This is a genomic window from Rossellomorea vietnamensis (assembly GCF_008180415.1).
GTDB classification, from domain to species: Bacteria; Bacillota; Bacilli; order Bacillales; family Bacillaceae_B; genus Rossellomorea; species Rossellomorea vietnamensis_C.
Genome location: NZ_VTEI01000011.1, coordinates 2,501 through 60,171, shown reverse-complemented (window position 1 = coordinate 60,171; position 57,671 = coordinate 2,501). Strand labels below are relative to the sequence as shown.

The window sequence follows — 57,671 nt, the reverse complement described above, 5'->3', positions numbered from 1 at the left end:
AGAATCACTTACCAATAGGGTTATCCGTTCGGATGCGATCAAAGCTGTTATTATCGGGACAACCTTTTTTCTAACTAATCTATTCGTTGTCCTGGCATTGGATCTGCCTTTTGAAAACACACCATTCCTCATCTACATAGTTACTTTTTTACTAAGCTGCATATTCGGTATTTATTTTGTCTTAAAACTAGCGGTTAACAAAAAATTGGACATGGGAAGGTACGTACTTGGCGGCCTGGGGTTGACACTGATCATATTAGCTTCTGACTACACTGCAGTGGTGATCTTATTTTTTCCCTTATTGGAAGTTAAGCCTGTCCTGCTTCTGATGACCTTCATTTTAACCTTGGCGATCTCCTTCTATTCTCTCAGGTTCCTTCTGCAGATCACCAGGGAAACGGAGAAGGTGGACACAAATTTTTGGGTCATCATAGGATCCTTTGCCACGGGTATCGCCCTTGCAGGAATCCCCTATCTGACAGCCATGTCCGTATTGCCTGTCATCAATGAAGAAAACCCCGAATTGCATCTATCCATGCTGCCGTATGCCCTGGAAATTGTAATGGTGTGGCTGCTATCAATCGTGCCCGATTTGTTCGGTGAACAGCGTAATCAGGAAAATATCTCGAAGGTCGAGGTGAGTGAACAGCATTTTCAATCCCTCTTTAACCATAACCCTGATGCGGTCATATCTTTTGATTTGAATGGCCGATTGCTGACTGCCAATCTTGCTGCGGAACAAGTTACGGGGTATGGACGGGAGGAACTTCTCACTATGTCGATAAAGGATATAGTTGCCCCTTTTCATCTGACCCAAACACTGAAGCAATTTGAAATGGCAAAACAGGGCATGCCTCAGCAAACAGAAATCAGCATAATCAAAAAAGATAAAACCCAGCGAATCGTCAATATTATCGGAGTGCCGATAGAATCAGGTGATGTAATCAATGGGGTGTATACGATTACCAAGGATATTACAGAAAATAAAAAGCAGTCTAATACCATCGAATATCTTTTTCACTACGATGATTATACCGGATTGCCGAATAGAAGGAAGTTCATCTCCGAGGTCGAGGAGTCTGTCAAGGAACAAGTGCCGTTTGCCATTTACAGCCTTGATTACAGCAGATTAAGGACCATCAGGGACGTGTTCGGATTTCAGGTCGGTGATCAGATACTGAAGGAGTTGTCTCTGAGGCTGACGACTGTGCTCCCGCATGAGAGTGTTGTATCAAGGTTTGGCGGAGATGAAATTTACTGCCTTGTCCCGACTCGAAATCAGGATATCCAGCCTGCGCTCACAGAACTTCAAGCCATCCTTGGAACTCCGTTTTTTGTCGAGGGACATGAAATCTTTATGGAGATGAAAGCAGGTATCTCGATGTGTCCCGAAAATGGGGAAGATCCCGAACTGCTGATCAAGTGCGCAGACACGGCCAGGGCTTCCATTTCCGATAACTCTTTTCATAACTTTGCTGTTTATAAAAATAATAATCTTGATACCAGCAATATCGAAAAAATCATTATTGAAAATGAATTGAAGCGGGCGATTGAACAGGATGAATTAACCCTATATTACCAGCCGAAGGTCAATTCTGCTGCAAATGAGCTGGTCGGTTTCGAAGCACTTGTCAGATGGAATCACCCTGTAAAAGGATTGGTTTCTCCAGGATTATTCATTCCGGCTGCCGAGCAAACCAACCTTATCGTGAAGCTGGAGGACTGGGTCGTCAGGGAGGCAAGCAGACAGCTTCACTATTGGCAGTCGACCCCTCTGAAGAAACTTCCGGTATCAGTCAATATATCTCAGCGCTCGTTTGCCAATCCGGCCTTTTTGAACAATCTACAGGATGCCATGGCATTTTATGCTATCTCAGCTTCGCTTCTTGAAATTGAAATCACAGAGAGTATGACGATGTTCAATGAAAAGGAAACTATTAAAAAATTGAATCAGCTGAAGGAGCTGGGCATCAGAATCAGCCTTGATGATTTTGGAACAGGATACAGCTCGCTCAGCTATTTGGAAAAGCTGCCGATCGACATTATTAAGATCGATAAGTCTTTTATTGATGACCTTGCTGCAGACCAGTCGGCTATGGTCTCCACCATTCTTTCTATTGCCCTGCATAACGGGCTGGCGGTGATTGCCGAGGGGGTGGAGAGGAAAGAACAAGTATCCATGCTGCATAGTCTGGGCTGTGACAATATACAAGGCTATTATTTCAGCCGTCCGCTTCCTCCTGAGGAAGTAGAGGAAAAGTATATAAAAAAGGCAGTATAGTTTTCTGAAGTTGAGGAGATATTCCTGCTGCTTCATCTGGGGCCGGGTAAACTCGTCCAGTTCCAAGGCCAATCACTTTATCAGCACAGCCGAATTATATATACTCAGGAAAAAGGAGTGATCGCCTTGGCGTATGCAATTATCACAGGTGCTTCTAAAGGCCTTGGGGCAGCAGCAGCGAAACAACTGCTTGCAGAAGGCATGAAAGTCATATCGGTTTCACGTTCAGAAAATGAAAACCTAAAGGGAATGAATGAGAAGGAAAGTGGAGAATACACCCATTACACTTGTGATCTGGGCAGCCCATCTGAAGTAAAATCAGTTTTCACTGAAATTGCCGGAATGGTTTTTCAGGAACACGGGGAAGAGGTCTATCTCATCAATAACGCCGGAATGGTGGATCCAATTGAAACAGCTGGAAACCTGGATGTAGAGAAAACAGAGACTCATGTAAATGTAAATCTGCTCTCACCTATGATCATCACCAATTTGTTTCTTAATAAAGCTGATATCTCTGATTCCCGGCTGGTGATTGCCAATGTCTCTTCTGGTGCAGGCAGCCGTCCGGTCCATGGCTGGAGCGTCTACTGCAGCACCAAAGCAGGAATCAACATGTTCACCCAGACGACGGCACTGGAATTGGACAATAGGAAAAGCCGTCACAAGGTATTTGCCTTCAGCCCGGGAATCATGGATACCGACATGCAGTCAACCATCCGTTCCTCGTCCAAATCAGCTTTTAACGATATTGAAACCTTCAAGAATTACAAAGAGGAAGGAAAGCTTCGTGACGCAGAAACAGTGGCAGGGGCTCTGATACATGTACTAAAGAGCGATGAAATCGAAAACGGAAAAATCTATCAAATCAATGACCTTTTATAGAGACCCGAAAAGCCGGCATTCAAGTAACGGGTTCTGTTTTTGAGTACAAAACTAACAATTACACATCAAAAGGAGTGGCAAATCGCATAGATTTTGACACTCCTTTTTGGTTGATTTAGAGGTATTCTTGCTGGTAAATCTGTTCAGTTGGTTAAGCGAAATGCACCCTAAATAGCAAATGACAGAACTTTTTGTTCTTCAAAATTTGTGACACAAATGGCAGAGTGATTACCACTCCAGATGCGTGACTCCGCGGGGCGTGCGGTGAGCCTCCCGCCTATACACTTTCAATCCTAATATTAATATGAACTTCTTTGGCTAATTAGAAGTTTGTACTTCAAAACAAAACCCGTTGGCATTCAAGCCGGCTTTTTGTTTTGAACTTTATTCAGAAGCAGGGTAGAATCGAATTTTTAAAAAGGAATTAAGGCATCCCATCTCTAATAGTATAGTAGAAATGATGAAGAGTAATAGGGGGATATTCAATGAAAAGGCCTGCTGTTTTACTTGCATTATTAATAGTAGTTGTACTTAGTGGTTGTTCAGAAAAAGACAGCAGTAATATTTCAATCAAGCCGTACACTTTAAGTGAGGAAGAGCAAAATCTGATCAGTAAAACAGGAGTGGATGCCATTCAATTTTTTAAATTGGACGGTAAGCTGGCAGAAGAAGAGGATCTTCAGTTTGCCATGGAAATCTATAAGGACGGTGTATTAACAGAAGACAAGGTTTATATAAAAGGGCAGGTTGAAAAAGAATTCAACGAAGACCTGATAGCCTTTGGATTTAACCGTCAAGAGAACGAACTTTTCTTTTTGAACGGAATGGTCAATGGTTTGTTAGAAAATTTACATGATGTCGAGGGAATAGATTCATCATCATTCACTTCCTTTATCAATGATAAAAGGAAGCTGGCTAAAGATGAAGCCGTCTATCTGGTATCGTGGATTGGATCTAAAGGAAAGGAGCTGGAGGGACTCTCTATCAATGAGGATGGGTCATTATCTGATGATGTAAAAACAGCAGATGCAGCTTTTGTATTTAAGGTAATGCTGACTGATTTTGAGAAAGAGTAGAGGAGGAGAATCAATGAAGATCTTATTATTGGGGGGAACGTCATTCTTAGGGAAGCATATAGCTCAATCGGCGCTATCTAAAGGCCACGAATTGACGCTGTTCAATCGGGGAAAAACCAATCCGCATTTATTTCCGGAAGCTGAGAAGTTAATAGGGGACCGTGAGAGCGGTAACTTAAGGGCGCTGGAAAAAGGTAAATGGGATGTGGTCATCGATACATCCGGTTATACTCCTGGAAAAGTGGAACAGACTGCGTCCTTGTTAAAGGAACGAGTAAGCCTTTACATATTCATTTCATCCATTTCCGTTTATAAGACTTTTATGAGAGGTGAAGCCCGGGAAGAAGATGAAACGGGCAGTCTGGACAACCCGGACACCGAAGAAGTAAATGGGGAAACGTATGGCCCTTTGAAAGCCTTATGTGAGGAAAGGCTGGAAAAAATCCTTCCGGGGAAGGTTCTAACCATCAGACCGGGATTAATTGTCGGCCCTGATGATACAACGGACCGGTTCACCTACTGGGTGAAAAGATTTTCTGAAGGCGGCGAAGTCCTTGTTCCCGGAAGTAAGGAACGAGTCATTCAATGGATCGATGTGCGTGACCTCTCCCAGTGGATCACTCTTATGGCGGAGGACCGTGAAACAGGCACCTATAACGTAACGGGACCGAAGCAGGGTTACAGCATGAAGGAATTCGTTGAGGACCTAAGCCTCATAGCTCCTTCAGGGACCGAAGCTGCGTGGGTTGAGGATGCATTTCTGGTGGAAAGGGACATTACGCCATTTACACAGCTTCCACTATGGATTCCGGTCAATGAGCAGTATCCGGATGGTTTTATCTTGGCTGATTATTCAAGGTCCTTGAATAAAGGACTCGTTCTCAGGCATCCAAGGGTAACGATTGAAGATACACTTGCTTGGTTAAAAGCACACGGATCGGACGAGTTGAAGGCGGGGTTGGCAAAAGAGATGGAGGCCTCTCTTCTACAAAGCCGGACTGTTGTTGATCAACCACAGAATAATATACAAAAATAATATAACCGCAGTCCTTCTTAGGGAGGCCTGCGGTTCTTTATTGTTTTGATATGATAAAAAAGCCCTGTAATGGTAGCGTTTCACTTCATTATATTACCATTATAGGAGTATAATAAAATGAATGATTTACTATCACTCTAATGTGGTAATAAATAACCAAGGGTTAAATATGAAAGGAGAGGTACTATGAACTACAAAAACATTACGGTTGCAGGAAGCGGAGTACTGGGAAGCCAGATTGCATTCCAGACAGCCTTTCACGGATTCAATGTATCAGTTTATGACATTAATGATGAAGCGCTGGAGAAGGCAAAGGACCGGGTCATGAACTTGAAACCGCGTTACCAGGAAGATTTGGGCGCCTCTCAAGAAGATGTAGACGCGGCATATAATCGGATGTCTTTCAATTCGAACCTGGAACAAGCAGTTGAAGACGCAGACCTGGTTATCGAAGCGGTACCGGAAGTTGTAAAAATCAAAACGGAATTTTATGAGAAGCTGGGCAAAGCGGCTCCGGAAAAAACGATCTTTGCCACAAACTCTTCAACTCTGCTTCCAAGCCAATTCGCTGAAGCAACTGGACGTCCAGAGAAGTTCCTGGCTCTTCACTTTGCAAATGAAATTTGGACAAACAACACAGCTGAAGTCATGGGACATCCAGGAACAGATAAGAACGTTTTTGAAGACTTGCTGAAATTTGCCAAAGCCATCGGTATGGTTGCACTGCCTTTATACAAAGAACAGCCTGGTTATATCTTGAATTCCCTGCTGGTTCCTTTCCTCGAGGCAGGCCAGATGCTGCTCGTCAAGGATGTATCCGATGCTCATACCATCGATAAAACATGGATGATTGCTACAGGTGCACCAAAAGGTCCATTTGCGATATTGGATATTGTCGGAATCACTACGGCTTACAATATTTCAAATGCGAAAGCGGAAGCAACAGGCTCACCGGAATTTGCCAAATTGGCATCCATGCTGAAAACGGAATTTATCGATAAAGGAAAATTGGGCAGAGAAACCGGAGAAGGATTTTACACGTATCCTAACCCGGCTTATGAAGATCCTGATTTCTTGAAGTAATAGGACACCTGAACGAATGAAGAAGGCAGCCTCCCGAAGCTGCCTTCTTTCTATATACCAACTTTAGTGCTTTACCGTGTTGAGAGGGACTGTCCCTTTCAGTACGGTAAAGGAGTAAAGCGCATAAAAGGCAGCTATTAAAGCTGCCTTTTGATCTATTATAGGATGGGAGATAGGAGCCTTGAAATCGATTCCTTAAAACGAATCCACAGGTGCCTCTTAGAATACTCTTCTATAGTCAGTTCCCTTGATTGATGAATGTCTTTTAAGAAAATGTTTCCAAGTTCATTAGACAACTCAACATCATAAAGGAATGCATTCACCTCAAAGTTCAAACGAAAGCTGCGCACATCGATATTAGCTGTTCCAACCGAAGAGGTTTTACTGTCTACGACAATCGTTTTGGCGTGGATGAAGCCATTATCATAAATGTAAATCCGTGCTCCGGCTTTCAGCATCTCCCCAATATAGGAAAACGTTGCCCAATAGACAAACATATGGTCAGGCTTATTCGGAATCATGATCCTGACATCAATTCCGGAAAGGGCAGCAATTCTGAGGGCATCGAGCAAGCTGGTATCAGGAATAAAATAGGGTGTCTGGATGTAAATGGATTCTTTTGCCGATGACACCATCCGGATATATCCATTCTTGATTTGTTCCCATTCTGAATCAGGTCCGCTCGTGACAATTTGGACTCCGGCATTTCCACGAAATTTCGCTTCGGGGAAGTACCGGTGCTCCAAGTCGATATCCCTCGAAGCGGAGGCCTGGTTCCAATCCAGGATAAACCTGGTCTGCATAGCCAGTACAGCACTCCCCTCAATTCTCAGGTGAGTGTCCCTCCAGTACCCAAATCGCGGATTCAGTCCAAGGTATTCATCGCCCACGTTAAAGCCGCCTACGTAGCCCGTGACACCATCAATGATGACAAGTTTGCGGTGGTTTCGGTAATTAAGGCGGGGGTTAATATAGGGGATCCGTGAAGGGAAGAACACTTCGATTTCCCCGCCTGCTTTAATCAGGTCACGGAAAAATTTTTTGGTCAATGTCCTCGACCCCATCTCGTCATATAGAACCCGGACTTTTACCCCCGCCCTGGCCTTTTCCGTTAGAGCACTCAGGATCCTTTTGCCAAGGGCATCTCTTCGTAGTATGTAGTATTGAAAGTGAATATGGTTTCTCGCAGCTTCAATATCTTTCAGCAGTGAATCAAATTTATCCTCCCCATGGGTGAAAACCTTGATATCGTTATCTTGTGTCAGGACTGCCTCGTTGTTGATCAGGTGCATATAAATCAATTCTTTGTTGTTACTCACTGTACTGTCCCTGAAGGAAAAGTGATCACTTTTGATCTCTTCAACCTGCCTGGAAATCAGTTCCTCAATCCCGATTTTTTGAATGTCATCCCATTGAAATAACCTTTTCCGCGTGAGGTTCTGTCCGAAAATCAGATACATGATGAACCCAAGCACGGGGATGAAAAGCAAGACCATCAGCCAAGCCCAGGTTGCCCCGGCATCACGCCTTTCCAGAAAAACGACGACAGAGGCAAAAGCGATATTCAAAACCACAAGGACCGTAAGAAAAACACTAAGGATATCCATACAAATTCCCCTCTGAATAAATGAAATAAAGTGCAGGTGCATAGTTTAGCTGTTATGTTAGTTATTTTATCATAACCGCACTACTTATTCCGTTTCCTTCCAAAGTGAAATTTTCTTTGGAATACCTGTCAGTGTTCCTCCTTCTCCTTGTCATCCGGCATCTAACATACATTAACCTGTTCCCTCATATGATTGTAACAGCAGTCAATACCCGCTGCTTTTCCATCATTCATCATTTATAAAAGGGAGGGAAGGAAATGGACAATTTAACGATTCTTGCTAACTTAGCCGCATTTCTTATCATTGCGGGAGTCCTCTTTTATATGCAGAAAAAACACTTGTCATTCTCCAAAAGAGTGTTCGCTGCCTTAGGACTCGGGATCTTATTTGGATTTATCCTTCAATGGCTGTATGGACCGGCGGATGAAACCCTTGCCCGGTCAATCGATTGGTACAATATTGTCGGAATAGGTTATATCAAGCTTTTGCAAATGGTTGTCATGCCTCTGGTCTTTGTGTCGATTCTGTCTGCATTTACGAAGCTTAAGCTTGGAAACAACCTCGGGAAAATTGCCCTATTCATCATCGGCTTGTTAGTCGGGACAACGGCCATTGCGGCGGCAGTAGGGATTGCGGCTGCCCAAGGTTTCGGTCTCGAAGCAATTCAAATCGAGCAGGGCGAGGCAGAAACTTCACGAGGATTAGCGCTCGAAGAACGATCTACTGCCATGGAAGGCCAAAGTTATCCGCAAAGGATTCTGGAGCTTCTTCCGGCTAACCCATTCCTTGATTTTACAGGGGAACGTGCCACTTCCACGATAGCAGTCGTCATATTTGCGGCCTTTATCGGAGTCGCCTATCTGGGCGTATACCGCAAAGACCAGGAAGCAGCAAATTTCTTTAAAAAAATCGTTGATTCCATCTACGCTATCGTTATGAGGGTTGTCACTTTGGTTCTGCGCCTGACTCCATATGGTGTCTTTGCCATCATGGCTAAAACGGTGGCAACCAGTGACTTTGACGCCATATTGAAGCTGGGGAAATTTGTTGGCGCATCCTACGCTGCCTTGATAGTGATGCTGGCCATCCATTTAATCATGCTGACATTGGCAGGACTGAACCCGCTGACCTATCTGAAAAAAGCTTTTCCGGTTTTGACTTTTGCCTTTACTTCCCGTTCAAGTGCAGGAACACTGCCTTTGACGATCAATGCTCAAACAAAGCATATGGGGGTTTCGGAGGGAATCGCGAACTTCTCGGGTTCATTCGGATTGTCAATCGGACAAAATGGCTGTGCGGGCATCTATCCGGCGATGCTTGCCGTCATGATTGCTCCAACGGTAGGAATCAACCCGATGACACCGTCCTTTATCTTTACATTGATTGTGATTGTCGCCATCAGTTCATTTGGCGTCGCGGGTGTCGGAGGGGGAGCCACCTTTGCGGCCATCCTCGTCCTTTCGGCTATGGACCTGCCGATCGCTTTGGCTGGACTGCTCATCTCCATTGAGCCGCTGATCGATATGGGACGGACAGCCGTCAATGTCAGCGGAGCCATGACCTCTGGACTGATCACAAGCAAAGTGACGGATGAGTTGGATCAGCAAGTGTACGATAACCCTGCTGCCTCAGAGGGATAGATAAGGGAAGAGACCCATCCGGCTTGGCTGGATGGGTCTTTTTTGAAGTTGTTTTAGGCCATCCTTGAGAGTATTTGATTTTACCGTCAGGAGCTATCTAAAGTTCTGCTAGAGGCCCATACGTTTGAAAATTAAGCACCATAATGGTCTCAAGAGTCATCTAAGAGACCCGCCCTCATTAAGTTTCACTCCTGCTAAAGCCCATTTTAACAGTGGTTTTTGCTTGAAAGGGGTATATAGAGGGATAACCATCCACCTTGAACAGAATTCCATTAGTTTTATAGCAGCGACAAATCTAGCGAAAACAGCTTAAAGAAAATAAATACAAAAAAGAAAGCAGGAATCCCTGGTTTAATGACGAATTTGGTTGTTGAAAGGATAGGTGAGGAAGGATGACAGTCATTTATATGATAAGGCATGCTCACTCGGTCTTTAATTTGGAAGAGGAAGAGACCCGAGGCTTATCCATACAAGGGATGGCCGATGCGGAGCGGGTAAAGGACATGTTAAAGTCTGAGAAAATTGATGCCGTATATTCTAGTTCCTATACTAGAGCCATTCAAACTGTTCAAGGGCTGGCTGATGAACGCAATCTAATGATACAAGTGGATGAGCGCTTTCGTGAGAGAGACCTGGCAGCAAAGGATTACATAATTGAAAACCCAATGGAAGCTATGCGGAAAGTTTTTGAAAATCCTGATCTATGTTTACCTGGCGGAGAAACCAATAATGAAGTGAGAGCCAGGGGCACTGCGGCTTTTCAGGAGGTACTGGAGAGGTGTGAGGGCCGGAGTGCGGCCATAGGCATCCATGGACACGTGATGACCATTATTATGGGTGCCTTGAACTCCGAATATGGAACCATCGATTTTTGGCAGAGCACGACAAAACCCGATATATATAAACTCGAATTGGAAGGGCAGGAGCTTAAATCGGTGACTCGTTTGTGGAAAGCACCTGCTCTGGAGGGAAGTGTATGAGCAGGAAGATCAAGGTGCAGTGGGGAAGCGGCCTGGTAGAATTAACTTGGAAAACCCAGGTCCCTATGCCTCCTATGGAGAAAATCACCAGTGTTCACGGATGCTGCTTCGATCAAGGAAAGGTTCTTCTTGTTCATATTAAAGGAAGAGGGTTCACTTTTCCGGGTGGGCATATAGAAGCTGGCGAAACCCCTGAAGAAGCCTTCCATAGAGAAGTGCTGGAAGAGGGATCTGTAAGAGGCAGCGCCAGTAGAATTGGAATGATTGAAGTGAGCCATGAGAACAATCCTGAGTTTGACTCAAAAGGAAAGTACCCTTTGATTGGGTACCAGGTGTTTTACCGCATGGATATTGAGGAGGTATTCCCTTTTATAAGAAATAATGAGTCGACTTGCCGGATATGGGTGGAGCCTGCTGAAATTCCTTATGTAATCGACGATCATGAATTGGCTTTGGAGGCTTTTAAAGAGGCGGTTAAAGCTGATTTAAACACCATAGTTTAATACAAGCAGCAGAACGCATGTGATCATGGTGATGCCGATCATCATATAGAGGAAATCGACAAAGTTATCAAGCATAGCAGTCTTATGCTTTTCACGCCTGTAGCTGCGCGGAGCACGACGGGGTTGTTTTGCGGAACGCATGGATTTGCCTCCTTTGTATTTATCAGATACAAAGGTTTTCGACAAAAAAGCATGAAATCCTCCCTTTAAATGAAAAAATAACCATCACCAGTGGTACACAGCCATTAGTGCCATTAAAAAACGCCCGTTGGAAAACGGACGTTTGCCTTGCTTAATGAAGGTGATCTTTTTCGGAAATTTCACTAAGGGCAGCACCGGCTTTTTGATCCGATTGCTGCTGTACTGCCAAGTCGCCCAATGCAAGCATGCCGACCAGGTTCCCATTTTCCACAACTGGAAGGCGGCGGCCTTGGTTCTGAGACATTAAAGCTGCCGCTTCTTCAACAGAAGCAACGGGAGAAACGGTGACAACATGGTATGACATCACACCTTGAATCGTACCTGCGGCTTCATTATGAGATAACCCTCTGACGACCATACCGACTACCTGTCCATTTTGAACAACAGGAAGGGCTCCAACACCTAACGAACTCATTTTATCTGCAGCTGATTGAAATGAATCCTGTGCAGAACACGCTTCTGCATGAGCTGTCATCACGTCACGTACTCTCATGCTGATTCCCCCTTGGATTGTATAGGTCAGTACATAGGTAGTATGGAGGGGTTCGCAGAGATAATTCTATATTGATCCTACAAAATCTATCGGGATCCAGCTGTTACAGATCATAGTGGTAACGTTCATCTGAAGGAGTATTTCTCTGGACAAGGAAAATTACATAAGGGAAAACAAGAACTGCGGCAAAGATGAGAGTGAGGATCAAAGCCAATGATCCGGGACTTATTTGTTTGCGGTAATCATCATGATGGGCAGCGATAAACTCCTTGGATTCCCCGTTTCCGAGGACAGCATCATTTTGAAGCAGCACATCATTATCGAGACTATAGTAAAATATCTCCTGCTTATTAAAATGAAAAATAGTGTCACGGTCAATTTTATACTTCACAAAAACCATCTTTACCTTCTGCGTTTCCACCTCATCTTGGTTAATAGCAACTTCCATGGTGAGATCAATGAAATCTGTAACACCGGCAGAACCTTTTTGATAATAGTGATCAGACATCTCCAGTTTTTCATCGATACTTTTGATGATAGGATCATCTGCAAAGGCGGTTGTCAGGGGAATGGCGAGACAAGTTAGTATACACCCCAAGAGCATTAGCAATCTTTTCAAATTATCTCCTCCCCAGGTTTTTACTACATATATATGCCCCGAGGAGATATTTAGGACAAAAACAAACAGAGCTGCATATACGACAGCTCTGTTTGTACAGCTCCTTATTTTTGAATGAACATCTGCGTCCAGTAGGACCCGTAGGATCCGCCCTTTACATATCCGACACCGATATGAGTATAGCTTGGTGTCAAAATATTTTTTCTGTGGCCGGGGCTTTCCATCCAGGCCTGTACCACTGATTGTGCACTAGGCTGGCCGGCGGCAATGTTTTCAGCTGCGGCGCGGTAGTTGATATTGAAACTTTTCATCATGTTAAACGGAGATCCATACGTTGGGCTCGTATGTGAAAAATACCCTTTATCTCTCATGTCTGCTGATTTGTAACGCGCCACCCTTGAAAGCTGCCAATCAGCACGAAGAGGGGAAAGGCCATTCTTGGCACGTTCCTGATTCGTAAGCTTGATGACTTCACCTTCAATCCCTTTGACGGCATCTTTATTCGGGATGGAGATCTTCTGTCCAGGGTAAATAAGGTCAGGATTCTGAATTTGAGTATTCGCATTGATGATTTCAGAAAGCCCGATTTGATACTTCTTGGAAATTTTCCAAAGAGTATCCCCTCTCTGTACATTATAGACATCAGCTGCGTGAGAGATAGTCGGAGCAATTAACCCAAAAGCGAAAGACAACAGGACGACAATGGAAAGAATTTTAGTTTTCATGATACTTATGTTGTCTAATTCCTCATTATTTATGTGGGCATTTTAATAAATAAATGCTGGTGTCAGAAGATTTAAGCGGGAAGGTTTTTTAGGATTTCCCCCAGAAATTCGGTGTAGTAAAAGGCGCGTTTCAACAGCATGAAAGCGTTCGTGAAGAGGGTTTGATGCAGTAAAGATCGTGTTTAAACAACATGAAAATCAAAAGTCATGCCGTAAGAAGTTATCAAATTTAGATATAGAGAGAACCCCATGAATCCAGCCTTCCCATTCACACAGGATCGGAAAGCGGGCCCTGTATCAGTCCTTTAACCAAAAGGTTTAGTGCACCAAATCTTAAAGGAAGAAAAAGAAAAGAAAAAAGTTAAAAAATATTCAAAATAAGGTTAAAAAGGTTTTGAAGTGGTAATATAAAATGGAATTAAAAGTTTCGGAAAGAAATGAAACCAATCCTGGTTTCATTCGTATTATCAATAGAGACAATTTTATGAGAGGGTGTACAAAGTGGCAAACGAAAATGAACGGATGAAGAAAATCGTTTCGAAGCTCTCGAAAGTCGGTGTTAACATTACAAAGACCAAATCCAGGATGGAAGTCTTTCAATCACTGAAAAGCCTGCAGCCTTTGCCGAAAACATTGTCGCATGATTCGTAAAAATGAAATGTGGGACAGGCATAATCAATCCTTTCTTTCGATATAATCTTATAAGGAAGGGGAGGGAAGAATATGACTGAATCCATGTTTGATGTTGAGACGCTTAAAGGGATCAGACGGAAGGCAGATGAACTTTCATACCAATGTATGAACAGAAAGCTGGCAAATGACCCGCAGGCGCTTAAAATGGCATTGGATAACATATGCCGGGCCCTTGGCACCTTTGCAGAGGTAGAGATTTCGAGGATTAGAAATGAAAACATAGCCTACGATCCGCAATCTTATATCAAAGGAAGGCTGGCCTTTGCTTCCAAAGCCATGAAAACGGTTCCCCGAGATGATTCGAATACAGCCTGACCCGCATCTAACATTTTGTTAGGTGTTTTTTTATTGAGTAAAAGTGGTATGTTTAACAGTATAGGAGTCTAATCAGTTAGGGGCTGAAGTTTATATGAATCGGTATAAAAATGCTTTACTTATCTATAATGGAAAAGCTGGTCAGGAAGACATGGATGCCACCTTGGGGAACTGCATAGGTGAGCTGTCTTCTTGCTGCGATGAATTGACGCTCTACGGCACGAAAGATAAATCAGATGCAGAACGGGTGTGCCGGGAGAAAGGGGGCAGCTACGATCTCCTCATCATCTTGGGCGGAGATGGGACCGTCCATGAATGCATCAATGGATTGGCGGAGCTCCCGGTCAGGCCGAAAACAGCGATTCTTCCAGCGGGGACATGCAATGACTTCAGCCGTTCACTAAGGATCCCTCAGGATATAAAGCAGGCTGCACAGCTGGTCAAGCATGGAGCAACGGAAGACATTGATATCGTCAAAGCAAACGATCGGTATTTTTCTAACTTCTGGGGAATAGGAATCATCGCGGATGCTTCCCGAAATGTTAATAAGGCTGTAAAAGGCGTATTCGGAAAGCTGAGCTATTATCTCAGTGCGTTTCAGACTTTGCAGGAAGCGAAAGTCTTTACTTTTCAAGCAGAAATTGATGGACAGGCTGTTGAAGAAGAGGCAGTCATGGTGTTTGTAGCCAATGGACGGTTCATCGGTACCAGTGAACTTCCCTTGCCCCCTCAGAAATATAATGACGGCTTTGTTGATATATTCATTATCAAGGAAGCTGGATTCAAGCTGTTAAAAGAATTGCTGGCAGCCAAAGGCACCGGTAAGCTGAATGAGAAAAGCGGAGATATCCTGCACTTTCAAGCACAGAGTGCATCGATAAGCACTTCACCTAACCAAAACATCGACATGGACGGGGAGGTCTATACGGAAACACCAACCAGAATGGAAATAATGAAACACCATATTCCTTTCATCGTTGGAGAGGAAGAGAAAAAAGATAGAGCAGAATGATTTTGGAGCGATTCAGTTAAGGACCTAAACTGAATTGCTTTTTAGTTTTCTGCTGGCAGCAGGTGAATAATTCATGAATAGAAAATTATCTATAATGATGATAAAATATGGTAGGACATGGAACAAGTTTTAAAATTAAAAGTTTAGAAGAACAAAGGAGACCATAGAATGTGGGAATGGAAAAATATATATAGAGGTATGATTATGGGCGCAAGTGATGTGATTCCTGGGGTGAGCGGTGGAACGATCGCTGTCATGCTCGGATTCTATGACCGTTTAATAGCGGCCATAAACGGAATTTTCAGTAAAGAATGGAAAACTCACTTAAGGTTTTTGGTTCCTCTCGGTATAGGAGTGGTTACCGCCATTCTCCTGCTGGCGCGCGTTATTGAATGGCTTTTTGAACACTATCCTGCACCGACCCAATTTCTATTCATGGGGTTGATTATCGGAGTAATCCCTTACCTGGCTAAGAAGTCAGAGATGAAATACAACTTTAAACCGGCCCATTATGTGCTGCTGGTGATTGGGGCTATTATCGTAGCATCCATGGTATTCTTCAAATCGGAAGAAACCGCTGTGATTCAAGAAATCACGGCAGGAACATATATCATGCTGTTTTTCTCCGGCTTCATCGCAAGTGCCGCAATGATTCTGCCGGGTATCAGCGGTTCTTTCATTTTGTTGATCATTGGTGTGTATTCCACAGTAATCAGCGGGATTTCTAATTTCCAACTCGATATCATTTTTGTCGTTGGACTTGGAATTCTTTTCGGAATCGTTGTCATGAGTAAAGTAATCAAGTTCTTCCTGGAAAAGTATTCATCAGCGACCTATGCGCTCATCATCGGGCTTGTCATTGGATCCATCGTTGTTATTTATCCAGGGGTCCCTGAAAGCACTGGCCTTATTATCGCAAGTGTCATTACATTCCTCCTCGGTCTATTCTTTGCGAGGGTGTTGGGACGTATCGAATATTCATAGTACAGGCAGTATCTGCAGCCCCAGCCTGCAAGTATGTATACTTGCAGCTGGGGCTTTTTGATTTACTGTACTGAATATCGAATTATGAAATCTCATGATAAGCGTTAGTCTCTAAAGTGATACAGTAAAAAGCTAGGGCACTGAAAATCTAGAGAATTTTAAATTTACTCGTTAGGAACAAAGAGAAAGTCAACTACCCTTCCTTAAGTAGGAAGAAAAGTTGGCTTTTTTCATTTGCAAAGTATCATTTGGGCACATTTGCCTGTCGGGGCCATGGTCTTTTTCAACTAGTCTAAATAAAGATGCAGACTCAAGCCAGTGACCGATAGGACTTTCCTATATGGCTCAGTATTTAGAGGAAAAAAGTTCCCTTAGTTACTAAAAAACATCAAAAAAAGCTAAAATAGGGGAAGAAGATTCCCTTATTTAACTTAATACACTATAAATATGTGCCTTTTTATCATATAAGAGAAAAAAGTTCCTCTATTCACCCTGGATTGAGCTTGGATTGACGATTAAGAGAAAAAAGTTCCCTTATTTATTCCGCTGGGTACCCAACTAATGAAATGACAGGCTGCTTTCGTTATAAGACCTCTACATCAGGCGCCCATCAGCGGAGCCAGTTATCTTGAGGGAAAGGCAAGATTTGCAATTAAAAGTCTTTGTTGGACTTTTTCAGTGCCCTCCAAAAAGCAGGAGTCCTTTTAAGATTCCTGCTTTTAAAGTTCCATACATATTTAAATAAAGAAAAAAATTTCTCGGGAAATATCGACAACCTACATTTTCGCTGGAGCTTTAATGCCTAAAAGACTCAATCCGTCACGAAGGATCTCGGTGACAGATTTCACCAGCAATAGACGTGAAGATAACTCTTCATTTTCCTCCAGAATCCTGGTTTTTCCATAGTACTTATTGAAGGCTTTGCTGACAGATAATATATATTTTGCGACAATGGACGGGGAGTAGTTCTTATAAGCTTCTTCCACAATCTCCGGATATTTGTTCAGCGTTTTAATCAGCTCCCAGCTTTCCGGGTCTTCCAGGCCGGAGAAGTCTTTCTGTTGCAGGTCTCCCGCTTTTCTCAGCAGTGATTGAGCTCTAGCATGTGTATATTGAACATATGGACCGGTTTCACCCTCGAAGGTAAGCATATCCTCCAATGAAAACTCCACATCATTCATCCGGTCATTTTTAAGATCATGAAAAATGACAGCGCCGGTACCTACCTCACGTGCGATTCTCTCAGCATCCTCGAGTCCTGGGTTTTTCTCTTTGATATTGCTAAGGGCCATGCTGATGGCTTCCTTCAATACCTCCTCAAGGAGTGTGACTCTTCCTTTTCTTGTAGACATCTTTTTGCCACCCTGAAGGAACAGGCCGAACGGGACATGAACCATTTCATCAGCCCATGGCATTTCGAGTTTTTTCATTACCGCAAACAACTGGCGGAAATGAATTGTCTGCTCCTGGCCGACTACATAAAGGGCGTGGGAGAAGTCATAGGTCTTTTTTCTATAAAGGGCAGCAGCGATATCCCGGGTCGCATAGAGGGTCGCTCCATCCGATTTTTTTATGAGGGATGGAGGCAGGCCTTCATCGTCAAGCCGGACAACCTCTGCACCATCTGATGTTTCGAGAAGTCCTTTCTCTTTGATCAGTTCCACCGCGGCTTCCATCTTGTCATTATAAAAAGATTCGCCATGGTAAGAGTCAAAGGAGACACCAAGCAGATTGTAGATTTCCTGGAAGGCGGATAGCGATTCATCTTTGAACCAAGTCCAAAGCTCGACTGTTTCGGGATTGCCATCTTCCAATTGTTTAAACGCTTTTCTTCCCTGGTCATTAAGGGAGGGATCATTTTCAGCTTCTTCATGAAATTTTTTATAGAGACTGAAAAGCTCAGGGATCGGATTCTCTTTAACCTTATTCTCATCTCCCCATTTTTTGTAAGCAGTGATCAACTTCCCGAATTGTGTGCCCCAATCTCCGATATAATTGATTTTTACGGTTTCATAGCCGCATTTTTCTGCTATTAAAGCAATCGAATTGCCGATGACGGTTGAACGCAGGTGCCCCATCGAAAATGGCTTTGCGATATTGGGTGAAGACATATCGATGGTGATAACCTTGTTTTTTCCAAAGTGGTGTCTGCCAAATTCGTCACCCTGAGCCAGAATTTCCTTCATAATTTCGGCTCCTGTCGTTTTTCCGTTGAAAAAGATGTTTACATACGGTCCAGCAGCCTCTGCTTTTACCAAAAAAGAGCTGTTGAGGGAATCTGCTAAACCGCCTGCGATAGCTGCAGGAGACTGCTTTTTCTTTTTCGCCAGTTGAAAACAAGGAAACGAAAGGTCTCCCTGGTGGGAAAACTTCGGTGTTTCAATTACTCCTTTAATCTCTTCTTTGCTCATGCCGCCGTCCAGGTGCTGTTCCAGCAGGCCGGCATAAAAGTCATTTAAATTCATGGTTTCCACCTCCGGTAATAGTGAGTGTTGGATGACAAGAGAGTTTCTGAGGATACAAAAAAACCCGTCTCTAAAAATAGAGACGGGTTTCCCGCGGTACCACTCTTCTTCCCCAAACAGGGCAGCTCATCAGATAACGGGATGTACCCGGCATACCCTACTGAATGGTTCAGATATGCTTCTCCAAAGTGCGCTTCATTTTAAGGGGAACACCGGGCTCCCACCATCCCCGGTTCTCTGAAGTTCTGGCCTCAAAATTACTCTCTTTGTCATCGAACTTATTATTGTTGTAGAGTATTATACACACTTCCCTTGCGAAAGGAAACCTTTCAGGGAAAACTTTAAGAATCGTCAGAAGAAAACATATAATTTTTATGGTAAAACCTCATGCTGAACACCAAACCAAGAGCGAGCATGTTCCCCATTAACGCGCTCCCTCCATAACTGATGAAAGGAAGGGGGATACCTGTAATCGGCAGAAGCTGAATCGTCATGCCGATATTCTGGAATACGTGGAAGGTGATCATGCTGATGACACCTGCACACACATAAGCGCTGAAAGGCTCTTTAATATCAAGTGCCGTTTTCGTCAAATGATAGATTAACAGGAAGAACAAGCTGATGACGATGCTCGCGCCGATGAATCCGAATTCTTCCCCGATGACACTAAAGATGAAATCGGTATGGTTCTCAGGGATATACACCTGCTTATCCTGGTAGCCTTTTCCGAATACCTGTCCGGACCCAATGGCTTTCAGGGAGTTGACCAGGTGATACCCTTCTTGTTTTTGATAATTGTAAGGATCAAGCCATGAATAGATCCGGCCGAACTGATAAGGCTGGACGTTGAGATACTTCTCCAGGATCTGGGGAGCATACACGACCAAAGCAAGAATCGATCCTCCGATGGCAGCGGCCCCTGTAAAAATAGGAACAATCAATTTCCATGTGATCCCTGAGACCAAAATCAATCCGCTGACAATCGCAATGATTACGAGAGAGGTCCCTAAGTCGGGCTGCTGCATGATCAATCCGAGAGGGACTAGCGCAACGACACCAATTTTCATGAGTAATATGAAATCACTTTTGATTGTTTTCTTTGGGTTATCCTCATGGTGGCTGCTGATCACCCTTGCGATGGCAAGAATCAAAAAGGTTTTCATGAATTCAGAAGGCTGGATAGAGCCGATGCCGGGCAGTTCAAACCAGCTTTTCGCACCATTTCTTAGAGGTGCTATGCTTGATGGAGCGATGATTAATATAGTAAGTAAAAACAGTCCGAAGCCATAAGCATACCAGGCCAGTCTTTTATATTGATCCGGATCAAACAGAAGGGCGAACCCGATAAGAATAAACCCGACGACATACCAGAAGGCCTGCCTTAGTACAAAGTTGTAGCCGGCGTACTGGCCGGAAGTCTGGGCGCTGCTGATGGCAATGACACTGACAATGAAAAAAAGAAACAATAAAAAAATTAATCCCCAATCGATTTTATCTGAAAAACGCTGTCGGGTTTCCATTTGCATTCACCTAAATTTCTAATTGAATTCTATAATACAGTTTAATGTAAGTACGTGAAATTTGAAAATGTTTTCGGTTAGTAAAATTTTGGGTGGAACATAGAGAGGTTCAGGACAACCCGGACTCCTGCCCCTGTAAAATCATACTGCGCTTAAAGGCTCAGTTCCCAATTAACTCTAACAAAGATAGTTTATATGAACAATGATCAGTTAGCAGGAATTTCAGTATGAACTTTGTCTCAGTCTGTGTTTCTATTACCCGAAAATAGAATTTTAAAGCTTTCGGCACAGAGGTTCTGTTCTGGAGTATGTCAGGCCCAGCCTCTCTTGGGGGTGAGGTGAGAGTTAAGAAATGAGACTTACATGGCAGCCGGGCTTCATAGGCCCGTTATCTAGGGGGAATAACGACCTCACTGGCCCGCAAAGTCCCGATGCAGTCTGTTATCCAAGGGGAGTGGCCATCTCACTGGCCCGCAAAGTCCCGATGCGGTCCGTTATCCAGGGGGAATGACCATCTCAATGGCCCGCAAAGTCCCGATACGGTCCGTTATCCAGGGGGAATCGCCATCTCAATGGCCCGCAAAACCCAAATACAGTTACCCAAGGGCTCCCCATCTAACGGCCCCTCATAACAAACAAAGCACTGTGTAAAATATACACAGTGCGAAAAAGGATGGCTACTTCAATGATTTAATAAAGAACGAAGCAATGCCAAAGTAAATTAACAGAGACAGGATGTCATTGATAGTCGTAATCAGAGGTCCGGAGGCGACAGCGGGATCCACTTTTAACTTGTATAGTATCAAAGGGATTACGGTACCGGCCATCGTCCCGATAATCAGGGTTAGCAAGAGGGACGCACCCACAACAAACCCCAATATCAAACTGCCCTGCCACACAAACGCTATCGCAGCAATCAACAGAGAACAGGTAATGCCGATAATTATAGCAACCCAGAATTCACGGCCGATCAACTTTATCACGGTTTTCGTATCAATATCACGGGAGGCAAGTCCGCGGACCACTACAGCCAAGGATTGTGTCCCTGTGTTGCCGGTCATTCCGGCAATCATCGGCATGAAAAAGGCGAGAGCCACAGCCTGAGATAAGGTCTCTTCAAAAGAAGCGATGATGCTCCCGGAAACCAAGCCGATAAATAGAAGCAGGATCAGCCACGGCAGCCGCCGGTAAGCCGCGACATGAGATTTGGTATCAAAATCAATGGCTTTACCGGAAGCTGATAATTTTTCAATATCTTCATTTGCTTCCTGGATGACCACGTCGAGGATGTCATCAAATGTAATGATTCCTTTTAAGACCCCATCTTCATCAATAACTGGAATGGCCAGAAAGTCATACCGTTCAATCAGTCTCGCAGCTTCTTCCTGGTCGGATTCAAGTCCAATGGAAATGACCCGGGTATACATGATGTCTTTGATCATGTGCTCGGGTTCGGCCAGGAGCAGGTCTCTATAGGACACGACACCGACCAATTTCCGTTCTTCATCAACCACATACAAATAGTTGATAGTTTCCGCAAAATCAGCGAAAGACTTTAATTTTTCAACTGCTTCTTTGACAGAATAATAGTTCCGGATCCAGACAAACCGGTTTGTCATCAGTCGGCCTGCTGTTTCCGGCGGGTAAGTCATTATGTCCTGGACGATCAAAGACTCTTCTTTCGTCATGCCGGAGAGGAATTGTTCAACTCTCCCAGGTGACATGTTATCGAGCAAAGAAGCAATATCATCATTATCCATGTCATCCAGAACCTTGCCGGATCGTTCCTTTCCAACCTTTTGCAGTGCAGAAAACTGCTCTTCTGGAGATAGTTCCTGAATCATATCCGCCAGAACGGGTATGGTTAATTGTAAGAGAAAGCGAACCTGGTGTTCTTCGGGGAGACTTGTATATATAGAAGCCATATCATACGGCTGCAGCTCTTCTAAGATCCGCTGCAGATCCTTTTTTCTGCCATCTTTAAGAGCTTTGATTATTAGCAGAGTGAGCTGGTCTTGAGGCAATGTTTTAGACATGATTCGACCTCTTTTCAGTAAAGGTTACATTTTCTATTATAATCATAAACCGGATTAGAAAAATGTAATGATAATAAAATATTATTTTCGCCAAAGTTTGATAAAATTAACGGTATGAACTCGGATTCCAGAATAAGGGAAGTGGTACAACTGAAACAAAATGGCAATTTCAAAGACGTCATCTATGTACATCAAAATGAAGCGCTCCAATATGTGATGTCTTACGGTTTGGAGTTTCGGGACTTTTCACAGAATCTTCCGAACCCCCTCAATCATCTGCTGATGATCAAGCACCAATTCGATCATGGCTCTTTTAATATGAATACAATGATGGAGTATACAAATAAGAAAGAGGTCAGTAAATTAGCTGGAGACAATATATACAGTTACGGGGATTTCTGCTGGATCGATTTTGAGGAAGTGGATGGCCTGGATCAGCTGAGCGGACAGGAACTCGCTGAAATCCTTTATCTGGGACACACCAAGCAGAGCCTTAATTCTCCTTTTTATTCAAAACTGAACAACCGTTTCGTCTATCTTGCTCATGACGATGGCTGGTTCAATAAAGTTTATTACCGCTATACAAATGACTTTTACCAAATGTTGGGTAACTCCATCCCGGGTAAACTGCTGCATCAAAAAGGGGAGAAGTCGCTAAAACGCCTGCTGCCCAGCCAAAAGATTACCGGTCTTCCGCCAATTCCAACAGAAGTGATTTATACAATAAAGGAAAAGATTAAAGAAGGAGTCGCCATCTCTCTTGAAAAGACGGTCAAAGGGAGAGCGAGCCTCAAGATCCCGATGTGGGTAATGGGAGACTATATGCATATGGACTCCATGTACGAAGACTATCAGGTGCGTTCAGCCAAACAGCCTTACGCCTACTTCGTCTTTGACAAAAAGGCCAAAGAATGGAGCCTTCATATCAACTAAGAAACCAGATTAAGCATCAGTGCTTAATCTGGTTTCTTTGATGCTTAGTGCGCGAAAAGGGACAGTCCCTTTTGGGTTTTAAAGCATTACAGGGAGAAGTGCTAACAAAATGAGCCAGGCTCAAAAAGCAGGAAATGAGCCAGGCTCAAAAAGCAGGAAATGAGCCAGGCTCAAAAAGCGGAAAATGAGCCAGGCTCAAAAAGCAGAAAATGAGCCAGGCTCAAAAAGCAGGAAATGAGCCAGGCTCAAAAAGCAGGAAATGAGCCAGGCTCAAAAAGCGGAAAATGAGCCAGGCTCAAAAAGCRGAAAATGAGCCAGGCTCAAAAAGCAGRAAATGAGCCAGGCTCAAAAAGCGGAAAATGAGCCAGGCTCAAAAAGCAGAAAATGAGCCAGGCTCAAAAAGCAGGAAATGAGCCAGGCTCAAAAAGCAGGAAATGAGCCAGGCTCAAAAAGCGGAAAATGAGCCAGGCTCAAAAAGCGGAAAATGAGCCAGGCTCAAAAAGCGGAAAATGAGCCAGGCTCAAAAAGCAGAAAATGAGCCAGGCTCAAAAAGCGGAAAATGAGCCAGGCTCAAAAAGCAGGAAATGAGCCAGGTTCAAAAGGCAGGAAATGAGCCTGGCTCAATCCAGCCCCAGAATCACACCCTCAAAAACTCAGGCTTCTTCTCTTCCCATTCTTCGCGGAGAATGCCCATCCGGATAGAATCGTAATATTCTCCATTATAATACCGGCATTTTCTTAGACGTCCTTCAAGGATCATGCCGACTTTCTCCGCAGCTTTCATCATCCGCTCGTTACCCGACCACGTGGTGATGCCGACACGAGGAATATCGAGTGTCTGGAAAAGGTGTTCTACCCACATGGCCAGAGCTTCAGTTCCATATCCGCCATTCCAATAGTCCGGGCGGTATATCCCGATACCAGCTTCAAGCCACTTGGTATCTTGATTTTCCCAATAATAATTGACAGTGCCGATGAGTGTGTCATCAACCAGGATGGCCATTCTCTGATTGTCTCTGCCTTCTTTGATCTTTTTGGCAGTCCCTTTTATGTAAGATTTATAGTTTGGCCTGCTGAAAGGAAAGTAAGGAGCATCCCAGTTTTTCCATTCGGGCAGAGTACCATCTTCACCGTAAATCAGCTTGAATAACTCGGGCAGGTCTTCCGGTTCGACCATTCTCAATGTCACTTTTGGTCCTTTGATCATTTTTCTATCTCTCCCAGCTTCTATTATCAGATAATTGATTCTACTTATATTTAACCATATCTGGCCCTGTCTCTAAAGAAAATTCCCTTTCTGAAAGAGGAGAACATCCCTTTTCTACTTGCCTAAAGGGATGTCTCTAGTGATTGAAAATAAATTTTCCAAAGATTAATACAAATGGCAAAATAGTTCCTGAAAAGAGCCTTTTTAAAAGGAATTCCGTTGTGGAAATCGAATAATGAGAAGAACACATTAAAAGGAGGATCATGATGAACCTTAAACTGGGCTATATCATTTTGTATGTAGAAGATCTGAATAACACCATCCACTTTTACAGAGACCTTCTTGGCCTTCCTATCAAAATGGAGGCAGGGACGTACATAGAGCTGGAAACAGGCGGAACGACCCTTTCTTTTAATACCAGAGAATCGGGGAGGGAGATCACGGGATTGCCGATACCGGACAAGAAACGGAAGGAACAGACTTTTGAAATCGGCCTGGTCACAAAGGATGTCCAGGAAATCGTTGAACAGCTGAGGGAGGAAGGGGTAACTGTTCTCCTGGAGCCTGCAGAAAAACCTTGGGGCCAAGTGGTTGCCTACGTTGAAGACCCTGACGGACATTATATAGAGATTTGTACCCCTTTATAAAAATGATTCTGCAGAGAATAGGATAGGCTGCGTGTTGAGGTACATAAGTGGTCTGGAGAAAGGGTTTTGAAAGAATATATTTCCAATCAGGGATGGAGCCATAATAGGTTTCGTCCTCTTTGTTTGCCTGTGAATTTATTCCAGCACCCTCACGACCCACATCCAGCTGCAGCGCCTTAGGCCGTACCCACTGGAACGGACTCAGCCCCTCGTAATCAATAACCCAAAGAGAATAAAAGGATAGAGCGCCTTTTTTTCTCTTTGGAACATTTGCCTGTCGGGGCTGGACAAGGCGCTTCCGCTTTTGATCCGTCCAGCTGCAGCGCCTAGCCCCTCGGGGTCAAATAACCCAAAGAGAATAAAAGGATAGAGCGCCTTTTTTTCTCTTTGGAACATTTGCCTGTCGGGGCTGGACAAGGCGCTTCCGCTTTTGATCCGTCCAGCTGCAGCGCTTAGCCCCTCGGGGTCAAATAACCCAAAGAGAATAAAAGGATAGAGCGCCTTTTTTTCTCTTTGGAGCATTTGCCTGTAGGGGCTGGACAAGGCGCTTCCGCTTTTGATCCGTCCAGCTGCAGCGCTTAGCCCCTCGGGGTCAAATAACCCAAAGAGAATAAAAGGATAGAGCGCCTTTTTTTCTCTTTGGAACATTTGCCTGTCGGGGCTGGACAAGGCGCTTCCGCTTTTGAATATAAATCACATGTTTACCACTCAGCAAGAATAGGATAGGTAGTAACAAAATCTTTAAGCTGGGGATGGGGTATTTCATGATTAGAGTAGCAGGAAGGCAGATCCAGCAGGTTGGCTCATTGAATTTGGGAACTATCGAAGAAGAGATTGCGAAGAAAATCCTTGATGCTAAAACCGTTTATTCTTACCCTTCAATGAAGGACCTTTTATTCGAATTGAAGACCCGCGGGAATATTATAGAGAGTGCAAAGGAAATGAGCGAGAGCAAAGTGGTATTCACGACCTTTCAGTATGCTGCTTGTAATCCGGCCTATTGGGATTTGACGGCTGCGGGCGGATTCAGGCTCCGGCAGGGTGTGAGACCCTCTGAAGCGGTCCGGGATATTTACAGAAACAGTGCGCTCTATGCGTTCGAATGTGCAACAGCTTGTGTAATCATCTTTTATCACGCTGTCTTGAAAAGCATCAGCCCATCAGCTTTTGATTCACTTTTTCAAGACATTTATTTATACAGCTGGCATGCCGACCCGGATCTGGGAGTCAATACTCTCTACGGTGATCATTACTTGCCCGGGGATGTTGTATATTTTAATAATCCAGACTACAGTGCAGAAAACCCCTGGTACAGAGGGGTGAATGCGGTTGTGCTGGAAGACGGCCAATTTTTTGGGCATGGATTCGGGATAAGCTCTTCTGAAAAAATCATTGAATTTTTAAACGAGGTCAGAAATCCGGATAGCAATCAGCCGGCCTATTTGGCAAATTTAGTGACCAGGCCGTCTTTTACCAACTTAGAACAATATGGAACTGTACAGAGGGACAGGAAATTCAAGCAGCACATCGTTATCCATCATAACAAGAGTTCATTATCCTGCACTCGCCATCGTGCTTACCTGAATAAAGGGCTGTTCACTTAATCGAGTCATTCACCCAATTTTTGGGTTGACGGGCTCATAATCCGGTTATGCGGAGTATGATAGTTAGTGATAAATATGCCCTATAAGGAAGTGACAAAGAAATGTATGGAAATGTAAATGCAGCACCTGTAATGGGGGCTAATGTCAATATGGCTCCTACAGCTGTTTCTCCGGCGTATACTTCGCCATCTTATGGTTATTGTGCACCTGTGGCTCCAGCCCGTGGATATGGGGACTTTGTATTGATCGTCGTGTTGTTCATCCTGTTGATCATTGTTGGTGCCTCTTTCGTCCCTAAGTGCTAATAAAGAAATGAAAAATCCCTGTACATTTTATCTGTACAGGGATTTTTTGAGTTCAGCGCTTTGTTTCAACTTTGCTGCTCGTCTGGAAAAGAGCCTTGTTCAAAGAGATAGTATTTTTACGCAATGGAGGTATACAGCTCTTGGAGTTGCCGCGACTTGTCTCAGCATCAGACGGTTTCTCTCTCGGGCTTTTTTGCGAGCAGGGAGAACACGATACCTATCGCGGGCAGTATCAGCGTCAGCAGCAGGATTTCAGAATAGCCATTGAAGGTATCGTAGGCAAAACCGAAAGGCAGCGGACCGAAAGCGGAGCCAAGTACCATTACAGTTGTCGCAGTTCCTTTAATGCGGCCGAGTGCTAATCGGCCGTAGTAACTCGGCCAAATATAGGTCAGTGCAATCCTTTCGAACCCTCCGCTGATTCCCCAAAGGATGCCGAAAACGATTGCCAGCCAAGGTGTTTTGGTAACAAACAAGAACAGGATGAAGATAATTTCTCCAAGGAAGATCCCGGCAAGTACGTAGTTGACTTTCACTTTATCCAGGACCCTTCCGGCAAACAGCGTGACAGGGAAGCCGACAAGGGCCATCAGGCTAAGTACGATGGCGGCAGAACCTGCTGAAAGGTCATTCCACTTGAAGATGGAGATGAGGTGGAAGGTAATGCCGGTGTTGACCAGCGCTGGAATGCTCACACAGAATAACAGCAGCCAAAATGCTTTCGTCTTCACTGCCTCCTCGAATGTCCAGTTATCTTCTAGTTCTTCTTCCTCTTCGTCCAGGTTGTCAGCCCTGACCTGCCTTCCATCAGGAAGAAGACCAATATCTTCTGGTTTATTTCGCACAAAGAACAGCGCCAGTGGCGTGAACACGATAAGAAGCAGTATGGCCCAGATGGTCCACGTGAAGCTCCAGCCATATTGAGCCACGAGCCACGCGTTGACAGGAGGGATTGCAGCTGAACTTGCAAAACCTCCGATTGCCATAAAACTCAACGCTTTACCGCGCTTCAAAATAAACCATTGTGGAACAAGGGTGTTTGGAATTAACGTAAGCGAACCTTGGCCAAACAGCCTGATTAGGAAAAAACCGATGAAAAGCATAGTGAGATTCGCCACCATACTGTTCAGCAGGCAGGCAAGGGCAAGTCCGATCCCGACAAATACGAACATTTTCCTCTGCCCAAACCGGTCGATGAACCAGCCTACAAAAAACATACATAATCCGGAAAGCAAAGTAGCAGCAGAATAAATAGAAGAAACCTGAGAGCGGCTCCAGCCGAAATCTTCAATATACCGGTCGATGAATACAGAAACAGAATAAGTTTGGCCGGGCCCTGAGAAAAAGACGGCCATTCCAGCTATGGCGACAATGACCCAGCCGTAGTAAAATTTCGTATGTATAGGTGCATTTGAGCTCATATTGAAAACCTCCTTTCAATAGGATAGCAAAATTACTCACTTCCATTGTAAAGATAAGGCTTCAAAAACTTAATTTCATTCTGAATAATTAAACTTCTGTAAAAAATATTTTCTTTAAATAAAGGTGAATATAGAAGAAAATTGAAGATATCTGAAGGATATATACAAAATTACCGCTTACATAACCCCTTGTGAAGTTGCCCGATTGAAGGTATGATAACTCATGTTTTGGTCGGTGTCTTTTCTACGGGAAAAGAAAAATAATAAATAGAGTGCTATTTTCGTATCATTTGCTGCTGCATATGGAAACTTTCCTGATTGATGAAGAAGTTTTTTCGTGAGGGCTGAAGGAACCGTTGTATCCTTGCAAATAACAGGTGCGTAAAAGAGCATGGAAAGAGGTGCAGGTTTTGTTCAAAAACTATAAAACTGAATGGTTTGGCAATATCAGAGGAGATGTCCTTGCCGGTATCGTCGTTGCCTTGGCTTTAATTCCGGAAGCGATCGCATTTTCCATCATTGCGGGTGTCGATCCGATGGTAGGACTGTATGCTTCCTTCTGTATTGCCGTTGTAATTGCTTTTGTCGGTGGACGCCCTGGAATGATTTCAGCTGCGACCGGTGCGATGGCGCTGCTGATGGTTACGTTAGTCGCTGATCATGGGCTTCAATACCTTTTTGCTGCGACAATTTTAACTGGGGTCCTTCAGATTCTTTTTGGCGTTTTCAAGCTGGGGAGATTTATGAAATTTATCCCTCGTTCTGTGATGGTTGGTTTCGTAAATGCTCTGGCTATCCTGATCTTTATGGCTCAGGTTCCTCACTTTTTACATGAAGGAATGCTGGTGTACGCGCTGATTGCAGGTGCGCTTGCCATTATTTATATTCTGCCTAGATTTACAAAAGCTGTTCCATCGCCGCTGATTGCTATCATCGTCATCTCGATGATTGTCATCTTTGGCGGCTTGGGTGTCAAAACCGTTGGCGATATGGGAGAGTTGACTAGGTCCCTGCCGATATTCTTAGTGCCGGAAATTCCGTTCAATCTTGAAACGCTGGCAATCATTTTCCCTTATTCGATTGCATTAGCGATGGTCGGGCTTCTTGAATCTTTATTAACCGCTTCGATTGTCGATGATATGACAGACACGGCAAGTGATAAGAACCAGGAAAGTAAAGGACAGGGGATGGCAAACATCGTCGCTGGCTTCTTCGGCGGTATGGCAGGCTGTGCTATGATCGGCCAGTCCGTCATCAACGTTAAATCAGGCGGACGCGGACGTTTATCTGCATTAGTAGCGGGTGTGTTCCTGATGTTCCTGATCTTGGTTCTTGGAGACCTAGTGGTACAAATTCCGATGGCTGCACTGGTCGGTGTCATGATCATGGTATCGGTCGGTACCTTTGACTGGGGTTCATTGAAGTCCCTGAAGAAAGCTCCTATCACGGATTCGCTGGTCATGGTGGTAACCGTTTCGGTTGTAGTCTTTACTCATGACTTGTCCAAAGGTGTCTTTGCAGGGATTATCCTAAGCGCGATTTTCTTTGCTGCGAAAATCTCTGAAGTACATGTTCATTCATTTTTTGAGAAACAGACAGGGAAAAAAGTGTACCAGGTTACCGGACAGATTTTCTTTGCTTCAGTAACAGACCTGATTGCTTCATTCGATTACAATGAAAAAGTTGAGAAGGTTGAAATTGATCTTTCCAAAGCTCATATCTGGGATGATTCGGGTGTCAATGCCATTGACCGGATTGTTCTCAAATTGAGGGCGTCAGGTGCTGTGGTCACGCTGAAAGGCATGAACGAGGCAAGCTCAAATCTTATAGATAAACTAGCTGTCCATAATAAGGAAGGCGCTAAGCTTTCTGGACATTAATAGATGTTTTTCTGCGAATAACGAGGAAACATTAAAGGTAGAGCGCACCGTGAATTCACGGTGCGTTTTTTTATTGGTCTACGGATTGGCAAATTTCCTTCTTATCGCATGGAGTGAGTCTAAGTGCGAAGTGGGTGAGTCAGCAAAAGTTATAAATGAGTAACCAAGCATAATGAAAGGCTGTTTTCGTATATATTGTTGCTTTCGGAAAAATCCCAAGAACCTGATTTTTCCCTGTATACTAAGAGTTTTAACTCTAAATTGGGAAGTACCAGATTTCATCTTCGTAATAGGAGTATTTTTTGGAGAGTAGTATCAAATAGCAACAAAGTTTCCGAAAAGAGCCTAATTAAAATAAGGGGAAATATTCCCCTTAACCAAAGTGAAATGAACCATTTTTCCGTTTTTTAAGCAAATAGAGGTAATTTCTCCCTCTATTTAAGCTGTTTTGGGTGCGAGTTTCTTGAATAAGGGGAATTTCTCCCTTTATTTTAGGCTTTGTTAATGAGCGTTGTTGTTTTCCTATTGAAGCGTCCAGCCCTGCGGAGTAATTTTCGCTTTGAAAATTTGTCTGCCGGGCCTTAAACTGACGACACTGAGATGCTTACCAGCCGTCCCGAAGAGCTTCGCACCTGTGAAGCGGAAAATCAGCAGTACCGTCTCAATAAGATGAGCAGCGGGATTCCTCCACCATAGAGACAAAACTCCCTTTGAGACAAAAACCCAGGAAAAAAGACATATTATATAACAAAGTTTGCTGAAAAAAGACAAAAAATTGGGCCGAAAGGATACTGCTGTAAAGGTATTCCTCTGATAGAATAAAAATTAAAAGAGGTGTTGAGGTTGAAATCGATACTGCTGGCATCTGACGGATCGCCGCATGCAAGCAAAGCAGCAGAGCATGTTGTAACTTTACTAAAGGGCGGCACGGAATATAAATTGATGATTGTGCATGTTATCGACCATGAAGCATCCAAGCGCGATGCCTGGCTCTGTATGAATCCCGGAGCAAGGCAGAGAGAACGGGAAGAGAAGTTAAAGCCAGTATGCAACATTTTTGAAAAAGCGGAACTGGCCTACTCTGTCAACCTCACTAAAGGTGATCCGGCCGAAGAAATCATGCTCTGTTCACAAAAGGAAAACGTGGATATGATTGTCATAGGAAGCAGGGGCTTAAACGCCATTCAGGAGCTTATGCTCGGAAGTGTGTGCCATAAAGTTGTTCAAAAAGCCGATAGACCAGTCCTGGTGGTGCGGTGACAGTCACCACCCGAAATATAAGGGAAAATGTCGAATCTTTAACCCATTAACGCACCGAAGGGGACTGTCCCTTTCAGTGCGTTAATGGGTTAAGTGATTTGATGAATAGCCCTCGCACTCTTCCTCCATAATAATCATGTTTGACGGGGAGTGTATGGAGGGTATATTTTACATGCGCCTGAATAGAAGGTGGCAGGACATTCTTCTTAATACATAGTTTAATATTGATAAGGTTAAGCGGCTCAAAAATTCATTCAGAAGGAATCAGCCCAACACTTATTTTGCTTTTCCTATATAATCCTTCTTCCGCTTTTATGCGAAAGTGATAAAATAGAAACATCTTACTTCTTCATTGGAGGCTATACTATGAAAACGAAAATCTGTTTACTATACGGCGGCAAATCAGCTGAGCACCAGGTCTCACTACAGACAGCAAAAGCTGTAATTGGCGCACTTGATAATGATAAATACGATATCCACCCTATTTATATTTCAGAAGAAGGCCAGTGGGTCAAAGGGCCTCAGCTTCAAGGGCCTATTGAAAATGCACAGGAACTGGCATTCACCGAGGGAGAAGCGATTGCTCCCAATGCTCTAAGTACAACCTTAAGCCCGTCAGAAAGTGAAGAGGGCACATTTGATGTCATTCTTCCGCTTCTTCATGGCCCGAATGGTGAAGACGGCACGGTGCAGGGAATGCTTGAGCTTTTGAACCTTCCTTATGTAGGAAACGGTGTCCTGGCTTCAGCAGCGGGGATGGATAAAGTCATCATGAAAAACCTGTATGCCCAGGCTGGAATTCCTCAAGTGAATTATGTCTGGTACTTAAAGAAAACGTGGGAAAGCGACCCTGAAGCCGCTTATCTGGATGTGGAAAAAGAAATCGGCTATCCTTGTTTCGTCAAGCCGGCCAACCTTGGATCATCTGTCGGCATCAGCAAGGCCTCTTCCCGTGAAGAACTTATCCTTGCATTCAAAGAAGCCTTCCAATTCGACCGAAAGATTATCATTGAACAGGGTGTCAAAGCAAGGGAAATTGAGCTTGGGGTCTTGGGGAACGCTGAACCGGAATGCTCTGTGCCAGGTGAAATTCTTCCCAAAAAAGATTTCTATGATTATAAAGCGAAATATGAGGATGGAGACACAGCTCTTATCATCCCGGCAGAAATTCCGGATGACGTTTATGAAGATATGAAGCGCATTGCTGTTGATTCCTTTAAGGCATTGGATTGTTCCGGCTTGGTACGCGCCGATTTCTTTTTAACAGAAGACGGACAGATTTACATGAACGAAGTCAACACAATGCCTGGATTCACTCCTTTCAGTATGTTCCCGCTCCTTTGGAAACACAGCGGAGTCGAGTATCCTGAATTGATCGAGCGCCTTGTCCAGCTTGCAAAAGAACGCCATGCTGAGAAGCAGAACATCAAACATACCATGTAAGGCAGGAAGGGCTGACGATCTACTGGTCAGCTCTCTTCTTTTATACATATTAAAGAGTAACAATGTTGGAAAAAGAGCCTATAATAAAAGCAAATGGGCGTATTGAAAGGGAGATGTCGGAATGATAAACAAGTCTTTAGGCGAATTAGCCAAGATGATTAAAGTAGAGAATGATGTATCGGCATTTAACGATGTAGCGATTCAAGGGGTGTGCATTGATTCCAGGAAGATTGAAAGAGGAAACCTGTTCATCCCTTTTAAAGGCGAAAAAGTGGACGGCCATAAGTTTGTGGAAGGAGCTATTGAGAGCGGAGCGAGTGCGTCACTTTGGGAAAAGGATGTCCCGAATCCTCCAGAAGGACTGCCGATCATTATAGTGGAGGACAGCCTGGAGGCATTGCAGAATCTGTCCACGGCTTACCGCAATGAGCTGGGCCTTAAAGTCGTCGGGATTACAGGAAGCAATGGGAAAACGACCACTAAAGATATGGTGGCCAACCTGCTCAGCTTAAAGTATAAGGTTCAAAAGACACAAGGGAACTTTAACAGCCATATCGGCCTTCCATTGACCATCCTTGATCTCGAAAACGACACGGAGGTTGCCGTACTGGAAATGGGAATGAGCGGATTTGGCGAGATCGAAAAACTGTCAGATATTGCGCGTCCGGATGCAGCTATCATCACGAACATCGGGGAATCGCACCTGGAGGACCTCGGATCAAGAGAAGGGATTGCCAAAGCCAAACTGGAAATTATCAGCGGGTTAAAGGAAGAGGGCCTTTTTGTCTATTACGGAGAAGAGCCGTTATTAAGAGAAAGAATCAACAGTGAATGGCCGTTCAGGGTAGAAACCTTTGGAACGGGACAGCAGAATACATTATATGCTATCGATGTAAAAACAAAAGATTCCGGAAGTGTGTTCAGAGTAAACGGAGACCCTCAAACAGAGATCGTACTTCCGGTGCTTGGAGAGCATAATGTTATGAACGCCCTTGCAGCCATGATGGTCGCTAAAGAATTTGGTGTTGAATACAAAGATATGCCAGCGGCTTTTAAACAGCTTAAGCTTACGCAAATGAGAATGGAAATGCTGGAAGGAAAGCAGGGAGAAAAGATTCTGAATGATGCTTATAATGCCAGCCCTACCTCCATGAGAGCAGCCATCAATCTCCTATCCGGGCTGGAAGGCTTCAGCAAGAAAATCCTTGTGGCCGGCGATATGCTCGAACTAGGGCCGGATGAAGAAACCTACCACTATGAAGTCGGTAGGGAGATCCAAACCGGAAAGATTGACCTCGTCTTTACAATTGGCAGCCTTTCAGAGCATTTGGCCAAAGGGGCGGCTGAATCCATCGGCGAACACAAAGTCTTTTCTTTCGAAGACAAACAAGCTTTGACTAAGAAATTGGAAAGCATCCTTCAGGGTGGCGAGGTTGTCCTATTTAAAGCTTCCCGCGGAATGAAGCTGGAAGAAGTCATTGAACAGCTTACAAACTAAAGGCTGATCAGGAGTGCCTGGCATGAATCTGCATTTTGTGCCAGGCATCTCTCCCAGAATAAAAATTTAGAGGGTTTATGTAGTTAAAAAATATCCCTTCAGTTCACCTAAGGACGATATCTTCAAATCAGCTTCGTGTTCACCTGCCAAAATTTCATCCTCCGTGAGCCAGGCGGCTTTCATGCCGGCTTTGCGTGCAGCAAGAATATCGTTCTCATAATGGTCACCTATATAGAGGCATTCTGAAGGGGCAGTTCCAAGCGCCTTGGCAGCTTTTTTAAAAATGGCAGGGTCCGGCTTTTTGATGCCGGCTTCTTCAGAAATGATGATCGTGTCGAAGTAGGAACGGATTTCGAGGGAGTCGATTGTTTTATTTTGAATGTCTGTCATACCATTGGTGACCATTCCAATTTTATATCCCTTTGTTTTTAAAAAATCCAGGAGAGCAGAAGCTTCATCTATTTCCTGGCAGTGCAGGTGAAAGCTCGTGACATATTCATGAAGCAGTTCTTCAGGTGTCAAAGGCAGACTGAACTCTTGTGCAAGCATGGTGTAGACCTTATCTTTCCAGACATATCCCTTGCACTCCAGTTCAATGAACCGGTCAATATAAGTGTAAGGAATGGCAGAGTGGTGAAGTTCGTTTAAATATCGATGCTGCGCTTTCAGGAATTGCAGCACCGAAGCGTCACGGTCGTGAAGTGTCCTGTCGAGATCAAACAAAATAGCGTTCATGGAGAAGCCTCCTAAAAGAAGAGTTAAGAACCGGCAGCTGCTTAAATGAGATTAGCCCGATAGTTCAATTTGTGCCCATATTTTGACTTAGAGTCTCGCAATCTTCGGAAGACAATTATATATGAACAAAGAAACTCGCCGCCTGTTTCTGAAGCTTTGGTTTCCTTTACTTGAAGCCCGGGGCTCTCACCGAAGGTTTCGACACCTGGAGCGGAAAAATAATTTAAGCAGCTATAAATATAATACCTTGAAAACGGTGATAATGATGAATGGATGTTTAATTATACATGGTTTTACAGGTGGACCTTACGAAGTAGACCCTATTGCACAATATCTGGAACATCATACAGAATGGAAGATTGCTGTCCCGACGCTTCCTGGTCACGGCGAAACCCTCGACCTGAGAGGCAAGAAGGCGGACGAATGGATTGACCATGCTGAAAAAGAATTGCAGTTCTTGTTAGAGGAATGTGATGAAGTGTATGTGATCGGTTTTTCGATGGGCGGTTTGATTGCAAGCTATCTGACTGTCAAATATCCCGTCAGCAAGCTGGTCCTCCTCAGCGCGGCTGCATACTATGTCAACCCGAAACAACTTCTGGCAGACATCAAGGATATGATTCAGGACGTTCTTCGGGGAGAGCTGACCAACAATGAGCTGTATGTAAGATATAAGAAAAAAATTAAAGATACACCTATATCGGCAACCTACCAATTCAGGAAAGTAGTGCTCATGGCGAAGCCCCTTCTGAAGGAAATTGAGGTTCCGGTTTTCATTGCGCAAGGAAAAAAAGACGGCATCGTCCCTCCGAAAAGTGCAGATTTCTTGTATGAAGAAATTACATATAAAGAAAAAGAAAGATATTTTTCGGATGAAGCAAAGCACCTGATCTGCCACAGCGACGACAGTGAAGAGTTGTTTGAAAAGGTGAAAATATTCCTTGCCAAGTAAAGTGAATAGCAAGATAATTTTACTTTAATTGAAATTCTTTTCTATTAGTGGTAACATATCCATAACATTGTTCACATTTTTTTGTGCAAACTCTTCTTTAAGAAGAGTAATTTTTTTTGTAGGGTAGTAATTGTCCCAAATACTTTGCCGATAAGGATAACACGGCTTTCACATTAAATATATTCTCGGTAAGATCCATGTCCCTGATTGCAAGGGAGCTTAGACTATAGCCGGGTTCTCTTTAGGAAAATGTAGACCATGTCAATATAATATATACATCAATAACCAAGGCTTTTTTCGTGAGCTTTGTTGCTATTAGAGTGGAAATATTTCTTTGTATCATTCGCTCCCCTTCAGGATCTTTAGGGAATAGAGCAGATGTCTGCAGGAATCCGGAATATTCCGGGTTCGAAGTGCAACAAATAATGCGAAAACTGTCCTAAACAAAAGGAGAATGAGAAATTGACAAAGTTTTCAGATTTAAACTTAAGTTCTAGTACATTAAAGGCCGTCAACCGCATGGGCTTTGAAGAAGCTACACCAATCCAATCAGGTGCGATTCCATTAGCGCTTGAAGGCAAGGATGTCATCGGCCAGGCTCAGACAGGTACTGGTAAAACAACTGCTTTCGGTATTCCGATGGTAGAAAAGATCGATGTTAAAAATCCGAACATCCAAGGACTTATCATTGCCCCTACTCGTGAATTGGCTATCCAGGTTTCAGAGGAATTATACAAAATCGGCCAAGACAAAAGAATTAACGTTTTAGCTGTATACGGCGGACAGGATATCCAGCGCCAAATCCGTGCGATGAAAAAGAACCCTCATATCATCGTCGGTACACCAGGTCGTATGCTTGACCATATCAACCGCAGAACATTGAAGCTTGGAAGCGTAAGCACACTTGTGTTGGATGAAGCAGATGAAATGCTTAACATGGGATTCATCGAAGATATCGAATCAATCTTGAAGAATGTACCGGATAACCGCCAAACGCTATTGTTCTCAGCTACAATGCCTGGCCCAATCCGTAAAATTGCGAACAACTTCATGACTGATCCTGAAACTGTAAGTGTAAAATCGAAAGAAATGACTGTGCCGCACATCGAGCAGTACTTCGTGAAAGCTCATGAGAAAGAAAAGTTCGACGTGCTTTCCCGTCTGCTTGATGTTCAATCACCTGAGCTTGCAATCATCTTCGGACGCACAAAGCGCCGTGTTGATGAACTGGCTCGTGCATTGACACTAAGAGGCTACTCTGCAGAAGGTATTCATGGTGATCTTAGCCAGGCGAAGCGTATGACAGTTCTTCGCCAGTTCAAAGAAGGCCGCATCGATGTTCTTGTAGCTACAGATGTTGCCGCTCGTGGATTGGATATCTCAGGCGTAACTCACGTATACAACTTCGATATTCCTCAAGATCCTGAAAGTTACGTTCACCGTATTGGACGTACAGGACGTGCAGGTAAAGAAGGAATGGCACTGACGTTTGTAACACCAAGAGAAATGGGTTACCTGCGCATTGTTGAGAAAACAACGAAAAAGAGCATGACGGAAATGAAGCCGCCTAGCTCCAACGAAGCATTAGAAGGTCAGCAGCGCCTTGCGATGGAAAAGCTGGTCGAAACAGTGAAATCCAATGAATTGCAAAACTACCGCGGTATGGCAAAAGAACTTCTTGAAGACCATGACAGCGTAGAAATCGTAGCAGCAGCTCTTCGTCTTATGACTAAAGAGCCGGATGACACTCCAGTCCAAATCTCGGAAGAAAGACCTCTTCCGAACAAAGGCGGACGCGGCGGTGGGAACCGTGACTACAAAAAAGGATCTTCTTCACGCGGAGGCAAAGGTGGAGGAAGACAAGGTTACTCTTCTTCCAGAGGCCGTTCTAAAAACCCTCGCCGTAAGCAGCAGAGAGAATCTTAATATCGATAATGAAACCATTTCCTTCGGGAGATGGTTTTTTTATTATGTAAAGATGTCGAAATTTGTTGTTTGGCCGATAAACAGTCCTTTTCCGCCGATAAAAGCTGCCATGCCGCCGATAAATCTCTAGGTTTGCCGATAAAGGTTCGCAAAGTGCCGATAAATGCCAGGTTACCGCCGATAAACCCATTTTAAGTATTTTGCAGCGCCAAGACCCTGATAGAAATCACTTCGTTGGCAGATACTATTCCCAAAAAGGCGGGTGCAGAAATGACAATAGTTCGACTTGGATATGTAGCGATGAGTGTGCACCTCGAGAATGCATCACCATCCCAGACGATGACGTATAAACAGTTTTCTCAGTTGAAGGATCGGGAGGCGGGCTTGCGAAAGCTCGAGCGGATAGCGGTGAGTAATCTGCAAAACTGCCTGAGACTCCTTAAGCATAATCTGGCTCACGATATAAAATTTTTTCGGTTCAGCTCCAAGCTCATTCCTCTTGCCAACCATCCCGAACTGAAGGATTGGAAATTCATGAGGGCGCTGAAAGAACCATTAGGTGAATTGGGGGATTTTATTAAGGACCATCCCCAGCGGGTCGGGTTTCACCCTGATCACTTTGTCCTCCTCAACACAAATAATAAGGATACTTTGAAAAACACACTGCAAACATTGAAGATACATGAAGCATTGCTGAGAGGGATGGATATTGACTCTAAGCACCGCTGCGTCCTTCATGTCGGAGGGGCATACGAGGATAAAGAACAGGCGCTTGAACAGTTCATCCATAATTGGGGATTGACACCCGTTCCGCTTCAAGAAATGGTCATCCTGGAGAATGATGATACCGTCTTCACACTTCACGATACTTTATATTTATGTGAAAAGCTTGGCATTCCTATGGTTTTTGATTATCATCACCATCTTGCCCATCAAGAAAAAGGCTGGGAAGAAGATTGGGGGAGGGTGGCCGGTACTTGGGAAAACTCGCCGCTCCCTGTAAAAATGCATATCTCGAGCCCCCGTTCTGAAAAGGAGTTCAGGGCACATGCGGAATATATCGATCCTGTCATGTTCATGGATTTTATAAATGGGATTAAAGGTTCTGTCAGTGAAATTGACTGCATGATTGAAGCAAAAAAGAAGGATGATGCCCTGTTCAGACTGGTAGAGGATCTAAAGAACCAGGAAGGACTCCGCTGGATTGATGGAGCCTCTTTTGAAATATTATCGTGAATTGAAACTTAAAAGCCTCTGCAATCGTATACAATGGAGATAGGGAAGAAATCGATTGGAGGAAGAACGATGGTTAGTGAACCAAACACTAGAATTTCAGAAAAGGCACTCCCTGTATGGCGGTGGTCTGGTCTTCTGCACTCAGCTGCCGTCATCATCCTGGCGATAGCTTCGGTTGTATTGGCATTCATTTTTGAATGGAAGCTTTGGATACCGGCAGCGGCCGTTGGGGCTGCTATTGTATATACATATTTCTTTGCATTTTTGCTGCCGGTCATTCGTTGGAAGAGATGGCGCTATGAAGTGAGGGAGCGGGAAATTGAGCTTCAAAGGGGAGTCTTTTTTGTAAAAAGAACCCTAGTCCCTATGGTAAGGGTTCAGCATGTTGATACTGTGCAGGGTCCTCTGCTAAGGAAGTATGGCCTGGCGAGCATAACTATCTCAACTGCCGCCACAACCCACGAGATACCGGCACTGGATATGTACGAGGCAGATGATCTCCGGAATTCCATTTCTTCATTGGCAAGGGTGGCTGAAGATGATGTCTGAGAAGAAGAAGCTTCATCCGATTTCGGCGGTCGCGAACTTTCTTAAACAGCTTAAAGAACTTATTATTCCGTTTGTATTCCTTGTTTTTATCAACAGAGGAGAAAGTGCGGACGGCATTTGGGGCTGGCTTCCGTTCATCATCGGGGCGGCCATCCTGGTCGTTCTGCTCATCGCAGGCATTATCAAGTGGCTCCGTTTTGCCTACTGGCTCGAAGACGGAGAGCTCAGGATTGAATATGGATTGTTCGTTAAGAAAAAGAGATATATTCCATTTGAAAGAATCCAAAGTCTGAATCTGACAGAAGGAATCCTGCAAAGGCCGTTCGGGCTTGTGAAGGTAAAAGTTGAAACAGCCGGATCTACTGATATGAAGCAGGCTGAAGCTGAGCTGACTGCAATCAGCAAAGCGGAGGCTGGAGAGCTGCAGAGAATTATAAATGAAGCGAAAACTGCGAAAAGAAACAAAGCGGCAGAAGAAGAAAATGAGGTTGTCCAGGAATCTGGAGAAGTGATTTTTAAGATGACATTCAGAGATTTGCTGCTGATGGGGACTACATCCGGAGGAGCCGGGGTCGTCATATCCGGTGTGCTTATCTTTCTATCTCAATTTGATGAACTTATTCCATTTGAGAGAGTTTTTAATGAGGTGGAACAGTTTGTCCGCAGCGGCGTGCTGCTAGTAACGTTTGTTGTGATTGCCGGACTTCTTATAGCGTGGGTTGCAGCAATTATCGGGACTCTGATTGTGTATGCTGATTTCACTGTAAAAAAACAAGGAGATGACCTCATCATCACAAGGGGCTTATTGGAGAAAAAGCAAATGACTGTACCGCTCAATAGAATCCAGGGTGTCAGGATGGAAGAGAATATCCTGAGGCAGCCACTGGGCTTTGCAACAGTAAAAATAGAGAGCGCCGGCGGATCGATTTTGGAAAAGGAAAGCAGCACTATTCAAATTCTGCCCATGGTAAAAAAGCGGAGGGTAGCGGAAATCATGAAAGATGTCCTCCCTGAATACAACTTTACCGTCGACTTAATGCCGGTTCCAAAAAGATCATTGAAAAGATATTTATTCAGGGAAAGTTTGCTCGTGTCAGCAGCTGTCATCGGGCTGTCCATCGCCTTTTGGCCGCTCGGTCTCTGGTCCTTGCTGCTATACCTTCCATTTTGGCTGTTTGGCTATTCCAAATACAGAAGTGCGGGCTGGAGCATCAATGACACCCAGCTCACCTTAAGGCACCGTTTTATTGAAAAGAATACGCTATTCATGAAAAAATACCGTATTCAATCTTTAGAAACCACCCAAAATATTTTTCAGGGAAAAAAAGAACTGGCAAATATCAAGGCCATCGTAAAATCAGGCGAGGCCGGTGCAGCCGGGAAGGTCATTGACCTTGATGATGAAAGCGTGAGGAGCATCTATCAATGGTATTATCCGGAGAAGCAGAGTCTTTAAGAAAGCTGCAGGTTAAGGCTGAACCCAGACGCCGAGCTGTGATCTGCCTTTTGGCTTAGCTTGTTAAATAAAAACGGCATCCACTTTGGAAGATTCCAGTGGATGCCGTTTCTTTTATAATATGCCGTGCTGTTGAATGATCATGATAACAGCATCAAATTCCTTTTTGTGAGATTTCATGATGTATAAAGGGATTTTTAACAGCACCAAATTCCCTTTTATGAGATTTAATGTTGTATTACCGGATTTTTAACATCATCAACTTGTGATTTATTAAATTTGATGATGTATAACCGGGCTTTTAACAGCATCAAATTCCTTTTTTGTGAGATTTGATGTTGTATAAAGGGAATTTTAACAGCATTAAATTACTTTTTATGAGATTTAATGTTGTATAACCGGATTTTTAACATCATCAACTTGTGATTTATTAGATTTAATGATGTATAACCGGGCTTTCAACAGCATCAAATTCCTTTTTATGAGATTTGATGTTGTATTACCGGATTCTTAACATCATCAACTTTCTTTAGGAGGCTCACCGCCCGCCTGGAGCGGAAATACATTTCGTTTAATGCAGCCACACTCTTTGCGAAAACAGCCTTTTATAAAGTCTTATGCAGTATAATCCGGTTTTTAACAGCATCAAATGTCTTCTTGTAAGATATCATGGTGTAAACACGGATTCGATGAGCTTCCTGCAGCCTAATACCGATTTTTGACCAAAAAAGGAAGCAGCAGCCATGAGATGATGATCCCTGCAAGCAGGCCGAATAGATGTGCGGTAATATTGATGTTCGACTGAAAGAATGTCATGACCAGACCGATGACGACAATTGGAATGATAACTTGTTTATTTTGCTGTGAAATAAGGTGCTTATGAAACAGGGTCATTCCGACGTAAATGCCGAACAAACCGAATATCGCTCCCGAAGCGCCAACATGATTATAGGTGAGCGGCTTTAAAAAATAGGTCGCGGCATTGGCGATGATGCCGCAGCTGAGATAAACTAGGGTGAACTTTGCTTTTCCCAGCATCCTTTCCAGTGGAGGAGCGAAAAGGATAAGTGAAAAAGAGTTGAATAAAAGGTGGGCAAAGCCTAAATGAACAAAAATGGGGGTGATCAGCCTCCACCATTCTCCGTTGAATATTAACAGGTTGATTCCGGCGAGATGTTCATACACCCAAATCTCGGGAAGAAATGGGATCAGGGTCACACTGAATAATAGCAGGTGAATGAGTACGATAAGAGATACTATTGGATAAAGACGGATGAATTGAGAAAAACTTTCTGTCCGGATAAACATACATTGCCTCCTTTAATAAGGTTATGTTCAGATGGGCATCTTTCCATACATGATTACCATTCTACATGGTGGGGCGGTAAGTGTGTAGTCTGATGTGCAGTAAGGATTCAAGAGGGAAACTTGTACTAATAATATGTTCGTTAAGATAAAAATAGAATGCGGGGGATTTAGATGATCAGCGGAATCGGCCTGGATATTGTGGAAATTAATAGAATTGCAAGGCTTGTGGAAAGGCAGCCAAAATTCATAAAAAGGATTTTAACGGCGGCGGAGATCGACCATTACACTTCCTTATCTGGAGAGCGGCAGAATGAGTTTCTCGCCGGCAGGTTTGCCGCTAAAGAAGCATTCGCCAAAGCACGCGGTACAGGTATCGGATCAGACCTTTCCTTTACGGATATTGAAGTGAGAAAAGACTCACGGGGCAAGCCGTATATTGCACTTCCTGTTGAGAAAGGTGTGCATCTTTCTATCACGCACAGCAGGGACTTTGCTGCTGCGCAAGTTATTATTGAAAAGGTTTGAAAATCACATTTCGAAATGGGATGGCCTCATTTGGCTATGGGGGTTCCGGTAGAGACCGCGTGGGAGTGCCCTGTATCTTGTGGTGGTGAAGGGCATGGTTTAGAGACCATGTGGGGAGTGCGCTGTGTCCCGTGCTTGTCTCAAGGGGGCGCTTTAGAGACCGCTTCGGAGTGTGTTGTGCCCTGAACAGGTTTCAAGGATCGGTTTAGAGTCCACGTCCAAGTGCGCAATGCTTTCAACTGGTCTCAAGGGTCATTATAGAGACCCCTTCAGTCTGCGCAAACCAAGCACTTCTTTCATCAACAGGATTAAAGAATCTCTCTAGCCCTCTAATTAAAATTCTATTGAGTATTCAGCCTTCTTAAGCCATCTGTCCACGGAAACCACCACCTCTTTTAGCCACCCCTCTTACCGAATAACTTCCTATGTAAAGTAACAAAATAAACCAACTTCTGCTCTCATTTAATTTTCCTAGCTTGTCATCTTTCCTAGCATAAACGCCAAGGTTGTCTCATATATTCATAGTGCAATAGGAGAGACAAGGCCAGCCGGCAACAGGATTGCTGTTCCTAGAAGGAATTTGGACGGCGGATGGTGAGCGGCTTGAATGGGAACAGTTCATTCTTGCTGTCTGGTTTTCCCCTCTCTCAAATACGTTAACTGAGATAAAAGGGGTTGAAAGGATGAAAAAGAAGTTAGTGGTTTTGGTTGCAGCGTTGTTGGCGATAGTAATGCTTGCAGCTTGCGGAGCTAAGTCACAAGAAGATGTTCTGAAGGATTTGACTGCCAAAGCGGAAGATATGAAGGGATATAAAGCGAAAGCCAAGATGACTCTTCAAGTCGGCGACGAGCCGCAAACCTATGAGGTGGATATTTGGCATAATGATCCTAATTATTACCGCGTGAATTTATCTAATCCTGCAAAAGAACAAAGCCAGATGATTTTGCGCAATGATGAAGGTGTTTTCGTATTGACACCTGCGTTGAACAAAAGCTTCCGGTTTGAAAGCGACTGGCCGAACAACAGCAGCCAGGCTTATCTTTTTGAATCATTAGTGAAGGATATTGAAAAAGACAAAGAAGCCAAGTTCACTGAAACGAAGAGCCATTATGTATTTGAAACAGCTACAAGGTATCAAAACAGCCAGATGCTTCCTGTCCAGGAAATCAGCTTTAACAAGAAGGATTTGACTCCGGCATCTGTAAAAGTGATGGATGCAGACCGCAATGCGCTTGTGACAGTTGAGTTTTCTGAGATGGACACAAAAGCGGCGTTTGATAAAAACGACTTTGATATGAAGAAAAATATGACTGGAGCTCAGCTGGAGATGCCTGTAACGGCCAGCGTGGGAGACAGTGAATTCACCGTCAACTACCCGCTTGCAGCTGCTGAAAAAGGGGCAGAGCTTGTTGAGGAAAAAGAAGTGAAGACGGAGGATGGAAAACGTGTAGTCCTCACCTATGATGGTGAAAAATCATTTACTCTGGTACAAGAGAAATCAACTGTCGTTCCGGCTGTGACGGTTTCCACGACGGTAAACGGTGAGATCCAGGATCTTGGGTTTACGGTTGCTGCCATGACAGACCGCTCTATTACCTGGACATATGATGGCGTTGATTATATGCTCGCTTCCAATGATTTGACTCCAGAAGAAATGACGGAAATCGCCCGTTCTGTTCAAGGGTCAATGGTGAAATAAATTTTTCGAGGAGCTGCTCTAATAGGGCGGCTCCTATTTTATGATGAGTGTGAGCGGTGTACTCTCAGCCTCTTTCCGTCGTCTTGATGTTTATTTAATAACAATTTCAAAAAACATCGTCATTATTCACCTAAATTACCCTTTAAGGCATGATTGGTTAAAGAAAATCGTTGTATCCAAATCGGCAATCTAAGATCTGCCTTTTTTAAAAGGCTCTTTGCGTAAACTTTGTTGCTGTTCGATACTAATTCCAAAAAAACTAATCATATTTCACCTTAATGACCTGGTAATCATGAAAAGAAAAGAGGTGCTTTTCCCGATTAGAGAGAAATCCCAACCAGCAATCTATTCGAAAACAGCTTTTTAAAACGGATTCAGGAATGATAATTAATATTCTGTATCTGTTCATCATGAGGCTGTTTCTTCTGGAAATTGAATTCTTTTTAGGCTGCCGTTAGATAAATCAGTTTGGTATTTGATATAATTTTTAATCATAATGTTTTTTAACAATCTTTTTCCGGCAAGCGCCAGGGTTTCAAAGATTGAGAAACTGGCGGTTTTCGGAGGCGGAAGGGAAAGTAGGCTTTGGCAGCCGTGTCGCCTAAATAAAATGATACCGGAATGCCTGCAGTTTTTTTCACAGGAAGAGGAAGTGAATTCAGTGATAGCTCAAACCCGTTTTTTCAGAGATACTTGGGTGGAAATTGATTTAGATAATTTATATAAAAATGTTCAGAATATCAAACGGCATCTGCCGAAGGATGTTACCATGTTTGCGGTGGTTAAAGCCAATGCCTACGGACACGGAGATGTCCAGACTGCCCGGACTGCATTGAAAGCAGGAGCTGGCGGACTTGCTGTGGCGTTTTTGGATGAAGCCATCTCGCTTCGGGAACACGGGATTGATGCCCCGATTCTGGTGCTTGGGGCCACAAGGGCGGAGGATGCATTCCTTGCATTGACGCATAAGATTTCGCTGACCGTTTTTGATTATGAGTGGCTTCAATCCGCAAAAGAGTACCTGATGAATGAAGAAGGAGTGCTGAACCTCCACATTAAGTGTGATACCGGGATGGGGCGCATCGGGGTGCGGACTTCGGAAGAACTCCAGGAAATTGAAAAGTTTATCCGTCAGGGAGATAAATTCCAGCTTGAAGGGATATTCACCCATTTCGCTACGGCTGATGAGTTGGACAGGCAGTACTTTGACAGGCAGTTGAACTCTTTTAAAAAAATGATCTCATGTCTGTCTGAACAACCCCGTTACATCCACAGTTCAAATAGCGCGGCAACGCTTTCTCATCCTGAATCTCATTTTAATGCTGTCAGAGCCGGGATAGCCATGTATGGGCTTTCGCCGTCGGAGGAAATGAAAAGCTATCTGCCATTTTCATTGGAACAAGTCTTCTCCTTGCACTCCAGGGTTGTCCAGGTAAAAGAATTGCAAGCCGGTGAAAAGATCAGCTATGGCGCTACTTATGAAACAGTAAAAAATGAATGGATCGGAACCCTGCCGATAGGCTATGCAGACGGCTGGTTAAGGAGGCTTCAAGGGCAGGAGGTGCTGGTAGACGGGATACGTGTCCCGATTGTAGGGCGTATCTGCATGGATCAGTGCATGGTCAGTCTTCCTGCTGAACTTAAGCCCGGAACAAAGGTGACCCTGATCGGAAGGCAAGGGGACGATTTTATATCAATGGATGAAGTCGCCGGAAAGTTGGATACCATTAATTACGAAGTGCCTTGCGTGATTTCCAATCGTGTACCAAGGATTTATATCAAAGACGGCGCCCCTGTTGAGGTATCCAACCAGCTCCTGTCCACAAGCGGGTTTTATAAAAATTAACTCTTCGGAACTGTCCGGCCGCCTTTATTGCAAAGGTTGACCGCGGGCTTCCACAAGTTCTCGGGGACTAGAGGATATCAACCGCTTTCAGCTGCACCTGCAAGCAGGGCAGCTCATGAATCAATTTCAATCTCATAAGATTTCGGCAGATCAGGTAAAAGATGCATAATTCTCCAAGGGATAGGCCGATAATAGAGAAGGATTTTATTTATGTCTTTTATCTTGAGGCAATTGATGGTATGATAGTCATGGTAGTAAAACGAAACGGTTTATAGTGATTGGTGGAGGTGTGGTTTGTGTCGGATTCCAGCACAACAACAGAAATCTTAATTCGCTTACCGCAACAGCTCGTTACAGAATTAGACGGCTTTGCAGAACAAGAAAATGTTAATCGCAATGAGTATATCTATCGTGCGACTAAAATGTATCTACGTGAACGTAAGAAGCGCCAAATCCGTGAAACAATGAGACGCGGATATATGGAAATGGCAAAGATTAACCTTGCCATTGCTTCTGAAGCCATCCAAGCAGAATATGAGGCAGAGCATACAGTCGAACGTTTAGTGAGTGGAGGCTAAGCCTTTGATTGTCAAGCGTGGTGACGTCTATTTTGCGGACCTTTCCCCAGTAGTCGGATCCGAGCAAGGAGGCGTTCGGCCTGTTCTTGTTATACAGAACGATATCGGCAATCGGTTCAGTCCCACTGTGATTGTGGCTGCCATCACAGCCCAAATCCAAAAAGCAAAACTGCCTACTCATGTTGAGATTGATGCAAAGCGATACGGCTTTGAAAGAGATTCCGTTATCTTGCTCGAACAGATACGAACGATCGACAAACAGCGTTTAACGGATAAGATTACGCATTTAGATGATGAAATGATGGAAAAAGTGGATGATGCCCTGCAGATCAGTGTGGGCCTCATACAGTTTTGACAAAAGAACGCTCTTCCAGGAAGGGTGTTCTTTTTTGTTGTGCAGGAAAGTGCCTTTCTTAACGGCTATTTTCACAAAGATTGAGGCTGTTTTAAAAGATGGGATTTCCACTCAAGGCGCGCGATGAGCCTTACCGGCTTTGCTTGTATAAAAAGTGGAAGCGCTGAAACTAGATTGGGGGGGTCAACTGCCCGCTAATCCCGCAGGAGATCGCACACCTTCCGTTCCGATCCTTCTATGAATAATAGGGAGGAGGGGGGCATTCAAAAGCTCCAATCTTTTAGAAAGGCTCTTTTCGTAAACTTTGTTGTTATCTGATGCTAATTCCGAAAAACTAACCATGTTAAGAGATGTTAAACTGTAACGATGAAAAGAAAATAGCTGCTCTCCCTCGATAAAAGATAAAACTCTTAGTATCCGGGGGGGAATCCGGCCTCTTGGGATTTGTCCGAAAGCAACAATATATGCGAAAACAGCCTTTAGAAAAGCCTTCTTAATTCATCATTACTGACAGATTAAGTGAGCTGAGGGAGCCATTCTATTGTTCTTTCAGGTTATGTTTATGGCTGGAGTGTGTGCATTGTCTGTTACAAAGTGGACAATATATGACAAATACTATAAAAAAATTTATAATATAAAAGAGATTAGGGGTAAAACATACAATTTGGCAAGTGGAGATTCTGTTTCTTGATATAATGTTCGGGCAGGACAGGGTAGTTCCGGTCGCGGGTATGCCTTCATATATTTTTACTATCTTTAAATCGAGGTTACAACTGGTGCCTCTGACAGGGAACGGAAAATTTTTATGATAAAATGGGGAGGACTAGATGTTTAACGATTTAATTGGAACAATCAAAGATAATAAATCGGAGTTTGTCACCAAATGGATAGAGATGATGAAGGATGAATCAGATGATATTGTGACTGAGGTCGTGTCGGACCAGATTTTTGTAAAGACAAGCCATGAGTTCGTCGACTTGGTCGTCTCAAACCTTGAAGATTCTGATGAATATACTTCAAGGCTTGTGAATTTTTCCGAAAAAATTGTAGGGCTGGGATGGCCGTTAACTTTTGTCACTTCAGGCTTAAGAATGTTCGAACGCATCGTTTATGATTATTTAAGTGAAGATGGGACAATCAACAATGGAAATCATGTGGAAGCTGTAAAGTTCTTTGATAAGTGGCTTTCCCCCATGTACAAAGAAATCGTCAATGCTTATGCTAAGACGTGGGAAAAAACGGTTTCCCTGCAGAAAATAGCTCTACAGGAACTTTCTGCACCGCTGATTCCTGTTTTTGAAAAGATTTCCGTCATGCCGCTTGTCGGCACCATCGACACGGAGCGTGCAAGGCTGATCATGGAGAACCTGCTTACGGGCGTGGTGAAGCACCGCGCGGAAGTCGTACTGATAGATATTACTGGAGTGCCGGTGGTGGATACAATGGTGGCCCACCATATCATCCAGGCTTCTGAAGCTGTCAGGCTTGTGGGTGCTCAGTGCATGCTTGTTGGCATCAGGCCGGAGATTGCGCAGACGATTGTGAATCTGGGCATTGACTTGAATCAATTCAGCACTAACAGCACATTAAGGAAGGGCATTGAAAAAGCCTTGGAAATGACGAATAGAAAAATTGTTTCAACGGAGGGAACAGTGTGAGAATACCAATATTAAAACTGCATGATTGTCTTTTAATATCTATCCAATGGGAACTAGATGACCAAACAGCGCTTCAATTTCAAGAAGACCTGCTGCATAAAATACACGAAACGAGTGCCAGGGGAGTAGTTATTGACATCACTTCCATCGATTTCATCGACTCCTTCATTGCCAAGGTTCTGGGTGATGTCATCAATATGTCAAGGCTGATGGGAGCAAAAGTTGTCATCACTGGAATACAGCCGGCAGTTGCAATCACTTTGATTGAACTTGGCATACATTTAGATGATGTCCTGACAGCGTTGGACCTAGAAAAAGGTTTGGAGAAATTACAACAGGAATTGGGGGACTAGTGAATGGAAATCCAATCCTGCGTTAAAATTACAAATGAGTGGGATATCGTTGCGGCCAGGCAGCTTGGCAGGAATGTAGCGAAGGATTTGGGATTTGGCACTGTCGACCAAGCCCGGATTACCACTGCTATCTCTGAACTGGCTAGGAATATATATCTTTATGCCGGACAGGGGCAAATATGTATAGAGAAATTAAGCGAGAATGGTAAGAACGGGGTTCGTATAATCGCTGTGGACGAAGGGCCTGGAATCAAGGATATCCGCAAAGTGATGGAAGACGGCTTTTCAACTTCTGGTGGCCTTGGAGCCGGACTGCCGGGTGTGAAGCGATTGATGGATGAATTCAACGTGGAGTCAACCCCGGGAGAAGGTACCGATATAAGAGCTACAAAATGGCTCCGCTAGGGGGAGTGACATGGATTTTAGAGAATTGATGGATGTAAAGTATAAAGAAATTATTGAAAACTATTTAAAAGCACAGGATGAACAGGCGTTGTATCTGGGGCAGAAGTTCAGCCGCAAGTCGATTGAACATAACATATCCCCGGAAGAAATTATCAGTCTCCATAAAAGTATCATGCTTGATATGGAGCCGGGTCTGTCCGAGAGTGTGCTTGATTCTTTTGATATTTTACTAGAGGTTATGATAGGTTACGGGTTTGCCTATCGTGAACACCAGAGCCTCCGCTCGAAACAGCAGGAGCTGAACAATGAAATCGAGATTGCTTCCAACATGCAGCAGACCCTGCTAGGCACTACCGTCCCTGAAATAGAGTCATTAGATGTCGGGGCGCTGAGTGTGCCTGCCAAAAGAATGAATGGTGATTACTATCACTTTGTCCAGGATGACAATGACTATATAAGCGTGGCGATTGCAGATGTTATTGGGAAGGGAATTCCTGCGGCATTGTGTATGTCCATGATAAAATATGCCATGGACAGCCTTCCGGAACACAGGCATTATCCAAGTGCTGTCTTGGAAAGCCTGAATAGAGTAGTGGAAATGAATGTGGATCCAAGCATGTTTATCACGATGTTCTATGGTATGTATGATCCTTACAAGCATGTATTCAACTATTCTTCTGCCGGACATGAACCCGGCTTTTTCTTTAATTCCCAAACAAATGAATTTGAAGACCTCGATGCAAAGGGGCTCCTTCTGGGAGTGGACAAGAGAGCCAAGTACCGCCAGTATGAGAGGCCGGTGAATGTCGGCGACCTCATCATCCTGCTTTCCGATGGTGTAACGGAATGCCGGACGGAGGAAGGATTCATTGAAAGAGAAGACCTTGTTGGATATATCGAGAAATATATCCATCTCCCTGCACAGGATATTGTCACCAGTGTCTATAAAGAGCTGGAAAGACTGCAGCATTTCCAGCTGCGTGACGACTTCACTCTCATCATTCTAAAAAGAATTTGTTGATAAATGTTTAAGATCCCCTCAATAGGGTAAACGAATATAGCAATGGATTTGTTCAGAAGAGGTGAAATTGATGAATTTGACGATAGATTTAAATGAAAATGATAAAGTGATCGACGTAAAGGTGAATGGGGAGATCGATGCATATACAGCCCCAAAACTTAAAGATGCACTGAATTCTTCTGCGGAAGAAAAGAATGTGGTCATGAACGTTGATCTTTCCGAGGTTTCCTATATGGACAGTACAGGCTTAGGGGTTTTTGTTGGATTATTCAAAACCATAAATGCAAACGGTGGTCAACTTTACCTAACCGGTTTATCAGAACGCTTAAGACGCCTGTTTGATATTACAGGACTTGGAGATATTATGAATATTAATTCCGAGGTAAAAGGTGGCGTAGAATAATGCAAGATTTTGACTACATCGAGATGAAGATCCCTGCTAAACCAGAATACGTGGGTGTGATCCGGTTAACATTATCCGGAATTGCCAGCAGAATGGGGTTTACCTATGATGCGATTGAAGACTTGAAGATCGCTACAAGCGAAGCAATCACCAATGCGGTACAGCATGCCTATAAGGATGAAACCGGAGAAGTCATTGTCGGATTTGCTTTATATGAAGAGCGGCTTGAAGTTATGGTGGCGGATAATGGTGAAAGCTTCGATTTCAAAAAGACCCGTGAAGAAGTTGGTCCTTACGATGCAGAAAACTCTGTTGAATTCCTAAGAGAAGGCGGGCTGGGGCTATACCTTATTGAAAGTCTGATGGATGAGGTGAAAGTCCACCATCAAGAAGGGGTAACAGTCTTTATGACTAAGTTCCTAGAAGGAGAGCAGGTGGAGACGGATGCCGAAACTATCTCAACCTAACCAGCAAACAAAAGAGAAAGTTAAACAGTGGATAAAAGCATATCAAGAAGAGAACGATGATGAAGCACAGAGTAACTTAGTCCTTCATTATGAAAACCTTGTTATTTCCATAGCCCGTAAATATTCAAAAGGGAAATCCTTTCACGAGGATATCGTTCAAGTAGGTATGATTGGCTTGTTAGGTGCCATCCGCCGTTATGATGATTCTTTTGGAAAGACCTTTGAAGCATTTGCCATCCCTACAATTGTGGGTGAAATCAAGCGGTTCCTTCGTGATAAGACTTGGAGTGTGCATGTGCCAAGGCGTATCAAGGAATTAGGCCCTAAAATCAAGTCAACTGTAGAAGAACTGACCAACACATTGGAGAGGTCTCCAAAAGTTGAAGAGATTGCGGATTATCTTGAAGTGACAGAAGAGGAAGTCCTAGAGGCGATGGAGATGGGCAAAAGTTATCAGGCATTGTCTGTTGACCATTCAATCGAGGCAGACTCAGAAGGAAGTACCGTCACGCTGCTTGATATTGTCGGCAGCATAGATGACGGCTACGAAAGAATTAACCAGAAGCTGGTTCTTGAAAAAGTCCTTCATGTTTTATCAGAGAGAGAAAGGCTTATTATTCAATATACTTACTTGGATAACCTCAGCCAAAAAGACGCAGGAGAAAAATTGGGAATTTCGCAGATGCATGTATCCAGACTCCAAAGGCGTGCTATTAAGAAGTTGAAAGAAGCTATTGACGCAGAAATGAGAAATTCGGAGAGTTATTCTGAATGACCCATTTAATCGAAGATCAAATTGAGGTTTATGCCAAGCAAGTTTCAAAGGGGCAGAATCCATATTGCGGTGACAGCTTCTTTTTTACATCCACTGACGACTACTTTATCTGCATACTGGCAGATGGCTTGGGAAGCGGGAAGTTTGCATATGAATCTTCACATGCGGTAGTAGAATTGGTGGAAAGGCATCACCAAGAAGATGTCTCCACTTTGATGAACTACTGCAATGAAGAATTGATGCATAAAAGAGGCGCAGCTGTGGCAATCATGAAAGTCTACTATGACAGTAATGAGTTTGAATATAGCTGTGTAGGCAATATACGTTTCTATCTTTACTCCTCGCTCGGGAAAATGACATATCCCTTGCCAGTAACAGGCTATCTTTCAGGCAGACCCCAAAAGTATCGAACGCAAAGATTCACTTATGAACCCCAATCTAAATTCTTACTGCATTCTGATGGATTAAATATCACGAATATTAAATCTTTACTTCAGACAAGCAATTCTTTAAGGAAAATCAATGATGAAATCAGCTTGCATCTGGCCGAGCCAATAGATGATACAACTTTTATAGTAGGGAGCTTACTCTGATGAGTAGGCTTTTTCTTTTTGTTTAAGATTCGTTAGTTAGACCTTATTCTCTTGAATAAGCAGGAAAGAAAAATGAGAATCGCCTGTTCAAAGACACTCTCCTTGTAACAAGGGAGGATATCCCTCAGTGGTAATTTATACATAAAAATAACCCCCCTTTAAAATGAATCTCAACCATATCTGCGAAGAGGGGCTGCAGACATTGTTACGTTATGATTTTCTATGACTCAAAAAGCAGCAGAACTGATCAATGTCAAGAAGGAATGCATCGTACTCAAGCCGTATATATACGAAAGGCTATGGTAAACTTGATAAGTATAGAAATAAACTGGAGGTAATGCAGTAGTGTCATTATTAAAAGAAAAGCCAAATCTTATAGAAAACATTTCTAAAGACCTTTCAATCAATATAAAACAGATTAAGAGTGTAATTTCTCTTCTTGATGAAGGAAATACAGTTCCGTTCATTGCCCGGTACCGTAAAGAGCAGACGGGTGCACTAGATGAAGTTCAAATCCGAGCGGTCATGGATGCATGGAATTATGTACAGAACCTGCAAAGCCGTAAAGAAGAAGTACTCCGCTTAATAGAAGAACAAGGGAAGCTCACTACGGAGCTGAAAATCGATATAGAAAAAGCGGATAAGCTTCAGAAAGTGGAGGATTTATACCGCCCGTACAAACAAAAACGCCGAACGAAAGCTACCGTGGCGAAAGAGAAAGGTCTCGAGCCGCTGGCCGAGTGGATGTTATCTTTCCCTGTGAACGGAAGCTGCTTGGAAAGTGAAGCGGAAAAGTATGTATCTGTTGAAAATGAAATAAACTCTGCTGAAGACGCCATTGCAGGTGCACAGGACATCATTGCAGAAATGGTCTCGGATAATGCTAAGTTCAGGGAGTCGATTCGAAATGACACTTTCAAAACAGGTACTCTTGTCACTTCGGTGAAGAAAGATGCTGAGGACGAAAAAAATGTTTTTGAAATGTACTATGACTACAGTGAACCGGTAAATAAAATTGTCCCCCATCGTGTCCTTGCCATAAACAGAGGAGAAAAGGAAGGGATTCTTAGAGTATCGATTGAACCTAATGCAGAAAGGATACACAATTTCCTAGTCAAAAATATCATCAAGAAGGAATCAATAGCTTCTCAATCGATTGAACAAGCCATCGAGGACAGCTATAAACGATTGATTCAGCCTTCGATTGAAAGAGAAATCAGAAATAATTTAACTGAGACAGCTGAAGACCGAGCCATACATATCTTCACGGAGAACTTAAGAAACCTCCTGCTTCAGCCGCCTCTAAAAGGAAAAAGGGTGCTTGGAGTTGACCCGGCATACCGGACCGGCTGTAAACTGGCAGTAGTAGACCAGACAGGAAAAAAGCTTGATATTAGTGTCATCTACCCTCACCCACCAAAAGCGAAAAAGGAAGCAGCAGTGGAGGTCTTCAAAAAGACTTTGCAGACACATAACATTGAAATTGTCGCAATTGGAAATGGGACTGCTTCGAGGGAAACGGAGCAGTTTGTAGTAGATATTCTTAAAGATGTCGATATGGACATCTCTTATCTCATCGTGAATGAGGCTGGAGCTAGTGTGTATTCTGCTTCTGACATTGCCCGAGAAGAGTTTCCTGATCTGCAAGTAGAGGAGAGAAGTGCAGTTTCCATTGCCAGAAGGCTGCAGGATCCGCTGGCTGAACTGGTGAAAATTGACCCGAAATCAGTTGGGGTGGGCCAATATCAGCATGACGTTTCGCAGAAGAAACTAAACGAATCCCTCACTTTTGTAGTGGAAACGGTTGTTAACCGAGTTGGGGTGAACGTCAATACCGCTTCTTCCTCTCTGTTGCAGTATGTGGCTGGTTTATCTAAAACAGTTGCTAATAATATTGTTAAGCAAAGAGAAGAGGAAGGAAGAATTAATTCAAGGAAACAATTAAAGAAAATCCCGAGGCTTGGAGCGAAGACGTATGAGCAATGTATCGGGTTCCTTAGGATCATGGATGGAGAAGAAGCTCTTGACCAGACGCCAATCCACCCTGAAAATTATGAAGAAGTGAGGAAGCTGCTGCGTAAACTGGACCTGGATGGAAGTGCTCTTGGAACAGAAGAATTGAGAAAGAGAATGGAAGGGCTTAACTTGGAAGAGTTATCAGAAGAGCTTGGCATTGGTAAGCTGACACTGAAAGATATCGTCGACGCTTTGGTAAGGCCGGGCCGAGATCCAAGGGACGAGCTGTCCGCGCCTCTGCTTAAGAAGGATGTATTGAAACTAGAAGATCTTCAGCCTGGCATGGAACTGCAAGGAACGGTACGAAACGTAGTAGATTTTGGAGCGTTCGTGGATATTGGAGTCAAACAGGATGGGCTTGTTCACATATCCAAACTGCGTAAAGGATTTGTCAAACACCCGCTCGATGTCGTGTCAGTAGGAGATGTCGTTACGGTTTGGGTAGAAAGTGCTGACGTGAAAAAAGGAAGAGTAGCGTTGTCCATGGTAAAGGAATAGAGAAACTGGACCATACAGGCCATGTTATTAGTGTTGATGAAACATTGCTTCTTGGCCAGTTCACTCTGCCCGTTCCAAGGGTTTATTAAACACTGCAGTTAACTGCAGTGTTTTTTTCTATAGAAATACCAGCATTGATTGAGAAGTTTGATCTGATAGCGATCTTTTTCAAAATAAGCCTTGCGCATTTGGCTGACAAGCCAGTTAGGCATAATCAAACCTCCTTATTTTAAAAAATTGAAAAGAATATACAGTCATCGATTGGGCCAACAATTTGAATTTATCCATCATTCTGTTATGAGGCTGAATGGGACAACTGCTATGGATACCTTTCAGGTACAGTAAAAGTTCATTTCTCTAATCTATGCTATAATAGTTTGTCATGTTCACCAAAGGAGTTGAGATAAGTGGAAAACAGTGAACTGCAAAAGCTGGTTGAAGATATATCGAATGCAAGCTTCGGGAAACGGTTCAGGCATCAAGCCTTTTTTAATAGAAGGCTGCGCACTACTGGCGGCCGTTATATGCTTAGATCACATAACATTGAGATTAACATCAAGTATTTAGCCGAGCATGGAATGACAGAACTGACAGGCATTATCAAGCATGAGCTATGTCATTACCATTTGCATATAGAGGGAAAAGGATACAAACACCGGGATAAGGATTTCAGAGATTTAATGAAGGAAGTTGGTGCCCCAAGGCATTGCAATCCATTGGAATCACAAATACAGAAGAAGCGAAAAACACTTCATTACAGGTGTACAGGCTGTGATCTCATTTACCGGAGAAGACGAAGGATTAATGTAGACCGTTATGTCTGCGGAAAGTGCAGAGGAACATTGAAGCTTGAAAAAACAAGTTCTGAATAACTTGTGAAATTCCGTTGACAACCTATGTGGATGTAGTTATAATAATAAAAGTCGGACAACGACTTAATAGTTTTTCTTGTTCCGCAGTAGCTCAGTGGTAGAGCTATCGGCTGTTAACCGATCGGTCGCAGGTTCGAGTCCTGCCTGCGGAGCCATTTTTATTTTATGGGGAAGTACTCAAGTGGCTGAAGAGGCGCCCCTGCTAAGGGTGTAGGTCGTGTAAGCGGCGCGAGGGTTCAAATCCCTCCTTCTCCGCCATATAAAATGGCCCGTTGGTCAAGCGGTTAAGACACCGCCCTTTCACGGCGGTAACACGGGTTCGAATCCCGTACGGGTCACCAAGTTCTTTTGCGAAGCGGAGTGCTGAACTCCATTTCCGAAGTGAACTGGACTTTATCAAGAAGCAAAAATTCTGCTCCTTACATTAAGGAGAGATAATTTGATAAGCAGTATCTGTCCCTTGCATTAAGGAAGGATATTTTGCTTGTCAGCCAAAATCCTTGGTCCGGTAGTTCAGTTGGTTAGAATGCCTGCCTGTCACGCAGGAGGTCGCGGGTTCGAGTCCCGTCCGGACCGCCATTAATATTTTTCGAGAAAGTTCTTGACAACATTCGAGAAAACATGTTATATTATAAACCTCGCGCTTGCGGGATTTAGAAAATGATGGGCTATAGCCAAGCGGTAAGGCATCGCACTTTGACTGCGACATGCGTTGGTTCGAATCCAGCTAGCCCAGCCATTTAGAGCCATTAGCTCAGTTGGTAGAGCATCTGACTTTTAATCAGAGGGTCGAAGGTTCGAATCCTTCATGGCTCACCATTTTGTTTTGATTGATACAAAACAAACTATAATCATGCGGGTGTGGCGGAATTGGCAGACGCACCAGACTTAGGATCTGGCGCCGCAAGGCGTGGGGGTTCAAGTCCCTTCACCCGCACTTTCATTTTTTTAAAAATAATGATTGACATCTATCGCTTTAAATTATATAATTGGTTTTGTCGCTTTTTACGCGGTCGTGGCGGAATGGCAGACGCGCTAGGTTGAGGGCCTAGTGGGGGCAACCCCGTGGAGGTTCGACTCCTCTCGGCCGCACCA

Annotated in this window: 54 protein-coding genes, 8 tRNA genes and 1 other annotated feature (1 of these 63 cut by a window edge); of the genes, 48 read left to right on the top strand and 14 right to left on the bottom strand. The window is 43.7% G+C overall.

Annotated elements, in window-relative coordinates; genetic code table 11:
• The 5 genes from FZC78_RS17540 to FZC78_RS17520 form a co-directional block, all read left to right on the top strand.
• Positions 1–2,281, top strand: the 3' portion of a protein-coding gene (locus FZC78_RS17540) for a putative bifunctional diguanylate cyclase/phosphodiesterase (protein WP_148941398.1). It extends 95 nt beyond the left edge of the window; the window shows 2,281 of its 2,376 coding nt (coding positions 96–2,376); its start codon lies beyond the left edge, outside the window; its stop codon occupies positions 2,279–2,281.
• A gap of 117 nt (positions 2,282–2,398) precedes the next feature.
• Complete coding sequence (locus FZC78_RS17535; RefSeq protein WP_252183666.1) at positions 2,399–3,163, top strand: (S)-benzoin forming benzil reductase; 765 nt, start codon at positions 2,399–2,401, stop codon at positions 3,161–3,163.
• 485 nt (positions 3,164–3,648) lie between these two features.
• The gene (locus tag FZC78_RS17530; protein WP_148941396.1) at positions 3,649–4,239 is read left to right on the top strand and encodes a lipoprotein; all 591 of its coding nucleotides are present in this window, start codon (positions 3,649–3,651) and stop codon (positions 4,237–4,239) included.
• Positions 4,240–4,252: 13 nt separating this feature from the next.
• The gene (locus FZC78_RS17525; RefSeq protein ID WP_148941395.1) at positions 4,253–5,275 is read left to right on the top strand and encodes an NAD-dependent epimerase/dehydratase family protein; all 1,023 of its coding nucleotides are present in this window, start codon (positions 4,253–4,255) and stop codon (positions 5,273–5,275) included.
• Between the two features lie 186 nt (positions 5,276–5,461).
• Entirely contained in the window at positions 5,462–6,358 is an 897-nt protein-coding gene (locus FZC78_RS17520; protein ID WP_148941394.1) for a 3-hydroxyacyl-CoA dehydrogenase, read from the top strand.
• A 158-nt stretch (positions 6,359–6,516) separates the two neighbouring features.
• Here FZC78_RS17520 and cls read toward each other — a convergent pair whose 3' ends face one another.
• Positions 6,517–7,965, bottom strand: coding sequence for a cardiolipin synthase (cls, locus tag FZC78_RS17515; RefSeq protein WP_148941393.1), 1,449 nt, complete (start codon positions 7,963–7,965; stop codon positions 6,517–6,519).
• A 257-nt stretch (positions 7,966–8,222) separates the two neighbouring features.
• Between cls and FZC78_RS17510 the strand changes: the two genes are divergently transcribed.
• The 3 genes from FZC78_RS17510 to FZC78_RS17500 all read left to right on the top strand — a co-directional run bounded on the left by FZC78_RS17510 (position 8,223) and on the right by FZC78_RS17500 (position 11,088).
• Positions 8,223–9,605: an L-cystine transporter gene (locus tag FZC78_RS17510; protein WP_148941392.1), complete on the top strand. Its 1,383-nt coding sequence runs from the start codon at positions 8,223–8,225 to the stop codon at positions 9,603–9,605.
• A 392-nt stretch (positions 9,606–9,997) separates the two neighbouring features.
• Positions 9,998–10,585, top strand: coding sequence for a histidine phosphatase family protein (locus FZC78_RS17505; protein ID WP_148941391.1), 588 nt, complete (start codon positions 9,998–10,000; stop codon positions 10,583–10,585).
• On the top strand, positions 10,582–11,088 hold the full coding sequence (locus FZC78_RS17500) for an NUDIX hydrolase (protein WP_148941390.1): 507 nt from the start codon (positions 10,582–10,584) through the stop codon (positions 11,086–11,088). Before FZC78_RS17505 ends, FZC78_RS17500 begins: the two co-directional genes overlap by 4 nt.
• Here the strand turns inward: FZC78_RS17500 and FZC78_RS23795 are convergent.
• The 4 genes from FZC78_RS23795 to safA form a co-directional block, all read right to left on the bottom strand.
• Positions 11,071–11,229, bottom strand: coding sequence for a hypothetical protein (locus FZC78_RS23795; RefSeq protein WP_187444988.1), 159 nt, complete (start codon positions 11,227–11,229; stop codon positions 11,071–11,073). The genes FZC78_RS17500 and FZC78_RS23795 overlap by 18 nt on opposite strands.
• Before the next feature lie 151 nt (positions 11,230–11,380).
• A complete protein-coding gene (locus FZC78_RS17495; RefSeq protein WP_252183665.1) occupies positions 11,381–11,782 on the bottom strand; it encodes a CBS domain-containing protein in 402 nt (133 codons plus the stop codon).
• 103 nt (positions 11,783–11,885) lie between these two features.
• Positions 11,886–12,401: a hypothetical protein gene (locus FZC78_RS17490; RefSeq protein WP_148941389.1), complete on the bottom strand. Its 516-nt coding sequence runs from the start codon at positions 12,399–12,401 to the stop codon at positions 11,886–11,888.
• A 104-nt stretch (positions 12,402–12,505) separates the two neighbouring features.
• Complete coding sequence (gene safA / locus FZC78_RS17485; RefSeq protein ID WP_148941388.1) at positions 12,506–13,126, bottom strand: SafA/ExsA family spore coat assembly protein; 621 nt, start codon at positions 13,124–13,126, stop codon at positions 12,506–12,508.
• A gap of 501 nt (positions 13,127–13,627) precedes the next feature.
• On the opposite strand from safA, the gene FZC78_RS23790 reads away from it, so the two are divergent.
• The 4 genes from FZC78_RS23790 to FZC78_RS17470 all read left to right on the top strand — a co-directional run bounded on the left by FZC78_RS23790 (position 13,628) and on the right by FZC78_RS17470 (position 16,130).
• On the top strand, positions 13,628–13,777 hold the full coding sequence (locus FZC78_RS23790; RefSeq protein WP_187442897.1) for an Lmo0850 family protein: 150 nt from the start codon (positions 13,628–13,630) through the stop codon (positions 13,775–13,777).
• A 72-nt stretch (positions 13,778–13,849) separates the two neighbouring features.
• On the top strand, positions 13,850–14,134 hold the full coding sequence (locus FZC78_RS17480) for a hypothetical protein (protein ID WP_252183664.1): 285 nt from the start codon (positions 13,850–13,852) through the stop codon (positions 14,132–14,134).
• A 94-nt stretch (positions 14,135–14,228) separates the two neighbouring features.
• Positions 14,229–15,146 carry a diacylglycerol/lipid kinase family protein gene (locus FZC78_RS17475; RefSeq protein WP_148941387.1) on the top strand — a complete coding sequence of 306 codons (918 nt, stop codon included), beginning with the start codon at positions 14,229–14,231 and terminating at the stop codon, positions 15,144–15,146.
• A 168-nt stretch (positions 15,147–15,314) separates the two neighbouring features.
• On the top strand, positions 15,315–16,130 hold the full coding sequence (locus tag FZC78_RS17470) for a DUF368 domain-containing protein (protein WP_187444987.1): 816 nt from the start codon (positions 15,315–15,317) through the stop codon (positions 16,128–16,130).
• A gap of 776 nt (positions 16,131–16,906) precedes the next feature.
• Here FZC78_RS17470 and argS read toward each other — a convergent pair.
• The 3 genes from argS to mgtE form a co-directional block, all read right to left on the bottom strand.
• A complete protein-coding gene (gene argS / locus FZC78_RS17465) occupies positions 16,907–18,595 on the bottom strand; it encodes an arginine--tRNA ligase (RefSeq protein WP_148941386.1) in 1,689 nt (562 codons plus the stop codon).
• A gap of 75 nt (positions 18,596–18,670) precedes the next feature.
• Positions 18,671–18,877: a binding site (T-box leader), on the bottom strand.
• Between the two features lie 59 nt (positions 18,878–18,936).
• A complete protein-coding gene (locus FZC78_RS17460; protein ID WP_187444986.1) occupies positions 18,937–20,115 on the bottom strand; it encodes an FtsW/RodA/SpoVE family cell cycle protein in 1,179 nt (392 codons plus the stop codon).
• A 677-nt stretch (positions 20,116–20,792) separates the two neighbouring features.
• Positions 20,793–22,151 (bottom strand): magnesium transporter, encoded by a 1,359-nt coding sequence (mgtE, locus tag FZC78_RS17455; protein WP_148941384.1) that lies wholly within the window; start codon positions 22,149–22,151, stop codon positions 20,793–20,795.
• A gap of 141 nt (positions 22,152–22,292) precedes the next feature.
• On the opposite strand from mgtE, the gene FZC78_RS17450 reads away from it, so the two are divergent.
• Positions 22,293–23,084, top strand: a complete 792-nt coding sequence (locus FZC78_RS17450; protein ID WP_252183663.1) for a hypothetical protein — start codon at positions 22,293–22,295, stop codon at positions 23,082–23,084.
• A 637-nt stretch (positions 23,085–23,721) separates the two neighbouring features.
• On the opposite strand, the gene FZC78_RS17445 is transcribed toward FZC78_RS17450, so the two are convergent.
• A complete protein-coding gene (locus FZC78_RS17445; RefSeq protein ID WP_148941382.1) occupies positions 23,722–24,291 on the bottom strand; it encodes a GNAT family N-acetyltransferase in 570 nt (189 codons plus the stop codon).
• A 266-nt stretch (positions 24,292–24,557) separates the two neighbouring features.
• Between FZC78_RS17445 and FZC78_RS17440 the strand changes: the two genes are divergently transcribed.
• Positions 24,558–24,938 (top strand): VOC family protein, encoded by a 381-nt coding sequence (locus FZC78_RS17440; protein WP_148941433.1) that lies wholly within the window; start codon positions 24,558–24,560, stop codon positions 24,936–24,938.
• Between the two features lie 201 nt (positions 24,939–25,139).
• Here the strand turns inward: FZC78_RS17440 and FZC78_RS23785 are convergent, their stop codons facing one another.
• Positions 25,140–25,607 carry a hypothetical protein gene (locus FZC78_RS23785; protein WP_187444994.1) on the bottom strand — a complete coding sequence of 156 codons (468 nt, stop codon included), beginning with the start codon at positions 25,605–25,607 and terminating at the stop codon, positions 25,140–25,142.
• 95 nt (positions 25,608–25,702) lie between these two features.
• On the opposite strand from FZC78_RS23785, the gene FZC78_RS17430 reads away from it, so the two are divergent.
• Both FZC78_RS17430 and FZC78_RS24895 read left to right on the top strand, forming a co-directional pair.
• Entirely contained in the window at positions 25,703–26,542 is an 840-nt protein-coding gene (locus FZC78_RS17430; RefSeq protein ID WP_187444985.1) for a protein-glutamine gamma-glutamyltransferase, read from the top strand.
• A 149-nt stretch (positions 26,543–26,691) separates the two neighbouring features.
• Positions 26,692–26,847 (top strand): YjcZ family sporulation protein, encoded by a 156-nt coding sequence (locus FZC78_RS24895; protein WP_397541142.1) that lies wholly within the window; start codon positions 26,692–26,694, stop codon positions 26,845–26,847.
• A 167-nt stretch (positions 26,848–27,014) separates the two neighbouring features.
• On the opposite strand, the gene FZC78_RS17420 is transcribed toward FZC78_RS24895, so the two are convergent.
• Positions 27,015–28,268, bottom strand: coding sequence for an MFS transporter (locus FZC78_RS17420; RefSeq protein WP_148941380.1), 1,254 nt, complete (start codon positions 28,266–28,268; stop codon positions 27,015–27,017).
• A gap of 401 nt (positions 28,269–28,669) precedes the next feature.
• On the opposite strand from FZC78_RS17420, the gene FZC78_RS17415 reads away from it, so the two are divergent.
• From FZC78_RS17415 to FZC78_RS17400, 4 genes are all read left to right on the top strand, one after another.
• On the top strand, positions 28,670–30,148 hold the full coding sequence (locus FZC78_RS17415) for a SulP family inorganic anion transporter (protein ID WP_148941379.1): 1,479 nt from the start codon (positions 28,670–28,672) through the stop codon (positions 30,146–30,148).
• A gap of 843 nt (positions 30,149–30,991) precedes the next feature.
• Complete coding sequence (locus FZC78_RS17410; RefSeq protein WP_187444984.1) at positions 30,992–31,408, top strand: universal stress protein; 417 nt, start codon at positions 30,992–30,994, stop codon at positions 31,406–31,408.
• Between the two features lie 366 nt (positions 31,409–31,774).
• Positions 31,775–32,851 (top strand): D-alanine--D-alanine ligase, encoded by a 1,077-nt coding sequence (locus tag FZC78_RS17405; protein ID WP_148941377.1) that lies wholly within the window; start codon positions 31,775–31,777, stop codon positions 32,849–32,851.
• A 121-nt stretch (positions 32,852–32,972) separates the two neighbouring features.
• Positions 32,973–34,349: a UDP-N-acetylmuramoyl-tripeptide--D-alanyl-D-alanine ligase gene (locus FZC78_RS17400; protein ID WP_148941376.1), complete on the top strand. Its 1,377-nt coding sequence runs from the start codon at positions 32,973–32,975 to the stop codon at positions 34,347–34,349.
• Between the two features lie 75 nt (positions 34,350–34,424).
• Here the strand turns inward: FZC78_RS17400 and FZC78_RS17395 are convergent, their stop codons facing one another.
• On the bottom strand, positions 34,425–35,084 hold the full coding sequence (locus FZC78_RS17395; RefSeq protein ID WP_148941375.1) for an HAD family hydrolase: 660 nt from the start codon (positions 35,082–35,084) through the stop codon (positions 34,425–34,427).
• Between the two features lie 265 nt (positions 35,085–35,349).
• On the opposite strand from FZC78_RS17395, the gene FZC78_RS17390 reads away from it, so the two are divergent.
• The 5 genes from FZC78_RS17390 to FZC78_RS17370 all read left to right on the top strand — a co-directional run bounded on the left by FZC78_RS17390 (position 35,350) and on the right by FZC78_RS17370 (position 41,203).
• Complete coding sequence (locus tag FZC78_RS17390; protein WP_148941431.1) at positions 35,350–36,036, top strand: alpha/beta hydrolase; 687 nt, start codon at positions 35,350–35,352, stop codon at positions 36,034–36,036.
• 462 nt (positions 36,037–36,498) lie between these two features.
• A complete protein-coding gene (locus FZC78_RS17385) occupies positions 36,499–37,962 on the top strand; it encodes a DEAD/DEAH box helicase (RefSeq protein ID WP_148941374.1) in 1,464 nt (487 codons plus the stop codon).
• Positions 37,963–38,232: 270 nt separating this feature from the next.
• Positions 38,233–39,198 (top strand): UV DNA damage repair endonuclease UvsE, encoded by a 966-nt coding sequence (gene uvsE, locus FZC78_RS17380; RefSeq protein ID WP_148941373.1) that lies wholly within the window; start codon positions 38,233–38,235, stop codon positions 39,196–39,198.
• A gap of 69 nt (positions 39,199–39,267) precedes the next feature.
• Entirely contained in the window at positions 39,268–39,747 is a 480-nt protein-coding gene (locus tag FZC78_RS17375; RefSeq protein WP_148941372.1) for a PH domain-containing protein, read from the top strand.
• A complete protein-coding gene (locus FZC78_RS17370; RefSeq protein ID WP_353733580.1) occupies positions 39,737–41,203 on the top strand; it encodes a PH domain-containing protein in 1,467 nt (488 codons plus the stop codon). The genes FZC78_RS17375 and FZC78_RS17370 overlap by 11 nt, the downstream gene beginning before the upstream one ends.
• Positions 41,204–41,908: 705 nt before the next feature.
• Here the strand turns inward: FZC78_RS17370 and FZC78_RS17365 are convergent.
• Positions 41,909–42,511, bottom strand: a complete 603-nt coding sequence (locus tag FZC78_RS17365; RefSeq protein WP_148941371.1) for a rhomboid family intramembrane serine protease — start codon at positions 42,509–42,511, stop codon at positions 41,909–41,911.
• A 171-nt stretch (positions 42,512–42,682) separates the two neighbouring features.
• On the opposite strand from FZC78_RS17365, the gene acpS reads away from it, so the two are divergent.
• From acpS to FZC78_RS17295, 14 genes are all read left to right on the top strand, one after another.
• Positions 42,683–43,036, top strand: coding sequence for a holo-ACP synthase (gene acpS / locus FZC78_RS17360; protein WP_148941370.1), 354 nt, complete (start codon positions 42,683–42,685; stop codon positions 43,034–43,036).
• A gap of 683 nt (positions 43,037–43,719) precedes the next feature.
• Positions 43,720–44,736 (top strand): LolA family protein, encoded by a 1,017-nt coding sequence (locus FZC78_RS17355; RefSeq protein ID WP_148941369.1) that lies wholly within the window; start codon positions 43,720–43,722, stop codon positions 44,734–44,736.
• A 661-nt stretch (positions 44,737–45,397) separates the two neighbouring features.
• Entirely contained in the window at positions 45,398–46,582 is a 1,185-nt protein-coding gene (alr, locus tag FZC78_RS17350; protein WP_148941429.1) for an alanine racemase, read from the top strand.
• 296 nt (positions 46,583–46,878) lie between these two features.
• Positions 46,879–47,160 (top strand): CopG family ribbon-helix-helix protein, encoded by a 282-nt coding sequence (locus tag FZC78_RS17345; protein ID WP_148941368.1) that lies wholly within the window; start codon positions 46,879–46,881, stop codon positions 47,158–47,160.
• A 4-nt stretch (positions 47,161–47,164) separates the two neighbouring features.
• Entirely contained in the window at positions 47,165–47,515 is a 351-nt protein-coding gene (gene ndoA / locus FZC78_RS17340; protein WP_006838214.1) for a type II toxin-antitoxin system endoribonuclease NdoA, read from the top strand.
• 827 nt (positions 47,516–48,342) lie between these two features.
• Positions 48,343–49,173, top strand: a complete 831-nt coding sequence (locus FZC78_RS17335; RefSeq protein ID WP_148941367.1) for an RsbT co-antagonist protein RsbRA — start codon at positions 48,343–48,345, stop codon at positions 49,171–49,173.
• Complete coding sequence (locus FZC78_RS17330) at positions 49,170–49,526, top strand: STAS domain-containing protein (RefSeq protein ID WP_006838632.1); 357 nt, start codon at positions 49,170–49,172, stop codon at positions 49,524–49,526. Before FZC78_RS17335 ends, FZC78_RS17330 begins: the two co-directional genes overlap by 4 nt.
• 3 nt (positions 49,527–49,529) lie before the next feature.
• On the top strand, positions 49,530–49,931 hold the full coding sequence (locus FZC78_RS17325; RefSeq protein WP_148941366.1) for an anti-sigma regulatory factor: 402 nt from the start codon (positions 49,530–49,532) through the stop codon (positions 49,929–49,931).
• Positions 49,932–49,941: 10 nt separating this feature from the next.
• Entirely contained in the window at positions 49,942–50,952 is a 1,011-nt protein-coding gene (locus FZC78_RS17320; RefSeq protein WP_148941365.1) for a PP2C family protein-serine/threonine phosphatase, read from the top strand.
• 70 nt (positions 50,953–51,022) lie between these two features.
• Positions 51,023–51,355: an anti-sigma factor antagonist gene (locus tag FZC78_RS17315; RefSeq protein ID WP_148941364.1), complete on the top strand. Its 333-nt coding sequence runs from the start codon at positions 51,023–51,025 to the stop codon at positions 51,353–51,355.
• Positions 51,355–51,822 carry an anti-sigma B factor RsbW gene (gene rsbW, locus FZC78_RS17310; protein ID WP_286365386.1) on the top strand — a complete coding sequence of 156 codons (468 nt, stop codon included), beginning with the start codon at positions 51,355–51,357 and terminating at the stop codon, positions 51,820–51,822. The genes FZC78_RS17315 and rsbW overlap by 1 nt, the downstream gene beginning before the upstream one ends.
• Positions 51,800–52,597, top strand: a complete 798-nt coding sequence (sigB, locus tag FZC78_RS17305) for an RNA polymerase sigma factor SigB (RefSeq protein ID WP_148941362.1) — start codon at positions 51,800–51,802, stop codon at positions 52,595–52,597. Before rsbW ends, sigB begins: the two co-directional genes overlap by 23 nt.
• Positions 52,594–53,190: a PP2C family serine/threonine-protein phosphatase gene (locus FZC78_RS17300; RefSeq protein WP_148941361.1), complete on the top strand. Its 597-nt coding sequence runs from the start codon at positions 52,594–52,596 to the stop codon at positions 53,188–53,190. Before sigB ends, FZC78_RS17300 begins: the two co-directional genes overlap by 4 nt.
• Positions 53,191–53,535: 345 nt before the next feature.
• Positions 53,536–55,704 (top strand): Tex family protein, encoded by a 2,169-nt coding sequence (locus FZC78_RS17295; protein ID WP_148941360.1) that lies wholly within the window; start codon positions 53,536–53,538, stop codon positions 55,702–55,704.
• A gap of 98 nt (positions 55,705–55,802) precedes the next feature.
• Here the strand turns inward: FZC78_RS17295 and cmpA are convergent, their stop codons facing one another.
• Positions 55,803–55,916, bottom strand: coding sequence for a cortex morphogenetic protein CmpA (gene cmpA, locus FZC78_RS17290; protein ID WP_006838640.1), 114 nt, complete (start codon positions 55,914–55,916; stop codon positions 55,803–55,805).
• A gap of 195 nt (positions 55,917–56,111) precedes the next feature.
• Here cmpA and FZC78_RS17285 point away from each other — a divergent pair, with 195 nt between their 5' ends.
• The 9 genes from FZC78_RS17285 (at position 56,112) to FZC78_RS17245 (ending at position 57,671) form a co-directional block, all read left to right on the top strand.
• On the top strand, positions 56,112–56,576 hold the full coding sequence (locus tag FZC78_RS17285) for a SprT family protein (RefSeq protein ID WP_148941359.1): 465 nt from the start codon (positions 56,112–56,114) through the stop codon (positions 56,574–56,576).
• Positions 56,577–56,656: 80 nt separating this feature from the next.
• Positions 56,657–56,731: transfer RNA gene (locus FZC78_RS17280), tRNA-Asn, on the top strand.
• A 12-nt stretch (positions 56,732–56,743) separates the two neighbouring features.
• Positions 56,744–56,834, top strand: a tRNA-Ser gene (locus FZC78_RS17275).
• 8 nt (positions 56,835–56,842) lie between these two features.
• A tRNA-Glu gene (locus FZC78_RS17270) sits at positions 56,843–56,917 on the top strand.
• A 161-nt stretch (positions 56,918–57,078) separates the two neighbouring features.
• Positions 57,079–57,155, top strand: a tRNA-Asp gene (locus FZC78_RS17265).
• A gap of 85 nt (positions 57,156–57,240) precedes the next feature.
• Positions 57,241–57,315 (top strand) — tRNA-Gln (locus tag FZC78_RS17260).
• A 4-nt stretch (positions 57,316–57,319) separates the two neighbouring features.
• Positions 57,320–57,395: transfer RNA gene (locus tag FZC78_RS17255), tRNA-Lys, on the top strand.
• Between the two features lie 36 nt (positions 57,396–57,431).
• Positions 57,432–57,513, top strand: a tRNA-Leu gene (locus tag FZC78_RS17250).
• A 72-nt stretch (positions 57,514–57,585) separates the two neighbouring features.
• A tRNA-Leu gene (locus FZC78_RS17245) sits at positions 57,586–57,671 on the top strand.

Coding starts and splice junctions, on each gene's coding strand:
- FZC78_RS17530 (WP_148941396.1), top strand. CDS start 3,649: ATGAAAAGGCCTGCTGTTTTACTTGCATTATTAATAGTAGTTGTACTT.
- FZC78_RS17525 (WP_148941395.1), top strand. CDS start 4,253: ATGAAGATCTTATTATTGGGGGGAACGTCATTCTTAGGGAAGCATATA.
- FZC78_RS17520 (WP_148941394.1), top strand. CDS start 5,462: ATGAACTACAAAAACATTACGGTTGCAGGAAGCGGAGTACTGGGAAGC.
- cls (WP_148941393.1), bottom strand. CDS start 7,965: ATGGATATCCTTAGTGTTTTTCTTACGGTCCTTGTGGTTTTGAATATC.
- FZC78_RS17510 (WP_148941392.1), top strand. CDS start 8,223: ATGGACAATTTAACGATTCTTGCTAACTTAGCCGCATTTCTTATCATT.
- FZC78_RS17505 (WP_148941391.1), top strand. CDS start 9,998: ATGACAGTCATTTATATGATAAGGCATGCTCACTCGGTCTTTAATTTG.
- FZC78_RS17500 (WP_148941390.1), top strand. CDS start 10,582: ATGAGCAGGAAGATCAAGGTGCAGTGGGGAAGCGGCCTGGTAGAATTA.
- FZC78_RS23795 (WP_187444988.1), bottom strand. CDS start 11,229: ATGCGTTCCGCAAAACAACCCCGTCGTGCTCCGCGCAGCTACAGGCGT.
- FZC78_RS17495 (WP_252183665.1), bottom strand. CDS start 11,782: ATGAGAGTACGTGACGTGATGACAGCTCATGCAGAAGCGTGTTCTGCA.
- safA (WP_148941388.1), bottom strand. CDS start 13,126: ATGAAAACTAAAATTCTTTCCATTGTCGTCCTGTTGTCTTTCGCTTTT.
- FZC78_RS17480 (WP_252183664.1), top strand. CDS start 13,850: ATGACTGAATCCATGTTTGATGTTGAGACGCTTAAAGGGATCAGACGG.
- FZC78_RS17475 (WP_148941387.1), top strand. CDS start 14,229: ATGAATCGGTATAAAAATGCTTTACTTATCTATAATGGAAAAGCTGGT.
- FZC78_RS17470 (WP_187444987.1), top strand. CDS start 15,315: ATGTGGGAATGGAAAAATATATATAGAGGTATGATTATGGGCGCAAGT.
- argS (WP_148941386.1), bottom strand. CDS start 18,595: ATGAATTTAAATGACTTTTATGCCGGCCTGCTGGAACAGCACCTGGAC.
- FZC78_RS17460 (WP_187444986.1), bottom strand. CDS start 20,115: ATGGAAACCCGACAGCGTTTTTCAGATAAAATCGATTGGGGATTAATT.
- mgtE (WP_148941384.1), bottom strand. CDS start 22,151: ATGTCTAAAACATTGCCTCAAGACCAGCTCACTCTGCTAATAATCAAA.
- FZC78_RS17445 (WP_148941382.1), bottom strand. CDS start 24,291: ATGATCAAAGGACCAAAAGTGACATTGAGAATGGTCGAACCGGAAGAC.
- FZC78_RS17440 (WP_148941433.1), top strand. CDS start 24,558: ATGAACCTTAAACTGGGCTATATCATTTTGTATGTAGAAGATCTGAAT.
- FZC78_RS17430 (WP_187444985.1), top strand. CDS start 25,703: ATGATTAGAGTAGCAGGAAGGCAGATCCAGCAGGTTGGCTCATTGAAT.
- FZC78_RS24895 (WP_397541142.1), top strand. CDS start 26,692: ATGGCTCCTACAGCTGTTTCTCCGGCGTATACTTCGCCATCTTATGGT.
- FZC78_RS17420 (WP_148941380.1), bottom strand. CDS start 28,268: ATGAGCTCAAATGCACCTATACATACGAAATTTTACTACGGCTGGGTC.
- FZC78_RS17405 (WP_148941377.1), top strand. CDS start 31,775: ATGAAAACGAAAATCTGTTTACTATACGGCGGCAAATCAGCTGAGCAC.
- FZC78_RS17400 (WP_148941376.1), top strand. CDS start 32,973: ATGATAAACAAGTCTTTAGGCGAATTAGCCAAGATGATTAAAGTAGAG.
- FZC78_RS17395 (WP_148941375.1), bottom strand. CDS start 35,084: ATGAACGCTATTTTGTTTGATCTCGACAGGACACTTCACGACCGTGAC.
- FZC78_RS17390 (WP_148941431.1), top strand. CDS start 35,350: ATGAATGGATGTTTAATTATACATGGTTTTACAGGTGGACCTTACGAA.
- uvsE (WP_148941373.1), top strand. CDS start 38,233: ATGACAATAGTTCGACTTGGATATGTAGCGATGAGTGTGCACCTCGAG.
- FZC78_RS17375 (WP_148941372.1), top strand. CDS start 39,268: ATGGTTAGTGAACCAAACACTAGAATTTCAGAAAAGGCACTCCCTGTA.
- FZC78_RS17370 (WP_353733580.1), top strand. CDS start 39,737: ATGATGTCTGAGAAGAAGAAGCTTCATCCGATTTCGGCGGTCGCGAAC.
- FZC78_RS17365 (WP_148941371.1), bottom strand. CDS start 42,511: ATGTTTATCCGGACAGAAAGTTTTTCTCAATTCATCCGTCTTTATCCA.
- acpS (WP_148941370.1), top strand. CDS start 42,683: ATGATCAGCGGAATCGGCCTGGATATTGTGGAAATTAATAGAATTGCA.
- FZC78_RS17355 (WP_148941369.1), top strand. CDS start 43,720: ATGAAAAAGAAGTTAGTGGTTTTGGTTGCAGCGTTGTTGGCGATAGTA.
- FZC78_RS17335 (WP_148941367.1), top strand. CDS start 48,343: ATGTTTAACGATTTAATTGGAACAATCAAAGATAATAAATCGGAGTTT.
- FZC78_RS17325 (WP_148941366.1), top strand. CDS start 49,530: ATGGAAATCCAATCCTGCGTTAAAATTACAAATGAGTGGGATATCGTT.
- FZC78_RS17320 (WP_148941365.1), top strand. CDS start 49,942: ATGGATTTTAGAGAATTGATGGATGTAAAGTATAAAGAAATTATTGAA.
- FZC78_RS17315 (WP_148941364.1), top strand. CDS start 51,023: ATGAATTTGACGATAGATTTAAATGAAAATGATAAAGTGATCGACGTA.
- rsbW (WP_286365386.1), top strand. CDS start 51,355: ATGCAAGATTTTGACTACATCGAGATGAAGATCCCTGCTAAACCAGAA.
- sigB (WP_148941362.1), top strand. CDS start 51,800: ATGCCGAAACTATCTCAACCTAACCAGCAAACAAAAGAGAAAGTTAAA.
- FZC78_RS17300 (WP_148941361.1), top strand. CDS start 52,594: ATGACCCATTTAATCGAAGATCAAATTGAGGTTTATGCCAAGCAAGTT.
- cmpA (WP_006838640.1), bottom strand. CDS start 55,916: ATGCCTAACTGGCTTGTCAGCCAAATGCGCAAGGCTTATTTTGAAAAA.